Source organism: Sphingobacterium sp. N143 (assembly GCF_030325625.1).
Classification (GTDB): Bacteria; Bacteroidota; Bacteroidia; order Sphingobacteriales; family Sphingobacteriaceae; genus Sphingobacterium.
Window position 1 is genome coordinate 288,358 of sequence record NZ_JACAIS010000003.1, and the last position, 57,671, is coordinate 346,028.

Sequence of the window (57,671 nt, forward strand, 5' to 3'; positions counted from 1 at the left end):
GACAATCCCGGAGACAAAAATAGCGCCATTGAGGCATAGGGAATAAATGTACATGGGCTTCTTCTGAAAAGCTTGGATTTCATAATTATAATTTGTTTAGCGTTTTTTGGTTTACGTTTTTAATTGGAGGCTCACGTATTGAGCAATACGTATCCTCCCAATTCCATTTTAAAGATTGATTAAGTCATTGTCAGTTTTATTTGGTTATTTCAATTCCAAGGTAATTAAAAAACGAGCAGTCTTCAATGAAATGAACTTAAAAAATACGCAAACGATTTCGACTATTTCATTAAAAAAGACAGGTAAAAAAGCTACTTTCAGTAGTCTCCCTATTGGCAAATTATCGAATTTGCGATAAAATCGATATATTGCCATTCAAATCAATGTGAAGTGAGTGAGTCAATGACATCAAAAAAATATAGTTATGTCTATATCTTTTGGTTTTTTTGTGCCATTTTATTATTCAACGGGTACCCTGGCCATTGCCAGACAATCATACCTACGGGTACACCTTTTGTAAAACAGTACAAAAAGAATCAATACAAAGCGGGAAATCAAAACTGGTCATTAGCCGTTGACCATGATGGACGAATCTATAGCGCTAATACAGAAGGACTCTTACGCTTTGATGGACAATATTGGCGCATACATCCGTTACCGAATCATTCCACGGTGCGTAGTGTCGCTATCGGTAAAGATGGAAAGGTTTATACCGGAGGACAGGGTGAGTTTGGCTATTGGACAACAAAGGCCTTTGGAGACATGACCTATCATAGTCTCTCAAATCTAGTTAAAGACAAGATTTATTTTCCAAATGAAGAAATATGGAAAATCATTGTTGAAGATCATCGTGTTTTTTTTCATACTTTCTCAAAATCATATATCTGGGAAAACAATACCATAAAAACGCTTACAGCCGATGGAGAACCTTTTCTTTTCCCGCATCAGTTCAATAAGCAATTGTTTTTTGAGCAACTGCCTAGTGGGCTGCATGAATTCAAACAAGGAAAACTAATTCCTGTCAAAGGAAAAGAGGTCCTTAAGGGCAAAAATATATTGGCCATATTACCTTTTGACAAAAACAGGTCGCTGATCGCCACTTCACATGATGGGCTATATCAGATGGATGTCAAGGGCGATATTTTCCCATGGCCTGTGCCGGCAACCTCAATCTTAAGGCAGTCCCAAATCAATAACGGAATTTATTTATTTGATGGGCAATATGCATTTGGAACAATCCAAAATGGTGTCATTATCATCAATAAAAAAGGAGAAGTAATCCAGCATATCAATAAGAACAATGGACTCCAAAACAACACAGTCCTCAGTATTACAAAAGACAAACAACAAAACATCTGGGTTGGATTAGATAATGGAATTGATCGGATTGAAATCAATTCTCCATTATCTTTTTACACAGACTTAGCGGGTAAAATTGGTACCGTTTATACATCGACTATATATCAAGGAAAAATTTACCTAGGAACCAATAAAGGACTGTTTGTGAGTGACTGGAATGGTTTAAATAATTACAATTCGTTAAATTTTTCTCAGATTCCAAATTCCAATGGCCAGGTTTGGACCTTAGCAATATTTGGTGGTGAATTAATATGTGGACACAACGAAGGCACGTTCAAATTAGTCAATGGAAATCTCGAAAAAATTTCACAGATCACGGGCGGATGGATATTCAAACCTATCTTTGGAACACGAAATATTCTTCAAGGAAATTATACCGGTTTGTCTCAATTTATCTTTGATGGAACTCACTTACGATTCATTCAACAGTTTCCAACAATTAAAGAACCGGTCCGGTTTCTGGCACAAAAAGACAGTCATTCTTTTTGGATCGGGGATTGGGGCAAAGTTCAACTAATTGACTTTGATCCAAGCTTTCAACAGGTTCGGCTTCAGTCTTCTTCTTTACAGGACAGTCTTGCATCAAAAAGAAGATTCACGGGAATCTATACCCTAGAAAACAACTTAGTATTTGCCACTGACAGTGGCTTTATGCAATTTGATAATATTGTCAAGAAGTTCAGTTATGCCCACGAATTAAACACTCAGTTAGGTAGTTATAAAAAATCAAATAAAATTATACCGATCAATACCAACAGTTATTGGTTTATTCAAAAGACTAAAATTGCCAAAGTAGACTTTGACAGTAAAGGTAACCTGAAAATTGATTCTAACCTACTCAGTCCATTACAGGATCGGATGATGAGCAACTATGAGAATATCCTACCTATAGAAAATCAATATTACCTGATCGGTCTAGATGACGGCTTTGCCATCTATAGACATACCGATCAGGATCTTAAACATGTACTGCCTCCACCACAAATTGCCCAGCTGACCAACTTGACCACAGGTCATACAATCATACCCAATGCCGAGCTCAGACTGGCATCATCGGACAACAATCTTCGAATCAGTTTTTCCAGCCCGTATTATTCATCTTCGCCCCTGCAATACCAATATTACCTGGAAGGATATTCAGATAAATGGTCCGATTGGAGTGAAATTGCCTATCAAGATTTCACCAATCTTCCATATGGTGATTTCCAGATAAAAATAAGAGCAAAAACCAGTACAGGATTGATGTCCGAAATACAAACCTTATCTTTCACGATCAAATATCCATGGTATTTGTCTTGGTTTGCCAAAGTTCTCTATGCGCTGGCAACCTTACTCTTTATTTACTTCGTTTATAGGATTAATCTTCAAAGGGAGCGAAAAAGACAATTTCAGGTAAAACGAAAATGGCTGGAAGAAAAGAAAATCGCCCTGGAAAGAGAAACGGAGCAAAAGGAGAAGGAATGGATTAAATTAAAGAATCAACAATTAGAGGATCAACTTCAGCTTAAGAATAAGGAATTGGCTAATGCGGCTCTCAATATCGTTTATAAAAATGAGATGCTAAACAACCTTCACGATGAGCTCAAGCAGCTCAAGGATGCAGATGGTAATAAATTGAGCTCCGATGAATTGAAGAAAATAAATAAGCTCATTGAGGATGCACATAATGACGATCGCGATTGGCACATTTTTGAAAGAAGCTTTAATGAATCGCATGAAAATTTCTTTAAAAAGCTGAAGCAGGAGTTCCCCGATCTTGTGCCTAATGATTTAAAACTATGTGCTTATTTGCGGCTCAATATGTCGAGTAAAGAGATCGCATCTCTCCTTAACATCAGCACTAGAGGTGTTGAAATCAGACGCTATCGATTACGCAAAAAATTGGGTATTCCTACAGATAAAAACCTCTCCGAATTTCTAATGGAACGTTAAATTTCAGCTACTTGGACTACATCATTACCACACAAAGCCTTTAGTGTATCAATCACACTAAAGGCTTTGTTTTTTGGTGTAAAATCAAGAAATAAACAATTCATTAACAAAATTTTAGGTCACAAATTGAATTTAAGTGAGAAACTTCCTTTTTAGTGTAGTAGTGATGTGAAAATGTTAAATTTTGGCAAAGTTACACTACATCAACATATTTGCTGAAGGGAATAACCAACTGAATTATTTTAAACAAACACAAAACTTTACGATATGAGGAATCTATCCGCATTATTTTTGACATCCATGGTGGTCTCCGTTGCCTATGGACAAACTTCTATACAAGGAGTGGTCAAAGATGGTTCCAGTATGACATCTATACCTGGGGTCACAGTTAGTATCAAGGGGAAACCAGCATCAACAAAAACCGACGCAACGGGAAAATTTCAGATCAACGCCTCTCCTACTGATTCTTTGGTCTTCAATTTTCTTGGCTATCGTTCGCAGACAGTATACATTGGAAGTCAAACGCAACTCAGTGTTTTCTTAGAGAATGAAAATCAAGCTTTGGAGGAAGTTGTCGTAATTGGTTATGGTACACAAAAAAAAGCTGATCTCACGGGCTCCATCAGTTCATTAAAATCAGTAGATATTACAAAACAACCAGCGATGTCAGCCATGCAGTCCATCCAGGGTAAAGCTGCGGGTTTAAACATTGTGGCCAATGAGGCTCCAGGCTCTTCTCCAAACGTTATCATCAGGGGGCTAGGCACTGCTTTAGGAGGACGGAATCCATTGTATATCGTTGATGGAATTGCGCAAACAGATATCAATAATATCAATCCTTCCGACATTGAATCAATGGATGTATTAAAAGATGCTTCTTCTGCATCCATCTATGGCTTGAGAGCGGCAAACGGTGTCATCATTGTAACGACAAAAAAAGGAAAAGCAGGAACAGTCAGCATTAATTATGAAAGCTATGCTGGGCTAAAAACAGTTCTCAATAAAGTGAAAATGGCAAACGCCTCTCAGTTTGCGCAGTACGCAAATGAATACTGGACCTCAACTGGCGATCCATTCCGCTTAGCAGCACAACAAACTTATGATACAGATTGGTATGATGAATTATTGAAAACAGGATCCGTCTTTAATAATTCCGTCAATATTTCTGGTGGCTCTGAGAAAATCGACTATTTTGTATCTGCGAACAATTTCACTGAGAATGGTATATTGGATGGTTCAAAATATGTGCGTAATACAATACGCAACAACAATGTTTACAAATTTCTAAATAACAGACTTAAATTCAGTCAAAACCTGAATCTTACATTAACAAATGCTACCCCAAAACCATATGGGGCATTCAATACTGCCTATCGACAAGCACCAATTATGCCCGTGCGTTACGATAACGGTAGGTATGCTACAGGATATTACAATCAAAATACAGGTATTGGAGGTATAGTTGGAGGGCCAGGTGATGTCATTGCTAAGTTAAATGATGAAGGCAACCCATTATATGAAGTTCTACGTCAAAACGAAAAAATAAATACGCTCCGTCTTCAAGGCAGCTTTGAAGGCGAATTTAAAATAACTGATTACCTGAAAATTAACTCACGCATCGGAGGTAATAAATTTTATTCCAAACAACGAATATTCACGAATATCAAGGACCGTTGGCTAAATGCAAACCCACAAAAAACAGATGCTGATTTTGCAAAAAATAAAGCTGCATCTCCCGAAGATATTCAATTTGCAAACAATAGCTTAAACTATGTTGATCTAGAACAATTCCGTTGGTCATGGGAGAACTTCTTAACATTCAATAAAACGTTTGATAAACATACTATTGAAGCTGTATTGGGTATGTCCCGTGAAAAGTATGATATTAATAGCATGAGCAGTATGACCGGTTATGATGTACCTGATAAAGAACAATACTGGAATATCAATCTTGCAAATAATACACAAGGTGCAGATTACGATCGTATTGCCTTACAGACCTATTATACACCTAGGGCACTTGCATCTTACTTTGGACGTATTCAATATAACTATGATAGCAAATACTATTTAACGGCGACTTTGCGTCGTGACGGTTCCAGTGTATTTCGCAATACAGGAAAATATTGGGGTACCTTCCCATCAGTCGGACTGGGCTGGACAGTAACCAATGAAGATTTTATGAAAGACGTAAATTGGATTAATTTACTGAAAGTCAGAGGAAACTGGGGTAAATTAGGGAACCAAGACATTCCATTAAATGTGTCAACTATTTTACAAAGCCCTGAAAGCTCAAATTATAACTATGTGTTTGGGCCAGAACAAAATATGGTATTTGGAAGTGCATATGGCACACCAGCGAAAAACCTAAGTTGGGAAGTTACAGAGGAAACAGGAGCAGGATTAGATTTTGCATTTCTAAACAACAACCTTTCAGGTTCGATAGATTATTACCATAAGATGAATACGAATGCCATCTTATTGGTAACCCCAACTTATACCTCACCCTATGAGGATAAATTCTATGATCATGGTGCTAAAATTCTGAATCAAGGTGTCGAGGTTGCCTTAAACTGGAACAAATCTATTTCACCTGACTTCAGTTATACAGTCGGTGTAAATTATGCTTATAATAAAAATACAGTGAAGGAAGTAAAACCTGCTTATGACGGAGATCAGGGAGGGAGCCTGAACAATGGTGAATTAACGAAACAGCTGCGTGTTGGTCAACCGATATACGGTTGGTGGATGTATGAAACAAATGGCGTATTCCAAGATGAAGAAGATGTTCAAAACTACCCTTCGAACGGTCCTGCTAAACCAGGATACCTTAAATTTAAAGACCAAAATGAAGATGGGATCATTGATACGCGAGACCGTGTTTTCTTCGGTTCATTTTTACCAACATCTACTTACGGCATCAATATCGGAATTAATTACAAAGCTATTGATTTTAACTTATCAGGATATGGTGTCTCAGGGAATAAAGTATACAATGGATTAAGAAGTGCCCGCATGAATGCTGGACAAAATGTTGATTTAGAGACTTTTGAAAACAGATGGACCCCTGAAAATCCTACAAATGCACATCCAGGATCAGATAGATCATATTTGCCATCAAATTATTATTTAGAGTCTGGAAGCTATTTCCGTATCAACAACATTACATTGGGGTACACCTTTAATAATTTATATAGCTCAAAATCAAAATTACGTTTGTATGTAACAGCTCAGAACCCATTCATGTTTACCAACTATAGTGGTTTCTCCCCAGAGTTGGCAGGGGATGGAAGTCCAAATCTGACATCGGGAATTGAACTGTCAGCATATCCAACTACACGTAATTTCCTTTTTGGACTCAACATGCAATTTTAATCTCTAAACTTTGATCAAAATGAAAATTAACAAACTATATATCGCAATCCTTCTGAGTGCTGGGGTTGCCCTGCAATCTTGCAAAGACAATAGTTTTCTCGATGTTCCATCGAAAGAACGTGTAGAAGCCGAAGATAGTGAGACGATAAATACCCCTGAACAGTTTGTCAATGGTATCTATGGTATGTTTACCGATTGGGATTACGCGTTTTCCTTTTTAGGTGTCACAGAAATGCTTTCGGATAATGCGGATAAGGGAAGTTCCGCTACTGATGCTGGTGGTGATAAATTATTACTTGACAACTTAACTTATACATCAACAGCTGGATCATTTCAGTCAATGTGGATACGTTGGTATAAATCTATCGGACGTGCAACACAAGCAATTGATTATACAGAGAAGTTTGGATTAACTGATGATGCATACAAAAACAGGTTAATTGGTGAAGCTAGGTTTTTAAGAGCACTAAATTACTTCTACCTCGTTCGGGGCTGGGGAGATATTCCTATTCAGGAACGTGATTTAATCAAAAGAGAACCGGCATCAGAAGTATATACTTATATTGAAGCTGATTTACAATTTGCTATTGACCATCTTCCTACAAAATCTGCCTATGCAGCAAAAGATCTGGGTAGAGCTACAAAAGGAGCAGCACAGGGTTTATTAGCAAAAGTATACCTCTACCAAAGTAAATGGCAGCAGGCATTTGATATGGCCAAAACCGTAATCACGTCCGGTGATTATAGTCTTGAACCTGATTATGCAACAATCTGGCGCTTGGCTGGAGAAAATGGCCGTGAATCCCTGTTTGAATGGCAAGCACGGGGATCTTCTATCGCACATGGTATTCAGCAATATAGCCAGGTACAAGCTCCGCGTGGAGGGGCCGTCAATTTAGGCTGGGGCTTCAATATCCCAAGTAAGAATTTACTGGATGCTTTCAATGCTGAAAAGGACAATATCCGTCGTGATGCCACCATTATTTTCCGAGGTGAAACGCTCTATGATGGCCGCGTTATTGACAATGGTGTGGAAAATCCAATGTACAACGAAAAAGCGTATTCTTCTGCCAATGGCGGAGCAAGCGATACGGATAAAAATGTACGTTACCTTCGTCTGGGTGAAATTTACCTCATCCTCGCAGAGGCAGCAAATGAACTAGGGAACAGTAATGAAGCATTGGATGCATTAAATGCCATCCGTACGCGTGTAAAATTACCAAACATTACCGTAACTGACCAGGCACAGCTCCGTCAGCTCATCTGGAAAGAACGTCGCCTTGAGCTTGCCTTTGAACATGACCGCTGGTTTGACTTGGTGCGTACCAAACAGGCTAAGGCTGCCATGGCTGCTGACGGAAAAACATTCCAGGAAAAAATGTTCTTATTTCCAATTCCTGAAAATCAACGTATTCAAACACCAGAAATGCCTCAAAATCCAGGTTGGTAATACACACAAACTATAACCCCGTCCAAACGGACTCAGCGCCGTTTGGACATTTTCTAAGATTCTAAACAAAACTATCCATGAGAACACAATTCACATATCCTGCCCTTACTGGTATTGCTTTGGCTCTCTTCTTCAGTAGCTCATGCCAAAATACAAGCAACGACAAAAACACTGAAAGTCATGCCAAAACCGATTCTGTCAACCGCCATACATTAAATGAGGACTCTTTATTGACCAATATTCAAGAACGTACCTTTCAATACTTTTGGGATGGTGCTGAACCTACATCTGGATTAGCACGTGAACGTATCCATATGGATGGTGTTTATCCACAAAATGACCGCAATGTTATCACCATAGGCGGAAGCGGTTTTGGGTTAATGAGCATGATTGTAGCCATGGAACGAGAGTTTATCAGCCAAGAACAGGGGATTCAGAAACTAAACCATATCATGGATTACCTCGCCAAAATAGAAAGATTTCACGGTGCCTGGGCACATTGGTATGATGGAGAGCTGGGAACAGCAAAACCATTCAGTGAAAAAGACAATGGGGGCGACATTGTGGAAACAGCATTCTTAGCACAAGGTTTGATTGCAGTAAGGGAATACTTGAAGGACAAAAACGACAATGCTAGGGCTGTGGCTCAAAAAGCAGACAAGCTTTGGAAAGAAATCGACTGGAATCATTATACAAACGGACAAAATGTACTATTTTGGCACTGGAGTCCAAAATTTAACTTTCAACAAAACCATCCTATTCAAGGTTATGATGAATGTCTGATTACCTACATTTTGGCAGCATCATCCCCTTCTCATGCCATCTCACCGAGTGTATATCACGAAGGCTGGGCCAGATCAGGCGGAATAAAAAGCAGTGCTACAAAATATGATATTCCCTTAATTCTGAAACATAATGCCAAAGATGGTGAAATCGGCCCGCTCTTCTGGGAACATTACTCGTACCTTGGCTTAAGTCCCAAAGGCTTAAAAGACCAATATGCTGATTACTGGAAAGCGACCAGCAACCATGTCAAGATAAACTTAGCCTATGCGGATAAAAATCCGAAAGGATATATTGGGTATGGCGCAAATAAAGGCTGGGGCTGGACAGCAAGTTATTCAATTGATGGATATAATGCCCATCATCCTGATAATGATCCAGGTGTTATTTCTCCCACTGCAGCGTTGTCTTCAATGCCCTATACTCCGAAGCAAAGCATTCAATTTGCAAACTACCTGAACAAACAGTTAGGCGATAAGGTCTGGGGGAAATATGGTTATTATGATGCTTATAGCGAAACCGCAAACTGGTTTCCTCAACGCTATTTAGCGATCGATCAAGGACCTATTGTTGTTATGATCGAAAACTACAGGACTGGTAAAATCTGGGACCTATTCATGCAAGCACCAGAAATTCAACAAGGACTGAAAAAACTTGGATTTACAAGCCCTTATTTAAAATAGTGGCAAATTTTGGAACCATTCCATCGATCACGGCTTGAGGAATGGATAAGTCACAAACACACCGACTAATCCATAGGGTTCCATAAACATGAGAATTACTTAAACAACTAGAAAATAAAAGTTTAAGCTCCAACAGTAGAAACATACAAAAAGAATAACATCTGATGGCGTCGTCATCATAATATAAAAGATTAATATCGATGAAAAAAGTAGTAGGAACATGTCTTATTGCACTTGCTTTTTGGCAATCAAGTTTAGCTCAATCGTCCAAAATGGACAAGTTCATTGACCAGCTTATGGCAAAGATGACGGTTGAAGAAAAAATTGGCCAGCTTAATCTCGTGACCGGTGGTGAAGCCACAACTGGAACCACCGTCTCCACAGATGTGGAGTCCAAGATCCAACGTGGACAAATTGGAGGGATATTCAGCATGAGCACACCATCAAAAATTCGCCAAACACAAGAAATAGCCGTAAAACAGTCGAGACTTAAGATTCCAATTATCTTTGGTATGGATGTCATACATGGTTATCGTACTGTTTTTCCTATTCCTTTGGGATTGGCTGCCACATGGGATATGGACTTAATTCAACAATCTGCACGAATCGCTGCTGAAGAGGCCACTGCCGACGGTATTAATTGGGCTTTTTCGCCCATGGTAGATATTTCACGGGATCCTAGATGGGGGCGCATTTCCGAAGGCGCAGGAGAAGATACATACCTTAGCTCAAAGGTTGCCGAGGCCATCGTACACGGCTTTCAAGGAAACAATCTGGCAGCATACAACACGATGATGGCCTGTGTGAAACATTTCGCCTTATATGGTGCTGCAGAAGGCGGGCGCGACTATAACAGCACGGATATGAGCCTTCATCGTATGTACAATGAATATTTACCACCCTACAAAGCCGCGCTCGATGCTGGGGCCGGTAGTATCATGACCTCCTTTAACGATATCAATGGTGTCCCTGCTTCGGCCAATAAATGGTTAATGACGGATGTATTACGCAAACAATGGGGGTTCAAGGGCCTTGTCGTTACCGATTATACGGCCGTGAATGAACTCATGGCACATGGATTGGGCGATCTACAACAAGTTTCTGCGTTAAGCTTACAGGCTGGGGTTGATATGGATATGGTAGGCGAAGGTTTTCTAACCACGTTAAAGAAGTCGTTGGATGAAGGTAAAGTCAAACTGGATGATATTAATAGAGCTTGCCGCTTTGTACTGGAAGCAAAATATAAATTAGGACTCTTTGAAGATCCATACCGTTACTGCAACGAACAACGTGCGCAGTCAATCATTGGCTCCCCCGCCCATCATGAAAAAGCCAGAGAGATTGCCGCCAAATCATTCGTCTTATTGAAAAATGAGAATCAGGCACTTCCATTAAAAAAATCGGGAACAGTAGCAGTCATAGGCCCCCTAGCCAATTCGGGACCAAATATGCCGGGAACCTGGAGCGTCAGCGCAGAATTAGATAAAACAGCCTCCTTGGTAGAAGGAATGAAATCCGTACTGGGCAATAAGGTGAATATCCTGACCCATCTGGGAAGTAATCTACTAGCGGATTCAACCTATCAAAAACATGCAACAATGTTTGGCCGAACTATAGCGAGAGACCCACGAAAAGAAGAGGATATCATTGCCGAGGCAGTAAAGACAGCCCAACAAGCTGATATTGTGATTGCTGCACTTGGTGAATCTTCTGAAATGTCAGGTGAGAGCTCAAGCCGCTCTGAACTGGATATTCCTAAAAATCAACAAGATCTTCTAAAAGCATTGTTAGCAACAGGAAAACCTGTAGTTCTGGTGCTATTTACCGGCAGACCGCTCACATTAACGTGGGAAGATGCGCATGTGCCAGCTATATTAAATGTCTGGTTTGGTGGTTCCGAAACAGGTAAAGCGGTAGCCGATGTCTTATTCGGGGATATCGTCCCTTCAGGTAAAATCACAGCAACTTTTCCACGGAATGTTGGCCAGATCCCAATCTACTATGCACATAAAAATACGGGAAGGCCTTATGGAAACTCAGGTGATTTTGAGAAATTTAAATCCAATTATTTAGATGTAAGTAATACACCACTTTACCCTTTCGGTTATGGATTGAGTTATACAACCTTTACCTATAGCGACATCCGTCTTGATCGGAATACACTTGATAGCAATAGTTCTATTCAAGCTAGTATTGACATTAGCAATACGGGGGATTATGATGCAGAAGAGACGGTTCAATTATACATTCAAGATTTAGTCGGCTCTGTGACCCGCCCCGTAAAAGAATTAAAAGGATTCCAAAAAATCTTTTTGAAAAAAGGTGAACAGAAAACTGTAAAATTTGAGATCCAGATTAAAGATCTTAAATTTTACGACAACAATCTGAACTACCTTGCCGAACCAGGTGACTTTAAAATCTATATCGGCACAAATAGCCGTGATGTGAAGGAAAAAGAATTCAAACTGCTGTAAACCATACTTCTTTTAAAATAAATAAAGCGATATTTCTAAATATCGCTTTATTTATTTTAAAAGATATACTTGCTATTCCATATTTCCGTCAAAGGTTTCGAATAATTTCCGAAGCTCTTGCACTTTCTTCGGATAATCTTGCAGTATATTGGTCCTTTCACTGGGGTCCCAGGCAATATTGTGTAGCTCCTCTACAGTTGCATTGGGTTTCCCTGTTATTGGGTTTATTCCACCTGGTATCCGACGATATTTCCAGTCACCCAACCTAACAGCTTCAACATGGCCATAGTTTACTAAAAATATAGGTTTATGAGAAGCTTTTAAATCTTCTGTTTTACCATTCAATAAAGAATCAATGGCCTGACCATCAATTGCTTTTTTTGGGAGAGGGGCACCAGTCCATTTTGCCAGCGTAGGCAGCACATCCAAATTACTGATTGCCTGCCGTATCACCTTTCCTTCTTGTACATACCCCTTTCCATAAACAATAAATGGTACTCGAACACCGCCTTCCGTGGTTTCAGCTTTCGACCCTTTAAACACTCCGGCAGTACCTACGTGCCAATTTTTTGTTGCATGGTCATCAGACATACGTGCCGGATATGATATCCAGGGTCCATTGTCACTCGAAAAGATTAAAATCGTATTGTCGGCCAAGCCTTTCTTTTCAACAGTTTTCCAAAGTTCAGCAAAATTATGGTCCAGCTCCCGCATGACAGCTCCTAAAGGTCCTGCATTCTGTTGATCAGCAAAACGATTATTTTTATTGGCAAACGCTAGGGGAAGATGTGGAAAGTTGTGTGCATAATATAGGAAGAACGGATGGTCACGATCTTGATTTTCTATGAAATTTACGGTTTCTTTATGATACAGTGCACTTAAATCAGAATCATCCGGTGCAATAACCTCTGGTTTTCTATTCCTAAAAATCTTAATGATTGAATCTGTCTTCACATATGGATCCCGATAATCATGACTATACAACATCCCATAGAAAAAATCAAATCCTTGTTGATTGGGATGATGGTATACTTGTTTGTCTCCAAGATGCCACTTTCCAACCAGCCCTGTTCGATAGCCCACTTTTTTCAATAGTTCAGCAATGGTTTCTTCATCATCTGGCAATCCTAAATTAGACCCAGGACCTATCGGCGCTGGAAGATTATAGCGAGAAGCATATCTACCCGTCAGCAAAGAAGCTCTAGAGGGGGTACAGGAAGGCGTTGAAACCATAAAATTCGTGGCCCGCACTCCTTTATTGGCTATAGAATCTAGGAAAGGAGTCGAAATATTTGGACTTCCATAACAGCTAAGATCACTATAGCCCAAATCATCCGTAAGAATTAGGATAATATTTGGTTTTTTACGTTGTCCATTAGCCGTCATAACAGCTAATAGAAAAGTTATTAAGGTCAAAAATTGCACATATCGATTCATGGCGGCATTATTTAATTGGAAATATAGACACAAGATAATAAATTTTACCAGTTGGGTAATATATGAATTCAGGTTATTATTAATCCCCTGCTCTGGAATGGGGCACCCACAGTGTCTTGCACATCAAAAACACCACATTCCAAGAATGGGATTATTTTAATGTCAGCAGATAATTCTTAATCAGTGCCAGGCCTTCATCATGGAGTACAGTTGTTCCTTTTTGAGGCATGTGCATTTCGCCTTGCATCCCCATTCGCCCCATAATTTTTGCCTGCTTAAGCCAAATCCCGGTTTCACTTAAAGGAATTTCAAACCGAAGATCAAGCATCGTCATGTATGCAGTTCCCTTGGGATTATGGCAATGTGCACAGTTCATTTCAAGGTAAGCGCGCCCCCTTTTCGATAAGGACTCCGTTTGATCCTCATAATCAGGTAACACATTTATTTGTATCAATGATGCCATATCGAGTACTGCTCTCTTTCTAAAATATTCCAATTGCGGGATCGTATCTTTACCATAAGAATTTTTTTTGTTCAGATTTCGGATTTTAGGGCCTATCGGAAGCATACGGTTAACTTGACGATGGCATGCTGCACAGTCCGCGCGCGAGGGTATGATATAATTTGTCTGCCGTTCAGCTCCTTTGCTGTCAATGAATGACACCGGTACGGTAGCACTATCCGTTAATAAGTAAGCTTCATCTTGGTTCGGGTTCCATTGGTAGGTTGCCGCATTCCATTGCCCCTTCTTATTGATTAAAAGTCTTGTTTCTAAGAGCATCCGTTTTAAACCGTGGTCCTCTTCTTTTTGAGGATAGAAAAAGGATTTTGTGATAATGGTGCCGTCGGGAAATTCAGGCAGACCGTCATTGGAAGCTAAAATCTTCGTTCCTATTGGAAGAAAAATAATACGCTGTTTATCACTGTAATCTGTAAACAATGTAGAGGCAAGGTCATACACAATTCCCTGCTCATTGGGCACCAGATCAGCCATTTTTCCTTTAAACAGTCCATAATCAGACAGTCTCTTCTTGAATGTTATATTATCTTTCTCCAGATCGCCCCTTCCCTTATTATTAAGGATAATTAAAAATACAGGTATCAATAAAACACCCAATAAAATCATGGCTTTCTTCATATCACTTAAGCTCCTACCCCCTTGCTGTTTATCATTATCCGGACGAAGATAAGCAAAAAACACACTTCAAAAAAAAGACATTGCCGTCCTCCTAGCAGTAATTACGAATCTGCTTCTCATTCAATGTTTACAGCTGGTTCTCACTGTCCATTCAAAAAATAAAATCCTATAGATAAACCCAATGCAGCTAGAAAATGATTATATTTAAGATGTCATTTAACCCAAACTTCGGATCCATGGAAGATATGATTCTTTACAACCGGCTTCAGTTCGCTTTTACCATTACATTCCATTATTTATTTCCCCAGTTGACCATGGGATTGTCACTGATGATTGTTTATTTTAAATGGAAATTTTTACGCACTCATCATGAAGATTACAATAATGCCTCCAAATTTTGGATGAAAATATTTGCGCTCAATTTTACGATGGGAGTAGTAACGGGTATCCCCATGGAATTCCAATTTGGTACAAACTGGGCGAAGTTCTCTGAACTTACAGGGGGAATCATTGGGCAAACCTTGGCCATGGAGGGAATGTTTTCATTTTTCCTGGAGTCCTCATTCCTTGGGATGTTTCTTTTTGGAGAAAAGTTACTTGGGCATAAGCTTCATTTTATCGCCGGTTTGATGGTATTTATCGGTTCTTGGGCCAGTGGGTTTCTGATTATTGCCACTCATTCATGGATGCAACATCCTGTAGGCTACGAGATCCTCGAAAATGGCAAATTTGTCCTCAACAATTTTAGCGCACTATTTAAAAATCCATGGCTATGGCCATCTTATTTACATAATCAAGCCGGATCATTGGTAACTAGTTCTTTTTTCGTTGCGGCCATCGGTGCTTTCTATTTACTTAGTAATCGACACAGCAATTTCGGAAAGATATTTGTCAAAAGCGGTGTAATATTCGGCGTCATCTCTTCCGTCCTTTTGGCATTTCCCACGGGAGACATGGCGGCTAAGAATGTGGTAAAATATCAACCTGCAGCCTTTGCAGGCATGGAGGGTATTTTTAAAACGGAAAAAGGAGGTTCCGAAATTATTCTTATCGGTCAGCCTGACATGGAAAATAAAAAGCTGGACAATAAGATTGCCGTTCCCAAAGTATTAAGTTTCCTAACCTATCAACGTTGGGACGCCGAAATCAAAGGATTGAACGAATTCGACCATACTTTGCACCCAACCAATGTCCCCGGTCTATATTATGGTTATCATATTATGGTTGGCTTGGGGACCATATTTATCGGAATCATGTTATTGTCGGCTTTCTTGTTATGGAGAAACAAATTATATGAGACCAAATGGTTGTTGTGGATTATCATGTTTATGATTCCTTTTCCATACATTGCCAATACCGCAGGATGGTATACTGCTGAGCTTGGTCGCCAGCCCTGGCTCGTCTACAATTTAATGCGCATGGTCGATGGTGTATCACCTACCGTATCCTCTGGAAATACGTTGTTTACTCTTTTGGGCTTTGTCGGACTATACATTCTTTTAGGACTGTTATTTCTACTGCTGGTACTGAAAATTATTAGAAAAGGTCCTGCCAACCAAATAGCTTTAAAATAATTAGTTATGGAAATATTCTGGTTTATCGTATTGACGTTCATGCTCGGGATTTATATCGTTCTCGACGGTTATGATTTTGGTGCAGGAATTGTCCATTTGTTCTTTACCAAAACAGAACAGGAAAAAAGGGCCGTTACCAGTGCTATTGGACCGTTTTGGGATGCAAATGAAGTCTGGCTTATTGCTGCTGGAGGAGTATTATTTTTTGCTTTTCCAACCTTATATGCCTCGTCTTTCAGCGGCTTCTACCTTCCTTTAATGCTTGTATTGTGGCTCCTGATCTTTAGGGCGATCAGTTTAGAGCTTAGAGGACAGATACACCATCGATTATGGGAAGCCTTGTGGGATAAAGCTTTTGGTCTGGCCAGCCTCCTCCTCGCATTATTCTTCGGGGCAGCTTTGGGCAATGTCGTTCGTGGGGTTAATCTTGGTATGGTTGAAAATGGGGTATCTACTCAAGAACCGCACTATTTCTTTTTGGCACTTTGGAACCCAACTTTCGACCCACTTGCTGAACATCAGGGCATTATCGACTGGTTCACACTGCTCCTTGGCTTAGTAGCAGTGGTCACATTGACGATCCACGGAGCCGGATGGGTTATACTCAAGACTTCAAGTCCCCTAAACGATAGACTCAAACTGATCATATTTAAACTCAACATCGTCTTATTGATACTTGTTATCCTGTCAGCTGGTGTATGGCATTATGTAAAACCCATTTCTTTGAATAATTTTCAACATCATTATTGGCTTTGGGTATTCCCTTTAATCGCAACAACGGGACTTCTAGGTCAATTTTGGATCAGAAGGTTCAAAACCGATGGTATTGGTTTTCTCTTTTCATCACTATTTATATTGGGCAGTTTCGCGACAACAGTCGCCTCCATGTTTCCCACATTATTACCCTCGACCAATGCTGTAAACCCATCATTGACCATACAGAATGCTGCTGCACATGAATATGGTTTAACGGTAGGTTTGGGTTGGTTTATGTTTGCTGCAATTCTCGTTATAGCGTATTTCATTATTCAATTTAGTGTATTTAAGGGTAAATTGGACGATATAGGATATGGCGAACACTAAATATTAGAGACCCAATAAATTATGCTTTAACGCCAGCTGGACTAGCTCAATCATATTCTTAACTTTAAATTTGGTCAAGAGATTACGTCGATGCGTTTCTATGGTCACTGGGCTTAAAAATAATTTCTCTGCAATCTGGTTGCTGGTATATCCATTTGAAATCATGATTAGAATCTCTTTTTCGCGCTGTGTCAACCTTGGCAGTTCCCGTAAAGTAGAAACCGCACCGGTATACAGCTCCTTAGCACGATCACATAACGCTTCCCGCCCCTCAAGTCCAAGCCGGACACAACGAAGAAATTCCTCATTGGCAACATCTTTTAAAATATAGCCATTTCCACCATTTTGCATAAACTGGAAAATCAGGTTCCGGTCAGCTAGATTGCTCAACGCTACCACCGGAATTGAAGAATATAGCTTCTTCAGGCGAAGACATACATCCAAACCACTTCGGTCAGAAAGTTGCATGTCAACAAGTACCAAATCGACTTTGGTACTGCCCAAAAATTCACTCAACAGCTGCTCTGTTAAAAATGGGTATACGCGGTACCCCTTTTGGTTATTCAGAAAGGAAACAACACCTTCCAGCAATAAAGGATGATCATCTAATACCGTAATGGTCTTCATGCACGAATTTGCTTTTAAATACTTAATCCTATTTCAACCTGCGTTCCAGCCCCTGGTTTGCTCTGTATTCCAAGAGTTCCATTGATCCATTGGATACGGTTCATCATATTGTTTAGTCCCATCCCATATTTTAGCCCTGTGGAATCGAATCCTTTGCCATTATCCTCAATAAGTACCTGCAGCATTGCATCTGATTGACTGACCTGAACAATAATCAAATCCGCTTCAGCATACTTTAGCGCATTTGAGATAGCCTCCTGGACGACCCTATACAGGGCTAGTCCTTTTTGAAAATCCAAATGTACTTCAGGGCCAAAACTTTCAAACTGAATGGCAACCTTCTTGTTCTTCATGGCAAGACACAATTGCTCCAATGCCGCTATTAATCCAAACTGTCGCAGCGATTCAGGCATCAGATTATGCGATATTCGACGGACCTCAGCAAGAATATCATTTAATTTCAGCGATAGATCTTCGGTTAAATTAACATTCTCCCTTGCTTCCCCAGCTATTTTAAACTTCAATCCTGTCAGCATACCTCCAATACTGTCGTGTAGATCCTGTGCGATACGCTGCCTTTCCTGTTCTTCTCCTTTAAGCATGGATTCCGAAATCTGTAACTGTTTTTCTTTGGCCATATTCTCCACGACAATCTCGTGATTAAGCTGAATTTGCTTGTTGAGTTTCCGTTGTTTTCGATAAGAAAAAGTTACAAAAAGCACAATGATGAAAAGTAAAACAGCAATACCTAAAGTAAGCATGATTTTAAACTGACTACGGTCCTTTTCCGCACGCAGGTTTAAAATTACCTTCTCCTTTTCCACAGTTTTATATCTGGTCTCCATTTCATTCATTTTCTCCAAAAGCTGTACTTTTTGGATACTGTCCGATAGCTTATTGGCAATATTCGACATTTTTAGTGCCTCCTGATAATTCCCCATCAATTCATTTACTCCAGCCAATTGACTATAGACAATTTTGCTGTTGTAAAGGTCACGGGTCAACAATCCATTTTTCAAAATCTCTTCCAACTGCAATTTTGCCGCATCATATTTTTTCTGCAATAGATAGACATTAAATTTCCTAAATCGCATCATCTGGAACATTTTCCAGTTGTTCATTTTAGTAGCCCAGTTCAATCCTGTATCCAATACCCTTAGTGCTTCATCAGTATGCTGGATAGTCGTAAAATACAATGCTTCATTGTAATAATAATTAGGCAGCTGCGACGAATTTGGTTCCTCACCCAGCAACAGTTTAGCTTTATCCAGTAATTTTCTTGCTTCTTTGGACTTAACCTGATAACAATAATTTCCAGCAGCATTTAAATAAGTTAATAGTAAAGCAGCACTTTTGGGGCGCTGTTCAAGTTGTTTAATGGCAATTTGATGGTATTCATCTGCTTTCTCTAGTTGATTGGACGACATAAAGGCTATACCGATCATTGTATTGATCATCCCTTCCATCTCTGGGTCATGTGCTTTGGCATAAGGCATACATTTTCCATTAAGAATATCCAAAAAGTCCGCAAATCCCTTCCTGGGAAATCGAATTAAACCCAAATTGTACCAAGATTTGGCTAATAGTCCCTGTTGAAATGGTTCCTGGATACCACCGAGCAGATGAACACATTTCTGTGCCTCATCTCCGGCTCGTTTACTGTCTAAAAATTGTCCATAGTAAAAGCTTTTATACAATGCCGCCATCGCCTGCAAGCTCCGGAACGGTTTGGCGAGACGCTCGCCCTGACGCATATGATCCCAAAATTCAGTCGTATCCCTAAATCGATAGTAATCTGCCAAATAAAAATATTGCATTGCCTTTATACTATCGTTTGAAGTCGAACTTAATCGGACTTCTGCGTCTGTCCTAAATTTGTTCTCATCCAACGGGAGAAAGCTTTGTGCCTGTGCTACCTTGGTATAAATACAGGCAATACAACAGGTGATTATCCTGAATAGATATTTATATTGAAGTCCCATCCATCAAATATTAGTTAATAAACCGAACATGATCATACTTTTATTGAATCAACAGCTTTTTCTTTTCCTGACTACAAATTTCGCAGGCATTAAAGATACATTAATCTTTATTAATCTGAACCATTCAGGGTGGAAAACAAACAATAAAGCGCCTTGACAACAATCAAGGTGCTTTATCGTACATGAGTTGATCATGATTTTTATTATCCTTCGAAAAAATTAAGGATGACTTCCTGCTTTTTCCAAAACTAGCGACCTGCCGGTTGCCAGTTGGATCAACAGATCTAGTTTGGATTGATAAACTGAAGATATGATTCTTGAATCATCATTTTCAAAAAGACCTGCCTTAACAATGGGCACACTAAAAGGTAATGTCCACGCCCGCAATGACTTTGCAATGGTATCCATTGTATTGATTCCTTGTAGAGCATGAACACCATCTGCCCAACATACGAACCCTATATGCCTATCTGTAAGATAAGGCGGAGCATTCTTTGCACTGACTTCAAGCCAATCTAAACAATTTTTCATCACCCCCGGGATACTTCCATGGTATAATGGAGACAGCCAAAAATGTAGATCAGCTTGTAAGAACAGATCATTCATAATCTTAACACTATTGGGGATTTTACGGAGACTCATATCAAATAATGGTATCCCACTATCAGCGAGGTTAAAAACAGTATTCTCAATGCCAAGTTGGTCTAACTGTTCGACAAAATAATTAGACAGAACCCCTGAGTTGGACTCTTGCCTCCGTTCAAGGGCGCCATTAAATATCAATGCTTTCATTATGTTTATATTTTTTTAAAAATAACCTTGGGCATACCAATTTCACCATACATCAGTGTTTTTACAATTGGGATTAACCGAGCAGTGGCCAATGTATACAACGATTCCGGTATATTCGGTCTCGCTCTAACGACAACTTTTTTATCCTCATAATATGATAAATCTGCTGCTTTTAAGTTTTGTTCCCATAATTCCAAGGCTAAGGTTGTCGCATCCTTAAAATCATAATATGCTACTGTAGCATGAAACTTTTCTGCTAATACCATATAAACCCAAGACGGGACAATAGTGTCAACAGAACAGGTAAAGGCTACTGCCTTTCCCATAAAAGGAGCCATATCCAATGCAGCCAAGGCAAGCCTGAATTCCTTTTCTCTGACGATCATTCTCTGATAAAACAGTTCCGTTATATCAAATGCAGTAATTTCCAGGTTTGTCCTGAAATCAATAAGATCCAGTGCCACAATACCCGAATTTTCAACCTTATTTACCAACATGACGCTTAATTATAATTGATTATTTATGCCCCCGAATCGATCAAAGTCCAAAATATATTAAACTAATGTATTGATAACTTCTTCGTATTTTTTTTCGACTGCTGACCAATCCAACACAGACCAAAATGCCTCCAGATAGTCCGCTCTCCTATTTTGATATTTCAGATAATAGGCATGTTCCCATACGTCTACTCCAAGGATGGGAACTCCTCTACTTGTCAATTGAGTATCCATCAGCGGATTGTCTTGGTTTGGAGTCGCAACAATACCCAATGCCCCGTTATGTTTTACATACAGCCATGCCCATCCTGAACCAAACTGGCCAAGACCAGCATTTTTTATTCCTGACTTCAGCTCATCCAAAGAACCAAAAGCAGCATTTATTTCATCGACCAGCTTTCCTTTGGGTTCTACTTGTGGCTTTCCTGATAAAAGTTGCCAAAACAGCGAATGATTGTAATGACCACCAGCATTGTTACGGATAGCAGGACTATATTGGCTTACCTTGGTTAAAATATCCAACAGATCAATATCTGCTGCTGCTGTCCCCTCCACTGCTCTATTTAAATTGTCTACATATGCCTGATGATGTCGTTGATGATGGATTCGCATCGTTTCTTGATCAAAGTAAGGTTCAAGTGCTTCATAAGCATACGGTAATTCCGGTAATTGAAATTTGTTCATATTATTTAATTTTTATTGTTGATCATCAAAACTAGTGATATGACATTAATAAAACAACCTTATAGTTGTTTTATTAATGTCATAAAATAAATCCCGACCATCCAGAATAAGCATATATGATAAATGGCTAATAATCCTTATCTTTGACACTACATTAAAACAACTTTTTTATTGCCAAATGCAAAAAGGTCCAGTCGATAGGATACTCATGTTATTAAAAATGCGCGGTGAAGCAACTGCTGCATTAATAGCGGAAGAACTCGTTATTACAAAAGAGGGGGCTCGAAAACATTTATTAAATCTCACAGATCAAGGTCTTGTAGAGTCCAGCTCAAGAAGTGAGGGTGTGGGCCGTCCATCTACTTATTATAGCCTTTCTGCACAAGGCCTATCAAAATTCCCAGATAGCCATGCGGATATTACTATCCAGTTGTTGCAGTCTATTAAACAATTGCTTGGTGAAAATGCCTTGGATTTGTTGATCAGTGATCGCGAATCAAAAGTATTTCAGAAATATAACCTTGCGTTATCTGAAGCTAAATCTCTTGAAAACAAGCTTGACATTATTACCAGAAAGAGAACAGAAGAGGGATACATGGCTGAATGGAAAAAAGAAGCTGAATGTTATCTATTCATTGAGAATCATTGTCCTATATGTGCCGCAGCCACAGAGTGCCAGGGATTCTGTCGTTCTGAACTCAACAATTTCCAGCAGCTTCTCGGGCCCAATTATACAATTCAAAGAGTTGAGTACATCATTGACAATGCACCACGCTGTACCTATCGTATCGAAGAAAAAATGTAATGCTGCCCCTGACAAAATAAATAGCGAACAAAATCCCGGAAATTCCTTCAGTAGCGTCCTAAACCATCTCCCGAAAAGATCGTTCAAGCTGTGATCGGCCATTCTTCTGGCATTGATGACATCAGTCAAGTATTCTTTTGAAAAAAATATTTTTTCAAAAGAATACTTGACAAAGTGTAATAAACACACTATCTTTGTACTATCATAATTTAGGTTTATAATTGGTTATTTAAGGTTTTCATTCTCCCCGTTTGAAAACCTTTTTTTATACGCAACATTCTGATCCCCCTTGAACCTGTCCTATATATTATATACAAGCTTTTTCTTTTTAATCAAGCCTGAGGCTTATGCCCGGACCAATAACAAATTATCTGGCAGCTTCCTTGAACAATGACTTAAGATCCCATTTGTCTTTGAAAAGTTTCCATTACTGGTAAAAGATAAGTGGGCTTATACAAAAACAGCGGGATGACCAAAGTCACCCCGCTGTCTAAAAATAAAACATATGAAACTAAAATTTTCCTTTTCGTGTATCCCACCACATCTGTTTACCCCAAACATAATCCTTCACCTCTGTAGCAGCAGCCTCCACATTTGCAGTATTATTTACGTATTCACTGTTTGGATATGGAGCACGCCAAGGTTGGTCGTTATGAGCCTTGCCATAAATCGAATTAATCGAAGGGTAGTTCGTCGATGGAATACCTGTTCTACGATATAAACTCCAGGCCTCGTAATTCTCTTTGAAAAGTGCGACCCACATATCCCACCAGATACGCTCTTTGGTATTATTCCACTTACCAGCGCCAGCTAAATATGTATCAATATTTGTTTGGGAGACGCTATTTTCCGCCATGGATAAGTGTACAGCCTTCTCATAAGCATCTTTTGCTGTTATACCCACATTATATCCTAACATAGCAGCTTCTGCCAAGATATAATAAGTTTCACAAGATTTATAGAATGGGACAAAACCGGCAGGGTCGCGCATATATTTATCCCCAATCCAGGAAATTGTATCCAGCTTTTCGGGGCCTGATGTTAATCCATTTTTATATCCCAAATATGCTCCAACATTATTTTTTGTTGCTATCGCAGCTATCCTAGGATCTTTCATTTCCAACATATGATCAATAAAAATATCGGACAATCCCCAGTTATCAATCCGTTTTCCATAAACACCTGAATTATACCACGGATCGAAATAAGGTAGCGTCCCAGGAAAATAAACATAGCAATTTTCATCATTGCCCTCAATTAGTGGATATTTGGCAGGATTTCCTGCGATTTCTTCTATAGTAGTTTTCGCCAAACTTGCTGAAACACCAGAAATTCGCATCGCCATTCTTAATCTAAGTGAATTACAGAATTTTTGCCATGCCAGCATTTGCTCTTGTAAGGTCCTGTCCTTGCCATAGATGATATCGAAATCACCTAGTTCATCTTCCCCTATTCCTGCAGCCATCTCATCAGCTATAACTTTCAGATCTGCCATCACCGCCGGGTAAATATCCTCTTGTTTATCATATTTTGCTAATAGGATGCTTCCATCTTCAGGCAGACCTTTTAGCGCTTCAGAATACGGAACATCACGCCAGCCCTCAGTCAATAAGAACCACATGTAATTGCGCCAAATCCGGCTTACAGTTCTTACATTTTTATATAACTCTGCTTTATCTTCAGTCTTTGCAAGAATGTCTTTAATCTGTGTATTATTATAGTAACAATTATACCACCGATTACCATATGTATTATTCGTTGGTATTAAACCAGACATGAAATCCATATACTGGATTTTTACAATATATCCTGCGAATGTCCCATAACCATCCACATCACCACCAAATGATTCAGCAGTATTACGGAGTACGTTAGTCAACATATTAACCGGTGGTACATCTGGTAATGCATCCGGATCAGTATTGATCTCGTCAAATTTTTTGGTACACCCAGAAAAAATCATCATGGAGATTATAACTGGCATACTTAGTTTCGTTAATAAACTTTTCATAGTTTTTTATCTTGTTTAGAATAAAAAAATTGATTTTGTTATTCTCTAATTTCGTTAAAATGAAAACCCTAATTTAAATCCAATACTTCTAGAAGAAGGAACCGTTGCTTGTTCAAAGCCTACACCACGACTATCACTTGAAACACCGCTTGTCTCCGGATCCAAACGCATCGTATTTGATTTATGTACCCAAAGCAATGCTAAATTAGATCCAATCAAGGATACATTTGCCCGTTTAATTCCCTTTATTCTACTATAAATATGGGCCGGAATGGTATAAGTCAAATATGCTTCGCGTAATTTGAGGAATGAACCATCAAAGACGTAGCTTTCCGAGACACCGCCAGATTCAAACCAATCCTGCGCATTGGTTTCAATGGTATTGGTTACCCATCCCCCATTACCATCAGACATAACAAACCTTTCATTAGCCATCACATCCTTACCAGCAACTATGGCTCTTTCACGAATACCGTTCGCAGCTGTAATTTCTGCAACCCCAGTTGTATAAGCATGACTCATTGTCTGTGACCAAATGTCTCCCCCCTTTCGGAAATCAAGCATAAAACCAAAACTGAAATCTTTATACTTGAAATCGTTTCGCATACTTGCCAGATAATCAGGTGTGACATTACCAATGATTTGGCTTGCCTTAGACATTACTAAACCATTTTCATTAACTTTAATGGCACCTTTCATTGGTCCATCCTCTACACGATCATACCCCGTACTTTTTAGTGCGCCCCAAGCTTCACCTACCGTTGCAGTATTGGCAATACCCCAAGTCCAGCCAACTTGATAAGTAGTCAAATTTAACTCAGGATACAATTCCAAAATCTTATTCCTATCCCTGGAAAAATTTACTGTCGTCGTCCAATTTAAACCATTATCATTTCTTAAGATGTCTCCTCTCAATTGTAACTCAACACCTTTGCTTTCGATATTCCCCGCATTCAATACCATACTACTGAAACCCACTACATTGGATGTTGTTACTGGCAGAATTTGTTTTTTCGCATTTTTATGATAATAAGTAAAATCAGCATGAATACGATCTTTCAAAAAACCCACCTCAGTACCAACTTCCCAAGAGTAAATAGCCTCTGGTTCTAAGTTATCAATTGCAAAAGTCATACTCTTATACATTTGGGCTATACCATTAAAAGCATTTGGTTGAGCATAATAGTAATTACCATTGCGATAAGGTGTGGTAGCATTACCTACTTTAGCAAGATTTAGACGTAATTTCCAAAAAGATAATACATCACTTCTTAAATTAGCAAATGACGTGGTTGGAAGCCAGCTCAAACTTGCAGAGGGGTAGAAGAAAGATTTGATCAATGTGGAAGACCAATCATTACGCGCTGTTGCATCTAAATATAATTGATCTTTCCAACCAATAGAGGCTTGACCATAGATAGAATTTGAACGATTATGAGCATGATCCATATTCGTTACTGCATCTCCTATTTTATTTGTTATCGTGTATACTCCCGGGACAGTCAAACCACTTGCTCCCAAGCTATTAGACTCATATTGATTATCTCTATAGTTAAAACCAAGTAATCCTAAAACATCAAAATCACCGAATTTCTTATTGAAATTTGCTAAGAAATCAGCATTAAACTCTGAATTACTGCTTTTTATTTCATTGAAACTTCCAAGTGGATGATCATAATTATAATAATTTCGTTCAAAAATATTTGTATGGTAATAATCCAATCCTACGCGTCCTTCAAATTTCAAAAACTCATAAGGTTGATAGTATAATGAAGATTTACCAAAAATCCGATTAGTTTTCAAGGAATTTAAAGAATTATGCATTGAATAATATGGATTCATATGATAATTGGAGTTCCAATTATAAAAAGTGTAATTCCCTAACTCATCACGTTGATCCCAGTTTTTCTTTAAATCTTTCATATCAACCTGGCGACCAAACCAAATCAACCCGTTCATCGGATTGGCACCGTCATATCCCTGCATAATTAAATTGCCACTTTCCGTTCTCGTAAAACTGGACATGATATCATAAGAAAATTTATCATTAATCTTATATTCATTGTTTAATTGAGCAGTGTACTTCTTTTGGTCGGTATTTGGCACAGTCCCCTTTTGATCTCGAAAAGATAATGAAGCACGGGTTGATGATCTATCATTTTTTGCTAACAGTGATATATTGTGATTTTGGGAATATCCAAGCTGAAAGAAATCTTTTACATTGTCTGGATGTGATATCCATGGGGTTGCTTGTCTCACATTTTTAACAACTGGACTATTAAATTGGGGTAATAGCAAACCTATATCCATGCGGGGCCCCCAAGACTCATCAAAACCATCATTTACCCCTTTACCGGCACCATTTACATAGCTAAATGACTTCTGTTGTGCATATTGTTGATAAGTCAAACCTTTGCCATTTAAATTAAAATGATATTCGTCGCCTCTATTACCTTGTCCATATAAATTCTGATACTTAGGTATTGTAGCTGCCTGATCTACTGTAAAGTTCCCATCATATGATAAAACTACCCCTTCTTTTGCCCGTTTTCCTGATTTAGTAGTAATCATAAGAACTCCTTTACCTGCGCGCATCCCATATAATGCAGCTGAACCTCCCTTCAAAAGAGTAACACTTTCAATGTCTTCCGGGTTGATATCATTTAAGCCTGAACCATAATCCACCCCACTATATGTATTATCCCCTGTACGCTGTGTTGTATTTGACATTGGTACCCCATCAATCACTATGAGTGGTTGCTGATCAGAAAGTAAGGAGGTATTACCACGAACAGAAATCCTTGATGATGCACCAACAGCTCCACCAAATTGATTGACCTGAACGCCTGCCACTTTGCCAGATAGAGAACTTGTAAGATTTAACTGGCCTGCATCTGTCAATTCCTTAGCTTTCACTTCTTGTATCGCCGCCCCCATGGATTTCTTGGAACGGGTTATCCCCATAGCCGAAACAACGACTTCATCCAGGCTTCGCTCATCAGATAACAAGGTAACTTCTAGTGTAGTCTGATTGGTTATATTGACCTCCTTACGACTGTAACCAACAGCCGAAACACTTAATGCCCCTGCTTGTTTATAATTGATCGTAAATTCACCATTCTGTCCGGTCTGTGTACCGGTACCATCTTTTAGGGTAATTGTGACTCCGGGAATCGGCTTTCCGTCTTGATCGACTACCTTTCCCTTCAAAACTGTTTGTGCATATACTGCCGAGCTTATTAGTACACTCGCGGCTAGCAGTGCAATACTTTTTCTGTTCATAAGTTTAGTTTCAGAAATGTTAGTTTATAGTGTTTTTCTAACAACTAAGTTATCAATCCCTCCCTTCCCTTGTTAACCAAATTTTGACAAGTATTGCCCAATTATTAACCCTAAATGTTAAATAACAAAAATGATCCACTTCATAGAATCATGTTCAACTTTGATTACATCAATATACTTGATTTGATAATGAACATCCTACTCCCATATAAAAGTATGACGGGAATATATCTAGTATATTCCCGGCATGCTTTTAATACACCGTATTCAACGGTTTTCGCTCAACTTATATTTCTATAAAAAGACTAGATAACAGAATATAGTGTCTGTTTATATTGCTGTATATATTCCTTTGGATTACAACCTATTATTTGTTTAAAAACTCGATTAAAATTGGTAATACTATTGAATCCACAATTGTAAGCAATGAACGAAACACTATCTAAATAATCCTCATTCAATTGGTGACAGACCTCCTTAATTCTTATCCGGTTTAAATAGGTCACAAAAGTAACGCCACAATGTTTTTTGAAATACCGACAAAACGCCTGGGGTGTAAGGTTCGCATAATTAGCAACAGCTTCCAAGGTAAGGTCATCTTTGTAATGTTCTTTAATATAGTTACAAATGAGGTTTATACGGTTTGATCCAGGAATAACATCCAGCATCACTTCGCCACTTTCAGGACACAGTGCATCAGTTTCTCTGGAAATATTCGCAAGAGATCTCAACAGGTAGAAAAAATGCATCAGTTTGTCCATCTGGTCAGAAGCTTTCAATAGCTTTACTCTTTCCGAAATTTCTGGAAAATAATTATCCGGAATCTTGAAACCCCGAGAATTATTATAAATAAATTGATTTAATGATTCAAACTCTTCCAATGAAAATAAATACTTTAGCTTCCCATTGGGATCAAAGAAAATTGAAATAGATCGTGACTCAGTTGAAAAACCATCTTGAGATGCCGATTTGAATACATGTGGTTGATTTGCTCCCAAGAAAAAGATATCATTCTCTTTAAATGGATGCAAAGTATCCTCAACAATCAATATGCCCCTACCTTTTATTATCCACATCAGTTGTGCTTCCTGATGTCGATGAAGGTGAGGATAGAAAGTGTCCAAGATATCCTCTTGTACCATTAAACTTTGTCCTTGCATCGTAGGTACATTAAATTGGAGCGTTTTCATAACATTTCATAAGTTTATGTTAGCCAATTATTACAATTTGGTTAACATAAATATAACAACTACGCGCATTTAATATAAAACACAAAAAAACAATACCAAAATATGTATAGAATCTGACAATATTTAATAATATCAATCACACTCAAAAGATATCAACCAAAATCACAATTTAAATTTTACTTTTCAACAAAAACAAGGTTAAAATACAATTAAACTTTGATAAATTGTGATAATTATTATTGAAAAGAAACCATGAACTTTATTAAATCCAATCATTATTCCATTTTTATGTATAGATCAAGGTAAATTACACCAATGTAACAATTCAAAAATATCAACGATGATGAAGGGCTTTCTACAAATGACGACTCCGAAACAAGTAAATTTTACGATATTAGTCAGCACATGTAGCAAGATCTTACATCACGAGTATCCTTCATAGATAGAGGGATTGGAAAAATAAATCTGTAATTCTTTTATCATCATTAGAACTAGTCACTCCTTTTAATTTTTATAGGATATGTTTAATAAAAAGATATATATCACCCGCCGAAATCAATTAATATCAAAATTTACTACAGGTAAGGTTCTCTTACTGGGCAATATTGAAAACCCAATTAATTTTGAGCACAATACTTATCCCTTTCGTCAAGATAGCAGCTTTTTATATTATATCGGGATTCAAAGTCCTAAACTGGCAGCTGTATTGGATATTGATCATGGTGAAACGGTCTTATTTGGTGATGAAATGACCATTGATGATATCATCTGGATGGGTCAACAAGAGACCCTCGCACACAAAGCAGAACATGTTGGTATTTATCAATTACTCCCTTTTGATCAACTCTTCGACTTCCTCCAAAATACACAGGAGAATATTCACTATCTACCTCCTTATCAACCTCATAATCAGCTTTTGCTCCAAAAGCTGATGCAGTGCCCTGCTGATCAGCTTCGACCTTCTGTTCCTTTGATCCAGGCCGTGGTTGCCCAACGTAGCATCAAGTCCCCTGAAGAAATCGTCGAGTTGGAAAAGTCAATTGATGTTGCTGTAGATATGCACCGCCTTGCAATCAAAATGACAACACCGGGATGTTACGAATATCAGATCAGTAATGCTATGCAGCATTTTGCACAGGATCAAGGGATGTCTTTTTCATACCCTCCTATTGTTACTAAACGCGGTGAAATCCTGCACAACCACATGCAATTTCATCAACTTCAAGCCGGCGATCTTCTCTTAAATGATTCTGGAGTCGAAACATCCTTAGGCTATGCCTCGGATCTTACACGTACCTTTCCTGTCGCTAAGCGCTTCACAGTTCTTCAAGAAGAACTCTATCAAGTCGTCTTACATGCATTTAAATCTGCAGAGCAATCCTTGATGTCAGGGGTTCGATTTAAAGACATCCATTTAAAAGCTTGTGAAGCACTTGTGGAAGGGCTTATACAAACAGGCTTTATGAAAGGAAATGCGCAAGATGCCGTTATGAATCATGCGCATGCACTGTTCTTTCAATGCGGACTCGGTCATATGCTCGGCCTCGACGTGCATGATATGGAAGATCTTGGTGAACAATATGTGGGTTATACCGAAACTGAACCAAAAGACATGAAGACTTTTGGCATCAAATCACTCCGGCTAGGTAAGCAATTGGAAGCGGGCAATGTGTTAACCGTTGAACCCGGCATCTATATTATTCCGGAATTAACGCAGCTTTGGGAACAGCAAAATTTACACAAAGAATTTATCAATTATGATTTCTTAAATAAACACCTCGATTTTGGGGGAATTCGTATTGAAGACAATTATCTTATCGAGCATACTGGCTATCGTCGCCTCGGAAAATACCTTGAACGTGAGATCCAGGAAATCTATCAGCTTAAAGACAATCCAATTGACTAAATAAACTCATGATAAACCCGAAAAGTGAATAAACTCCTTTTGCGGATCAATACATTCAAACAGATAAATAGATGAACAGAATTAAACAGTCGATCCTCATTCTTCTTATACTCGTATTTTATACGCCAAATTTACTTGTTGCACAACGGCTATGGACAGACGAAGGAGGTCAATATTTTGAATTTACAGATAAAGGAATAGAAATCGTCAATCCAAAAAATGGCCAGCGGGTCATTTTTTTATCACAACAGTCCCTCACCCCCCAAGGTGCACAAACCGCCCTGAAGGTCGATGGGTTTTCTATTTCTAAAAATAAAGACCTGGTATTAATCTATACCAATAGTAAACGAGTTTGGCGGGAAAATACACGCGGAGACTATTGGGTCTATAATAAAAAATCCAATCAGCTTAAACAGCTGGGCCAAAAGTTCGCTCCATCACAGCTCATGTTTGCCAAATTCAACCCTCAGGCAGACAAAGTGGCCTATGTTAACAAAACCGATCACAATATTTATCTGGAGGATCTTTTAACAGGAGCCATAACAGCTATAACCAAAGATGGTACAGATCGGATGATTAATGGAACTTTTGATTGGGTATATGAAGAAGAATTTGGCTGCCAGGATGGGTTTAGATGGTCTCCTGATGGGCTATCCATTGCTTACTGGAAGCTTGATGCTCGTAATATCCGTAATTTCCTCATGATCAATAATACCGATAGCCTATACTCCTTTACTATACCTGTAGAGTACCCCAAGGTTGGTCAATCTCCAAGCTCCTGTTCCATTTGGGTTTACCAGCTCAAAAGCAAAAAGAATGAGCGGATGAATATCCCTGGCGATCCTTTTCAACACTATATTCCCCGTATGGAATGGTGTCTTGACAGCAAACAAGTAATTTTACAGCAGCTCAACAGAAAACAGAATGAAAGCAAGATTTATACCGTCTCTATTTCCTCCAACGAAGCTAAAAATATTCACACCGAGCAAAGCGATTCATGGATTGATATTAAAGCAAGATGGAACAACAATGATCCTTCAGGGTGGGACTGGATTCAGGATGGCAAAGCATTTATCTGGGTATCGGAAAAAGACGGCTGGCGGAAGATCTATCAGATTGACCTATCGGGCGATGAAAAGCTGATTACCAAAGCGGATTATGATATTATTAGTCTCGATTTTCTAGCACCGAAAGGTGACCTGATTTATTTTTCTGCCTCACCGAACAATGCTACCCAAAAATATCTTTATAGTGTATCTACAAAAGGAGGTACCCCGAAGAGATTAACACCTACCTCTTACGAAGGGACTTGTAGCTATGATATTTCAAAAGATGGCAAAGTCGCGATCTTTAATTTTAGCAATCGTTCTGAACTCAAACAAAATTCGGTCATTGAGCTTCCTACACATCGGCCGTTGGTGGATTTTGAATCCTATCGTCAGAAAAAGGCCAACGAGGGCATTGCCGAGTTTTTTAAAGTTAAAACAGCCGATGGTATCGAATTGGATGGCTGGATGGTCAAGCCGCTTGATTTTAATCCCAACAAAAAGTATCCTGTCGTTTTTATGGTCTATGGCGAACCGGCTTCACAAACTGTAATCGACAATTTTGGAGCGGGCTATAACCGGCTTTATAAAGGAAGTATGGCACAAGACGGTTATATCTACATTTCTTTAGACAATCGGGGAACACCAGCTCCAAAAGGTAGTACATGGCGTAAAAGCATCTATCGTAAAATCGGCCAGTTAAATATTCGAGATCAAGCTCTGGCAACAGAAGAGATACTGAAATGGTCTTTCGTTGACAGCTCGCGTATCGCAGTATGGGGATGGAGTGGCGGTGGTTCCAGTACACTCAATTTATTGGGACAATACCCGCAAATTTATAAAACAGGTATTGCAATAGCTGCTGTGGCCAATCAATTACTCTATGATAATGTTTATCAGGAACGTTATATGGGGCTACCTCAAGAGAATGAAGAAGACTTTAAAAATGGTTCACCACTGAAGTATGCCAAAGATATCAAAGGTAATCTCCTTTATATTCATGGTACAGGCGATGATAATGTCCATTACCAAAATGCTGAAGTGCTTATTGATGAACTGATTAAAAATAATGTTCAATTTCAGCTCATGTCTTATCCCAATCGTAGTCATTCCATTAGTGAAGGAAAGGGTACATATGAACATCTAAGAACATTGTTTACAAATTATTTAAAACAACATTGTCCACCGGGAGCTAGATAAAATTATTAAAAGGGATCTATGGCTGCTAAGCAGACCGTAGTGTATAAATTATGATAGAAACAGCATGGATCTAAAAAGAAATAATATACCGATGAAAAGAACACGATTATATGCGCTTGTTACCTGCTGCCTGCTAACAGCAGGTATGCATGAATCCTCAGCGCAATTGATGAAAGAAAAAAAAGAGTTCACGCGAGCAGACTCCTTGCGGGGTTACCTTACGCCACTAAGAACTTGCTATGACATCCAGTACTATCATCTAGATGTCAAAGTCGATATTGACAACAAGTTTATCTCTGGATCAAACTTATTTCGTTTTAAAGCCACGGAAGATTTTAAACGACTTCAATTCGATCTTTTTGCAAACCTAAAAGTCAATAAGATCGTTTACAAAGGAAAAGAGCTTCCCTTTACAAGGGAATTTAATGCGGTATTTGTAACGTTCCCGGAGAATATTACCAAGGGAACGCAAGGAGAATTTACGGTGTATTATGAAGGACAGCCAACTGAAGCCGCGAGAGCTCCCTGGGATGGCGGATTTGACTGGAAAAAGGACAGTAACGGGAAACCATGGGTGGCAACCGCCTGTCAAGGCATGGGCGCCAGCGTTTGGTGGCCCAATAAAGATCATCAATACGATGAAGTCGATAGTATGCTGATCTCTATTGCTGTTCCGAAAGAGGTGATGAATGTCTCAAATGGCCGGCTAATTAAGGTTGAGAAGATGAAAGATGGCTATACCAAATACCATTGGAAGGTGGCCAATCCTATCAATAATTATAATGTTGCCATCAATATTGGTGATTATGTTCATTTCAAAGAAAAATATACCGGTGAAAAGGGACCACTGGATATAGATTACTATATCTTACGTGAAAATAACCAGCCGGACAAAAAGAAACATCTACAAAATAATGCAAGACGGACCCTGGAAGCCTTTGAACATTGGTTTGGTCCCTATCCATTTTACCAAGATGGTTATAAGCTGGTAGAAACTTCTCATACGGGCATGGAACACCAAAGTGCTGTTGCTTATGGCAACCGTTATCAAAATGGTTATCGCGGTCGCGATGCATCTGGGACAGGTTGGGGGCAAAAATGGGACTTCATTGTCGTCCATGAGTCTGGTCATGAATGGTTTGGCAACAATATCACCTCAGCAGACCTTGCGGACATGTGGATACATGAAAGCTTCACCAATTATTCCGAAGGCCTGTTTATAGATTATTTCTATGGTAAAGAAGCCAGCCAGGCCTATGCGCATGGTATTCGAAGTGGCATCCAGAATGACGCCCCAATTCAAGGTCCCTACCATGTCAATAAAGAAGGTTCGGGCGATATGTATCCTAAAGGTGGGGTCCTGCTCAACATGATACGCACCATGGTTGACAATGATGAAAAATGGCGTTCCATACTACGGGGCTTAAATAATAAATTCTACCACCAACAGGTAGATTACCACGATATCGTCAACTATGTAAACCAACATTCGGGTCTTGATCTTTTAAAAGTTTTTGAACAATATGTTCAGCACCCTTCCATTCCAACTCTGGAGATCCGTCAAGATGCTGCAGGTAAGATGATGGGAAGATGGATCAGCCAAGTCAAGGGTTTTCATATGCCTGTTCATATTGGTATAAAAGGAAAAAATAGAGAGCTCGTTACGCTGGACCAACATTTCAGAGAAATTAAAATCCCTGGACTGAGTAAAGAAAACATCGACGTTGATACCTTCAATTACTATATAGGCCTTTTAGTGGAATAAAATGCTCCAATCATCAAAAGCTCGGCCATTTTAGGCCGAGCTTTTGAGTTTATAATCCATAAAGGTTTATATGCCCTATTGACAGATGAGAACAAAGCTGTCCTTCATTTACCTTCGTAAGATAACCATCAATAAGCTCGTCACAATTTCTGCCTCATGATTTAATATAGCTTCCAAGCAGGAGGATCTACACCCAACAAATGTTTTACAAAGTAATCCCGTCTTTTTCTTTCGCCGTAATCTCCTCCTGAAGAATGTCCCATTCCTGGAACCATAATAAAATCATGATTTTTCTGGGCTTTTATCAGGGCATCTACCAATTGAAAAGTCGACGAAGGATCAACGTTATCATCCAGCTCGCCAACAATCAACAATAAATTCCCCTCCAGTTTAGCCGCATTTTCCACGTTCGAAGAAGCTGCGTATTGAGGACCTATCGGCCATCCCATCCACTGCTCATTCCACCAGATCTTATCCATTCTATTATCATGACAGCCACAGGAGGAGACCCCTACTTTATAAAATTCGGGATGGAATAACAATGCTCCTGTCGAACTTTGTCCACCCGCCGAAGTTCCATAAATCCCAACTCTCCCCAGATCCATGGACTTATATTTCTTTGCTGCAGCCTGCATCCATGCAATCCGGTCCGGAAACCCTGCATCCTTCAGGTTTTTCCAGCAAACATCATGAAATGCCTTCGAACGGTTCGAAGTTCCCATCCCATCAATCTGCACCACAATAAACCCCAATTCAGCAAGTTCATACATACCACTTGGATTACTATAAAAAGATTTTGGGACAAAAGAACTGTGTGGTCCAGCATAAATATATTCGATGACAGGATAAGTTTTGGCGGAACTATAGTTTGTCGGACGTATGATAACACCCCAAATATCTGTCACACCATCGCGTCCTTTAGCTTTAAAAACTTCTGGAGCCTTCCATCCCACAGCTTCAATTGCTTTACTGCTGGATTTTTCCAATTCCATAATAACATTCCCCTGCTGATCACGTAGCACCGCAATAGGCGCTTGGTCCACACGTGAATACAGATCAACAAATTGCGAATGATCTTTATTGAAAAATGCCTGGTGATTAGCATTTTCTTTTGTCAATTCTTTCAGATCTTTCCCGTCAAAACCAATGGAATAATAATGAATCAGATAAGGATCTTCTTCCCTGTGCATACCACTGCCTTCGAAAATAATCTTCCGTTTCGCAGTATCGACATACTGCACTTTACGAACAACCCAATTTCCTTTCGTTATCTGATTTTTCACCTTTCCCGTCAGTCCGTCATAGAGATATAAGTGATTCCATCCATCTCGCTCAGAAGCCCATATGATTTCCTTTCCATCCGATATATCCTTACGGTATTTTTTGCCACTATAATCAATAAAAGTATTGCTTTGCTCATGAATCAAATGACTGGATAAGCCATTCTTGGCCTCCAATTGCATAATTCCATACATTTGATGCCCTCTTTTGTTATATTCAAAGGTAATCGCTCTGCTATCCTCTCGCCATACTGGATCGGAAATATAAAACTGATTGGCAATCATCTGGGCATCAAATACAAACAATTTATCAGTTCCTATATCATATAACAGCGGAAGTTTTTGAGCAAGGGCATCCCCTGGTTTAACATAATCACGCATTTGAACCTTAGGTTGTAATTGGTCCTGAGGTGAGGATTCAATCAATGTAAGCTGCCTTACCCCTATTTTTTGGATCTTTACTGTAGCTAATTTTTTGCTATCCGGCGACCACTGGATCTCGTTGCTATAGAAATTTTCAGCATTGCCATCAAAAGTCAGCTGCCTTGCAGCACTTACCTGTCCTTTTTTTGCTAAAAATAGATTATTATTTCTCACAAAAGCAACGTATACTTTATCCGGAGATTCTACTTCTTTATACGAATGATCACGGTCCTGCTGTCCCCAATAACTTGTATTCTTCTCTTTACGCTTACTAGGCTTGCCCTGTGTCAATTGGCCAGAGCGTCGGCTCCAGATCCAACAATAGCCTTCTAAGTCCAGGCAGACTTGATCTTCATCAATCAGTGTTATCCGGTCATTCGGAATGAGGCGATTGTCGATCTTCTGCCCTAATTTATGCTCCATCATTGACAGCACTTTTTCACTGTCAAACAATGGCTCCTTGGTTTTTAACTTTGGATTCACAAGGATATAATCTTTTCCTTTTAACGTGTTTAGGTCATACCAAAATAAATCGCCAGTATCATTCCAATAAAACTGACCAGGCAAATGATCAATTTTATTCCTCAACTGTACTTTTAAATTCTTTGCGCGTTGATAATCAGCCAAAGTTCCTTGACCAAAAAGTACCCCCATATGGAGGATAACGAAAAATATTGTGCTAAAAATTTTCATTCTTTGGACGTTTAGCATGTATTAAATAGTAAATAGGGATGCCCAAAAATGCGATAAAGATACCGGGCCAGGTATAATTGGGCTTAAAAATAACCATAAGGCCGATGAAAGCGAGCCCCATTATGACGTAAAGAATGGGCAGAAAGGGATAGCCAAATGCTTTATATGGTCGTTCCAAATGTGGACGTGAAATCCGCAGTCGGATAATACCGGCTATCGCTAAGACATAAAAAATAACAACAACACAGGTAATCATGTCAAGCAAATCGCCATATTTACCGCTCAAACACCATATGCCAGCTGCTAGGCACTGAATCCAAAGGGCCCAAGCAGGGACGGCTCGCGAATTTAATTTGCCAGCCTGCTTAAAAAACAAACCGTCTTTGCCCATGGAGTAATAAACTCTGGCTCCAGCCAGGATGATCCCATTGTTACATCCAAAAGTACTGACCATGATCATGACAGCAATAATTGTGACCCCAAAAGCTCCAAAAATCTCTTGTGCCACACTCATTGCCACCCTGTCCTTAGGTGCGTTGACCATATCTTGCAGAGGTAATATCCCAGTATACATCAGATTGGTCAACACATAAATTACGGTGACCAATAATGTGCCCAATGCCAGGCTCAATCCAATATTACGCTGTGGATTTTTAATCTCTCCTGCCACTGCTGAGGACGAATGCCATGAATCACTGCTGAATAATGCGCCCACCATAGCTGCTGAAAAAGCTCCCATAGCTGAAGCCCCATCGTATGGCAAAAAAGTTCCATCAGCATTGAGATGGCGCATAGACCATAATGACGTCGTGTACCAGTTCAAGTTCCATACCTCATGCTTCAGGGCCAAATAACCAAATAATACCAGAATCACCAAGCTTCCTATCTTGATCAATGTAACAGACGTCTGCACGCTTTTACCACTATTTATTCCCCTAGCATTGATGAAAGTTAAAAGAATAATCATCATAATTGCCAGCACCTGTGCTGCAGAAATATGGTAGCTTTCCCATCTTAACAGATAAACATCCTCATCCAAAAAAGGGAAAAGATAAGCTGTAAATTTGGCAAATGCTACTCCCACAGCAGCTATCGTAGCAGTTTGAATAACCGCAAAAAATGTCCATCCAAAAACAAAACTTACCAGGGGGCCGTAGGCCTCCCGTAGATAAACGTATTGACCACCAGCTTTTGGAAACATAGCACTCAATTCTCCATAACTCAATGCAGCCGTAAGTGTCATAAATCCGCTGATCAGCCATACGATCATCATCCATCCGACTGAGCCCGTATTTCTGGCAATATCTGCCGACACAATAAAAATTCCTGAACCGATCATGCTACCGACAACCAGCATGGTAGCATCCAATAAACCCAAAGATCTCTGAAAAGTCTGTTTTTTTTCCAGCATAAGTTTTAATTTTTGAAATGATAAAACTTCCAGTTCGTTTCATAATCCTGTGGTAGCCTATCCCCTTTCAGAATAGCCCTCAATAGCTCCATGGGGAGATAATTTTCACGAATTACACGTTCATGAAATTCACGATATGACATCAGTCCCTGGTCTACCATCTCCTCCTTAATGCGCAGCAATTGCAGGCCGCCGACGAGATATGCAAGTTGATATAAAGGGTCATAGCTTCCTTCAAACGAACGTTTCACTTCACCATGCGCATTGGTCCGCTCAAAGCCGACCCGATCGACTAAATAATTGATGCATTGTTGGGGAGTCCATTCTCCCAAATGAAATTTAATACTGAAAGTAATCCGTGCACAACGATGCATACGCCAGAATAACATGCCTATGCGCTCTTCAGGTGTTTTCGCAAAACCTTGGTTATATAACAGCAGCTCCCAATAAAGTGTCCATCCTTCAGTCCAAAAAGGCGTGTTAAATGTAGTTTCACGATAAGGCTTATAACGCCTGTTCATAAAATACTGCAAATGATGTCCTGGAATCAATTCATGCTGAACCGTTCCTCTAGAAAAATAAGGGTTATTCCCCCGCATACTCATCAATTTTGCTTCTTGATCCATCGTATTCGTTGGGTAGGAAATACTGATTTCACGGCCTCCGGTAAAAAAAGGGTTAACCAACTGCCGTTCAGGTGTCATCATGATCATGCCCCAAGTTTCATCGGCCAGCTCAGGAATATCCATAAGCTCATGTTCCTTAATAAATTGCTGGGCCTCATTGTATAACTTCATAATGAGTTCAGGCTGTCTCCCCAGAGGCACATAAGTATTCTTAACTTTTTCCTGCGCAGCTTTCCAGTCCATACCATACCCCATTTCCTCACTTGCTTTCAAGAGTTCAGCTTCACACCATGTAAATTCCTGTTCAGCCAGTCTGAGTAAATCTGTAGCCGAATAACTGATCATCTCTGCTTTTAATTTTTGATTGAGTTTTTCTTCACCAATAGGTATTCCCCCAATTTGACTACCATCATCAAAGACCTTCCAGTCACTTTTGAGTATAAGCTTCTCCTTATAATCAGACAACTTATTTTTGACCTGTTGAAAAATTGACGGCACCCACCATGTAAAATCAGGATCATATCCATGATAAAAGTCAAAGGTGCTGCAGAGCCGGAGATCCAACGAAACCAACAGCCCTGTCAGAAAGTTTACATCAGCATATGGAATAACAGGTTTCGAAGACAGACCAGCTATAGCCCGATCAATTTGGGCTGCAACTAAGGTCAGTTCATGAGCAACTTCTTCTCCAGCTAATTTTTTTCCTCTTCGCCGTTGCTTTTCAAGTGCAAAAATCTGTTCCGCAAAAGGTAAATAGGTCACTAATCTTTTATATTGTAAGCTATTTTCTTTTAGATCAGTAAGGCTGCTTTTCAGTTTCCGTTTTAACAAAATAAAATCAGCCCGACCTGATGGGTCTAATTCTTCATAAGGAAATTTATCCAGTACAGCTAAATATTCGTTGTTCAGTCGCTGCAGCCGTTCCATTTGTTCCGGAGAAAGGGCTGCATCTTGACTGCCCCAGTCTTTGGGCATTGGGCCATAAAAATAATTAATAGCCTCCACGTCATGGCCGTACCGAACAATATACGGTTCTATTGGCGTGGTATGATGATACAAATTGTTTTCTTGTGCTTGCATAGAAAAAGGTAGGATAAAAAACAGCACCATGCAGCGTACTTTTGTGCGTGCTGTCAGCGAGATTAGGTTCATCATATGGTAAATTTGGTTGAAAAAAACTGTCAACCGTCAAAGCGGTCTGGCTTAAAGCCTATGATATCCGATTCTATGGGTCTCCTGGACAAAAGATCTGAAACTATCTTTCCATAAGCAGGGCCAAGACTTAATCCCATCATTCCACCGCCACCTGCCACAACTGCGTTTCCGTATCTTTTCAACCCGCCCAGATAAGGCAATCCATCAGGTGAACAGGGTCTATAACCATACCATATGTTATCTTTTGGATAATCTACTTTTAATTCAGGATAATACTTCGGGATAGCTTCCACAATACCCTTTACCCTATTTTCATAAATTTTATCATTAGCCGGTCCAAGTTCCATCGTACCGCTGAATCGAATCTGGCCATTCATTGGTGTGACAGCAACACGTGCTTCAAGTAATAATGCTGCATGGTTCATGTTGTTTTCCACCATAGGATCATACATAAAGGAATACCCCTTACCTGGCATCAATGGTATATTGATATCCAGTTTAGCCGCCAGTTGAGGCAAATAAGCTCCACCTGTCAATACAAAGGCATCTGCTTCAAAACTCCCTCTATTACTTATTGCCGCTTTAATGGTGTTACCAGCCACTGTAAATTTATTGACTTCTGTCTCCATATGAAACTCCACACCTTTCATCTTGAGGTACCCAATAAGCTGCTGCATCAATTTAGGTGGATATATTTTCCCGTCACAACGATACAGTACTGCACCCAGAATATCCAATTTGAGATTTGGTTCCAGTTCCTGAACTTCATTTCCATTCAATATATCAACATCCAGCCCCAACTCCTGTGCGTGATGGGCAAGTTCAATTTCTTCGTGTTGTACCTCGCTAGACTTGTACATCATCAATATACCATTTTGCTTGAGTTCAAAATCAAAATCATCCTCCGCAGCCAAAGCGTTATACAATCCACTGCTGTATAAGTTTAAGTCACGAATAGCACAGGCATGTTTATCCACATGCGCTCGATTGGCATGCTTTAGAAATTTCAGCCCCCAACTCATTAATCTAGGGTTTAAAGAAGGACGTACATAGAAAGGGCTTTTCCTGTTAAACATCCATTTAATCCCCTGTGCCACCATACCTGGAGCCGCCAATGGGGTAAAATGGCTTGGAACTATCATGCCCGCATTCCCATAAGAACAGTTGTTATCCCCCCTATTTTTTTCCAGAATCTTTACTTTCCAACCATCTCTGACCAAATAATAAGCTGATGCCAATCCAGCTATTCCAGCACCAATGACCACCACTGTACCACTATTATTTTCTTTCACCTTGTTATTGTCTAGTGTTAATTTACGATTATCCGAATGCTTTCTCAAATTACCTGAAAACCGCCAAAATATGGGTCTTCATCATCTAAGAAAATGGTATTGTACCCTGTTATTCTTGCCCAGCCTTCCACCGAGGGAATAATAGCTGGTTTTCCAGCTACAGTAGTCTCCGCTTCAATTTTACCAATAAACTGTGATCCGATATAACTTTCATGCACGAACGCTGTTCCTTTTTTAAGTTTACCTTTGGCATACCACTGGGCCATACGTGCAGAAGTACCTGTCCCACAAGGAGAACGGTCCAATGCATTCTCTCCCACGAGAACCGCATTTCTTGCGGAGGAGCTTGTATGGACTGGGGTCCCTGTCCATTGAATATGGCTGAGTCCATAAATATGAGAATCTTCGGGATGCACAAAAGAGTATTTTTCATTAAGCAGCTGACGGATTATTTTGCCATAATGGATCAACTGACTGGCAGAATATGTGCTGATATCTTTAAAATTAGCCTGTGGATCGATGATTCCATAAAAGTTCCCACCATAAGCCACATCCACCGTGATCATACCCAGGTCCGGGCAGTCAACCGTTAATCCTTCAGCATATAAGAAAGATTTTACATTGGTCAGTTTTACACTGGTGACTTTCTGGCCTTTCTGCTCATAGTCAATATGTACAAGCCCTGCCGGTGTTTCCAATCTTAATTTACCCGGTACTTTGGGTGTAACCAGCCCCTCTTCTATAGCAATCGTCACCGTACCGATGGTACCGTGCCCACACATGGGCAGACAACCACTCGTTTCAATATAAAGAACGCCAATATCATTTTCCGGGTCGACCGCTGGATAAAGCATGCTGCCACTCATCATATCATGTCCTCGAGGCTCAAACATCAGTCCTTTTCGAATCCAATCATAATCCCGCATAAAATGTAGCCTTCGCTCCATCATTGAATCACCTTGCAAAAGCGGAGCACCACCTGCAACCAATCTTACCGGACATCCGCAAGTATGCGAATCAATACAAAAAAAAGTTTTCTTCATCGTTGATAGCTCATCATTATTATTCTTTGGTCCATTGCTGATTGACCAATCTGTTTATATGAAGTGGATTTTCATCTTGCAGCTCCATCGGCAAGAATTCATTAGGCCAATTTTGAAAACTGATCGGTTTCAGAAAACGCTTCACGGCATCGGGCCCAACGGATGTAAAGCGTGCATCCGTGCTTGCTGGAAACGGTCCCCCATGCTGCATTGCATATTGTACTTCCACGCCTGTTGGCATGCCCTGAAACAAGAGCCTTCCACATTTGTCCTGCGCCAGGACAAAAAGTTCTTTATATTTTCGGATGTCATTTTCCGATGCCGCGAAAGTCAGCGTAATTTGACCGTTCAAGCTCTCCATTATAGTTCGCATTTCATCTTCGTCACTACAGGTAATGATCAAGCCGAAAGGTCCGAAGACTTCCTCCAGGAGAGTTGGATCCGCTAAAACCTGCGCAGCGTCTGTTTCCACTAGCATGGCCTGCGCCATTCCGCCTTGCATCTCATTTCCCCCCACAGCAAGCAGTTTTACCCCATCATGTCTCTTCATCTCCGCCGTCAATCGATCATAATTTTCCAATATTCCCGGGTGCAACATGGTGCCTGCAGAGATTGTGGCCAATTCCTTTTTCAAATGAGCTTTGAGTAGTTCCAATTTTTCTCCAGCAAGACCAATCAATACGCCAGGATTGGTGCAGAACTGCCCCACACCCAATGCCAGTGACCCGATATACTGTTTGGCAAATCCATCCACCTGATTATTGAGATAATCAGGCAATACGAATACCGGGTTTATACTCCCCATCTCTGCAAATACTGGAATGGGATCCGGACGTGACTGTCCTAAATCATATAATGATTTACCGCCTTTAAAGGAACCTGTGAATGCCACAGCTTTGACCAAAGGATGCTGCACCAATTGCTGCCCTGTAGCCATTGCATCTGCTACGATGTGGTTAAAGACACCTGCCGGCGCTCCAAATTTGGCAAGCCCCCGATCAATGGCATCTGCCATCAATTGTGATGTTTTGACATGTGCAGGGTGGGCCTTTATGATGACTGAACATCCTGCTCCAATGGCACTTGCAGTATCCCCCCCAGCAGTCGAAAAAGCAAAAGGAAAGTTGCTTGCCCCAAAGACCACTACAGGACCAAGTCCCTTATTATATTTGCGCAGATCAAACTGTCCATTGGGATCCTGGTCAATTCTTGCTTCACTGTAAATACCTGTCCCAACCGCATCAGCATACTTACGCCACTGATTGACCGTTCTTACTTTTTCACCTTGAAGCCGACCTATAGGTAAAGCTGTCTCTACATGTGCTGTTTCAATCAAAACGTCACCAAGGGACTCTATTTCTGCAGCAATGGCATACATTAGTTTTGCACGTTGGTCAACATTACATTGTTGCATAAACTGAAATCCGGCTTCAGCCAGCTGTACGACACGATCAATCTCATTTTTATTCCAAATCATAATGTTTATTTTACTATGGTCATCTAAATCGCTTACTTCCGTAATCAATTTTTTAATCGTCCACACTACTATATATGATACTTAATAAACAGCCATATGTTTGATGACTGTTTAAAAGACAACTTGATTTTCTATAATTGTGGTCTGCTCGCTATCGCATCAGCAATAATCTTTTTAATTCGCTGCTCCTCTTCTCCAATCAATGGCAAACGCGGAGCGCGTGTATATGGCGTAGAAATCCCCTCCGCCGTGGCAGCCAGCTTAATATATTGTACCAACTTTGGATGGATGTCCAGCTCCAGCAACGGCATAAACCAACGGTATATCGCTATAGCTTTCTCATATTCACCCTTATTGACAAGGTCATACATCGCTACCGTTTCTTTTGGGAATGCATCTACCAACCCGGCAACAAGGCCATCAGCCCCCAGCATTAAAGACTCTAAACAGATCGTATCCACTCCGCCTAGAATCTTTAATCGGTCAGCAAAACGGTTTCTTAAACGTGTCACATTGGTTAAGTCTCGGGTGGATTCTTTCACCGCTTGAATATTAGGCTCTAACAACAGTTCCTCAAACATATCCACAGAGACATAAGTACCATAATCCACAGGATTGTTATAGATCAAAATGGGCAATTTTGTACTTTGTGCAACAGCACGAAAATAAGCCACTGCCTCCCTGTCATCAGCACGATAACGCATTGGCGGCAATAACATCAGACCATCTCCACCGAGTTTTTCTGTCATTTGTGCCACTGCTATTGCTGCAACAGTTGTATTCTCCGCAATATTGAGCAGCACAGGGATACGACCATTTACCAGTTTAAGCGCGTATTTCAATAATTCGTATTTCTCGTCATTACTCAAGACGCTTGCCTCACCCAGTGATCCAGCGATAATTAGACCGTGAACACCTGCATTCAGCTGCGCTTCAATATTTTTACCAAACATCTCAAAATCCAGATTCCCTTCTTCATCAAACGGAGATAACATTGCTGGATAAATTCCCTTCCAATTTAATTGTGCCATAGTTATATTAATTTTTATATTTCTTTATCACAAATCTATTTGGAATCACCGTTCTGATCTTCTCGTGAATTAATCAAGACTAACCTGATTTTGACCTTTTCACTTCAAGAGGTTTATACATGGATATTTAGTTGTATTATCAATTCTGATCCATCAACATCGTATTGTCAGCATGTCAACGAACAAAATAAGGTGAATATCTGTTAAAATGCAATCTATATTATCAAAACTTAAATGTAATTTCAACATTTATTATAAGACTAACAAAAAATATTTCATGAGAAGCAAACAGTTATATCTAATTCTCGGGTCCCATTTCCTCTATTTTCTCTTTTCAACCTCCTGTTATGGGCAACAGTCTTTTTGGGAAAAAATAGAGAAACAACCGGCAACACTAGGTATTGATAAGGGGTCTGAAAGTTTTACACTTCAAAGCTTAGCACTTACTTTATTAAAAACATCGCAGACCGTGTCAGGATTGAAGCTCCATGATGATTCTGTTTTTGACTTTACTCCAGATGAGTTACTTCCCAAACGTGACCGTAACAGTTTTTATCATTTAGGCGATATTAACCTTGCTGTTCGGCAAAGCGACAATGACCAATGGCATTTTTACTCTTCCGCGAAACATCGTCAACCTGTATCTCCTCTAACCACATTTAACACTCAGCTGGCAAAAGCGGATCTTTCAAATACATTGGATGGTATTCCATTGCAAGTCATCCGTACATGGGAAAACCATAATGGAGATCTTGTCTTGCGATTTGAGATCAAAAACACGACGCATAAAACCTATGAGATCGGAGATCTCGGTGTGCCGATGATATTCAACAATCATATGGACGCCAAGAGTCTGGATTCAGCACATCATGATAATGTTTTTTTTGATCCCTATATAGGTTGTGATGCTGGTTATCTTCAAGTAAACAGATTGCATGGTTTGGGGCCAAGCCTTTTGATTCTCCCATTGGAAGGAACTGGTTTCGAGGCTTACAACCCGCTAAATGACGACCCTACCCCTCGAAGTATAACTTTTGAAGGATTCCACGAATGGATGATACATAGTAAAGCTACCGCCCAAACTGCCTGGCAGAATGCCGTTCCTTGGAACATTCCAACCTCTACCCTTTTAAAGCCAGGTGCCTCGAAATCCATTGGCTTCCGCTTTGTACTCGCTCCTTCCATTAAAGCAAAAGAAGATGTGCTTATACAGCAGCATAAACCTGTTGCCATTGGAGCTCCAGGTTATATTGTTCCGATGGATGCTCCAGCAAAACTATTTATACATTATCATAAAGCAATTTCAAAAATTACCGTCTCTCCTGCAAATGCACTCAGCCTAAAAAAAATGTCCCCCACCAAGAACGGATGGATGGCTTATGAACTTACCGGTCAACATTGGGGCCGGGCACGGTTAACAATCCATTACAGTGATGGATTACAGCAGACCGTTCATTACAAAGTGATCAAATCCGAAGTAGAGGTGGTAAAAGATTTGGGACATTTTCTAACAAACAAGCAATGGTTTAACGAGCGGAATGATCCATTTGGCCGTGCTCCCTCCATCATGACCTACGACAATGAAACACAACAACTGGTCAAACAGGAACAACGGGCATGGTTTGCAGGCTTAAGTGATGAGGCTGGGGCCGCAAGCTGGCTCGCTGCCCTTATGAAGCAGATCCTTATCCCTGACCCACAGGAAATTGAAAAGATCAGGCTATTTATGAAGGAAACTCTCTTTGGAAAAATACAATTAGCTTCCGGGAAAGATAAATATGGAGTAGTCAAAAGTCTATTCTACTATGAGCCAGACAGCATGCCTATGGGAACCTATGTTGACACTATCAATTTTAAAACCTGGGCGGCTTGGCCAAAAAAAGAAGCGATGGACTTAGGGAGATCCTATAATTATCCACATGTCGCTGCAGCACATTGGGTCTTTTATTGCCTGGCCAAAAATTATCCAACTTTAGTCCCCGATGAAACCTGGAGGACTTATTTGGATCGCGCTTTTGAGACTACAATGGCTATGGTGGAGAAAGCTCCATATTATGCCCAATTTGGTCAGATGGAAGGGAGCATTTTTCTCATCCTGCTCAATGATCTCAGAAAAGAGGGCTTTTCGGATCATGCCAATCGCCTGGAAGCTGCCATGCGAAAACGAGCGGAACACTGGAGGGGTCTTCCCTATCCTTTTGGCAGCGAAATGCCATGGGACTCAACGGGGCAGGAAGAAGTATACCTCTGGTCCAAATTTTTTGGTTTTGACGATAAAGCACTGGTTACCTTGAATGCCATCCTTGCTTATACTCCTGTCTTACCTCATTGGGGATACAATGGAAGTGCCAGACGTTACTGGGATTTTGTTTATGGTGGAAAGCTATCCCGCATCGAACGACAGTTGCACCATTATGGTTCTGCACTCAACGCTATTCCATTATTAACCGATTATAGAGATCATCCAGATGATTTTTACCTTCTTCGTGTGGGCCATGCTGCTATGATGGGAGCACTTGCCAATGTCACGGCAGAAGGATTCGGTCCGGCCGCCTTCCATTCTTACCCAGCAACTTTAACCATCGATGGAATGACTGGCGACTATGGCTGTGGTTTTTATGGTTATGCGATCAACTCGGGCACCTATATTTATAAGCATCCAGAATTTGGTTGGTTAGCATTTAGTGGTACACTTACTGAGGACCAAAACAATATCTCTGTCAAAATCAAGACCGCCGGAAAATCCCGCGTATATTTAGCGGAAGAGAAACTTTGGATCACACTGGAAGCCGGACAGCTCGACCGCCTCAGCTACAACAAAACCAACCGGTCAATACGTTTATATTTTGATCGGTCCCCTTTGCAGGCAGCTGCTTTCAAGCTCAGCATTGATGCTAAAAACCCTTACAAGGTCGTTGGCTATGATGCTAATCCATCCGCCACCTATACAATTCCATCGCAGGTAGAAACGATTGTTTTATCTCCTGCCCCATATAACAGCATAAAAGACTAACGCGTTGAAAACAACAAAGGTTGCCCTGTATTATTAACAGGCAACCTTTTTGTTGTATATAGTAATTAGAATATGGGCAAACTAAACCTTATAATCCTTCCTATAACAGCAGTAAAAAACAATTGGCAGGATGGAAAAAGAAAGAATCATACAGATAATCAATCCACCAACAATCATAATAGCCAATGGTTTTTGGATTTCTGACCCCATTCCATTTGAAAGTGCTGCCGGCAATAACCCCATGGCCCCCATTAAAGCAATCATTAAAATCGGCCTGATCCTGCTCCTGACTGCTTCATAAATAGCTGGTTTAAGGTCCATCTTATGCAGTAGGTTTTCTTTCATGATCCCGATCAGGACAATTCCATCGATTGTAGCTACACCGAATAAAATAATAAAACCTATACCAGCAGAAATTCCAAAGGTAGTCCCTGTCAGCCATAACGACACAAATCCACCTATAAAAGCAAAGGCAAGCGTCAATGACGAAATCAGGGTATCTTTTACATTGCCAAAATTAGCATACAGTAAAAGCAGGATCAAAATAAGCGATATAGGGACCACCTTTATCAACTGTTTTGTTGCGCGTTCTTTACTTTCAAATTCGCCGGCCCAGACCACTTTATAGGATTTGGGTAATTTCACATCCTGTTTGATTTGTTTTTTTGCGTCTGCAATTGTACTGCCTAGATCCCGTCCTTCAATATTAAAACCTACGCCAATATAACGTGAATTACCTTCCCTATAGATAAAAGCCGGTCCGGTATGATAATCAATGGTCGCGATTTCCCGCAAAGGTACCTTTTGATCATTCATTGTTGGTATAATAATATTTCCGATCTTCTCCGGGCTATCACGATACGATTTTTGAAAACGCAGGCGTACATCAAATATGCGTTCATTTTCATAAAATTGAGTGACTGACTGCCCCCCTATGGTCATCTCGATGACCGATTGTACATCTTTGGTCGAGACTCCATATTTTGCCATCTTGGAATCATGCAACTGAATCCGCAGTTCAGGCAATCCTATATTTTTAAAGACGTTGACATCGGCAATTCCTGCAACCCGCTTAAGTGATTCCGCAAACTGATTGGCCTTATTCTCCAGATCCTGTAGATCCTCACCAAAAATTTTAATGACCAAAGGGCTTTTGACTCCCGCAACATATTCTTCCACGTTATCTTGAATCGGCTGACTAAAGCCAAAGTTGATTCCCGGGAAGGTTCGCAGACTATCCCGCATCTGACTTGTCAATTCTTCCTTTGTAATATTCCTTTTCCATACGCTTGCAGGTTTCAGCTCAATGTTAAACTCTATGTTAAAAAAACCAGTTGGATCTGTACCGTCATTGGGTCTTCCAGTCTGTGTCATAATAAAATCGATTTCATCAAATTGACTCAGCAACTTCTTTTTCATGCTTTTGGTCAGTTTAACGGACTCTTCCAGGTTAACACTATTTGGTAAAGTGGCACGGACATAGATAGCCCCCTCATTAAGCTTGGGAAGAAATTCTGAACCATAATAGCTAAATCGAACCATACAGACCACTAAAGTCAACACAAAGATGGATAAGGTCCATTTTGGATGGTCAAAAGCTTTCTTGAAACCGCTAAATATGACATTCCGACTTACTTTGGTAATCTTATTTTCATCCTCCTTGATATTCTTTTTCAGTAGATATTTACACATGGCTGGCACATAAGTCAAGCTTAGCACCAATGACCCCAATAAGGCATACCCAAGCGTAAAAGCCAAAGGAGAAAACATTTTACCCTCAACCTTCTGAAAAGAAAAAATAGGTGTAAGTGCAACGATTAAGATCAACAATGCAAAGAAAATATATCCAGCCACCGATCCCGCACTTTTCTTGATAATACCCAATTTTGAAATCTTATTAAAGCGATTTGTTCCAAGTCGGTGGGCTTCTTTTTCCAGGGACACAAAAACGGTTTCCACGATCACCAGCGTCCCCTCCAATAACAAACCAAAATCCAATGCTCCCATCGATATCAGATTGGCTGGCAATCCTTGTATTTTTAAGAGGATTATCGCAAACAAAAATGCCAATGGAATCACAGAAGCTACGATAAAGGTCGTTTTCCAATTGTTTAAAAAGATAAATACAATGATGGAAACCAACAAGACTCCTTCAATCAGATTTTTGGATACGGTATGCACGGTATTATTAACCAATTTTGTGCGGTCAATGACAGGTTCTATCCTAACATCTTCAGGAAGAATACGTTGATTAAGTTCTTGAATCTTCTCCTTTAAATGTGTCACCACTGCTGATGGATTTTCTCCTCTTAACATGATGACGATGCCCTGTACAAGGTCGTCCTCCGCATTTAACCCGACCTGTCCCAGCCGGGGTTTGGCTCCCAATTCTATCTCGGCCACATGCTTTACCAAGATGGGCGTATTCCCAACAACTTTGATCAGGATATTTCCGATATCCTCTATTTTATCCAGTAAGCCTACACCACGAACCACATAAGCCTGATTTCCTTTCTGGATAACATCTCCGCCAACATTAATATTGGAACGCGAAACCGCCTCATAGACATCCAAAGGTGAAAGGTTATAGTTTGCCAGCTCTGTAGGATTAATCTTTATTTCATAGATTTTTTCTTCTCCACCAAAACTCACCACATCAGCCACACCTGGCACCCCTACCAGCTCCCGTTCGATCACCCAATCCTGAATGGCGGAAACTTCTTTAATGGGACGTTTGCTCTTTACCACATACCGAAAAATCTCTCCCGTTGCCCCCGAAGGTGGCTCTATAGCGCTTTCTGCACCTTCCGGAAGCTCTATAGCACGCATCTTATTGCCAGCATATTGCTGAGCATAAAAATCTGTTACATCATCTTCAAACTGAATGGTTACTACCGATAGACCAAACAATGAAATGGACCTTACATCTGTTTTTTTCGGAATGGTATTCACTTCCTTGGTTACCGGCAGTGTTACAAACTTCTCAATTTCCTCTGCACTGCGGCCTGGCCACTGCGTAATGATGCGAACACGTGTATTGGTCACATCCGGAAAAGCTTCTATCGGAGTATGTATATAAGCATATATTCCTCCCAATAGCAAAGCTGCCGTAAAAAACAGCACTACTAAAGAGTGTTTCAATGAAAATGAAACAATATTCTGTACAATTTTCTTCATGCTATCTGTTCATCAGTTCATCAAATACAATCAACTCATTTTCTGTCAGTACACGGTCTCCCTCTTGTACCCCTTGCTGAATGAATGCGTAAGTTTCATTCTCGGCAACAATATCAACCGGTTTGACCGACATGTCGCAATCACTGCTGTAGATAACCACATAGTTTTGATTGTTGTGTAAAATGATAGCACTTTTGGGAATTGCCAACATCCGTTGACCCTGATTAGCGATTTCTTTTTCGACCAACACATCCACGCTCATTCCGGGCTTCAATCTCAAATCATTATTCAGCAGCTTCACCCGGGCTTTGACAACCCGTTCTTCAGGATCAAAGAAATTGGCAATCTGATCGATTTGACCTTCAAAATACTCCCCTTTATAGGCTAGTGTCGTTATCTTGACCCGGGCACCATTTTTTACAAATGGTAGGTTATTAGCATAGATATTAACTGCTGCCCATACTTCATTCAAATTACTTACAGACAACAAGTCAGCATTGTCATCGACCGTCATGCCTGGACTTATCTTTTTATCTACAATATACCCTGCTTTTGGTGCCCGTATATAAAAAGTTCCATCTTCGGAAGAACCATTCAACAATTTCATCTTCGATCTGGTATGTTGAATACCAATCTCTACCGCCCTCCATTCACTTTCCATTTCTTCCAGTTCACGCTGGGAAACCATGCCATCCTTAAAAAGATTACGCTGTGCAATTAGTTTACGATCGATCAGTCGCTTATTATTTTCCAATTCACGAAGCTCTTTTCCCAGGTCATTGACTGATGTCCCTTTCAATGCTATCAGAACCTGACCTTTTTTGACATAATCACCCATATTAACTGCCACAGATTGTACAATCCCTTGTACCGGACTTTTTAATACGGCCAATTCATCCTGATTATATTGAATTGATCCATTTAGAGCAATCTGCTCAGCAACATCCCGCTGTTGAATAGTCTCCATTTGAATATGCCGTTTGAAATCAGTATGTATACAATACCCCTGTTTTTCAACATGTTGCTTTTCATTCTCTTTGGGAGATTGACATCCCACCAATAAACCAGCAGATAAAAATGCTAATGATATATAAATAATAGTTTGCATTAGGCAATATCCTTTCCGATTAAATAGATAAGTTCTTCCTTATATTGCAAATATTTTGTTTTCCGTTCCAATATTGCCTCTTTGTTTTCCATATAATTATTAATAAAATCTATAAACTCAACTAGGGTAAGTCTTCGCTGTTGAAAATTCCGCACATAACGTTCAAGCGCGACATCCAATTTGTGATCAAATTCAGTATCTCCGGATTTCAGACTGGATTCCAGATGAACTAAACGGGAGGTGAGAAAGTCAACCTCCCGTACAATGTCCAGACGAAATTGCTCCATCTCCACTTTATTTTTTTCAAGCTCCAGGCTTGCAATCCTAATATTCCCTTGATTCCGATTGAATAAAGGAAGGTCCACTGCTACCCCCAAGCCAACAAAATCACGCATGATATTTCCCCCGCGATCGTAATTGATCGAAACCTGTAAATCGGGAATACGTCCGGCTTTTTCAATTTCAAGTTGGGCTTTGCCCTTTTTGAATTCATTATGGATGATTTTATAATCACTCCGGTTTTCCAGTGCCATCATCTTCCATTCTTTTGGTCTTGGTTGAATAAATGCTGGAGTCCCAATAGAATCCACAACATACAGTTCTCTTCCAGCCGTTCCGAGGTACCTCGCAACTTCATTCTTTTTAGCGATCTTTTGCTGCTGTATTTCGTTCAACCTATTATTAAAAGCCCTGGCTTCACTACGGATACGCAAATAGTCCATTTCGCTGACATTGCCCGCTTTCCATTGATTTAGATAAGATTGTGAAAGCTTTTCAAAAACATCGACTTGGCTACTATACAAGCATTCCTTTTCTTGCAGCAGCTGCAATTCAAGAACTTGGCTGCGCAGGTCATATTTAAGATTTCGAAGCAGTTCTTCGAATTGGAGCTGAGCATTTTCTTTTTCCAGTTGCTGAAACTGAATTCTTTTTTTTCTTTTGCCTGCGATTTCAATGGTCTGCTCCAATTCCATGGCTACTTGCTGATATTTTCCGTACTTTCCGATCAAGGCCGGAAATGACTCACTGGATGGATTTTTCCACAAATTCACTTCCGAGATGGCAATAGTTGGATTGGGCCATAATTTAGCCTGGAGTATGGCGGCATCAGCCTGCTTGATCTGAAAACGTTGTGCCATCAAACGGAGATTGTGCGTCAGGAACAATTGCTCTATCTCTGATTTATGCAAGTGATTTTCGTTTACCTCCTGTGCAGAGAGACCTCCGCAGAGGCTTAGAAAGAGAATGAATGTGATAGATATTTTTCTCACTTTATTTTGGATTTCCACAAAACTAAGTGACAAAGATTACAGGCAACTTTAGCGTAAATTAAAGTTCGATTAGAAAAGGTTAGAAAACGGTTAGAATTTGGGAAACAATAATGAAACTGTTGTGCCGTGAAGACCTGAAGTAATCTCAAAATCCACACCTTGATCCTTAAACACAATCTGTGCAAATGATAAACCTATACCACTGCCCTTGACCTCACCAACATTGGAACCTCGATAAAAAGTTTGTTTGATCGATTCCATTTCCGCTATTGGAATACCAATGCCATGATCAATGATATATAGTGCCAGTCTTCCATTCAAGGTCTTCATCCGTACAATCACTTCTTTATCATTTGCATACTTCAATGCATTCTCTATCAAATTCGAAATTGATAATGCGACTAGCATTTTGTTTCCGTTGCAGTTAAAATACAGTGGATCTTCCACCTGAACATCGATTTTTACGGGCACAGCGAAAGTATTTTTTAATTTAGCAACAAGATCCCATACAATTTCATCCACTCGAAAGATTTCAATAGATCTTTTCAAATTATGATCTTCGGCAAGCAGCAAAAAATTACTGATCAGATTATTCAGATAGTTGACATGATCGGTAATGGTACTGGCCAATTCCTGGTATTCCTCCTGGGTTCTGGCTCTTGTTCCAAAGACTTCTATCGAACCTAGGATCCCTGCCAATGGAGTCCGGAACTCGTGTGATACATAACTTACAAAGTTTTTCCGGATAATCATATTTTCACTGATTCTTCGAAGCAATGCATTATAGCTTTCCACCAGATCCTCCAGTTCGTCCCTACTTTTCACCACGGTAAGCGGTTGCTGAATTGTATTTAGATTTTTGGCTCTAATTTCCTGAATGACATTGCGTATGGGCAGGTAAGCGTATTTGCTCAACCAAATAGAAAACAAAATAATACTCAATAAAGCAACCAGGAAAACTAATATAAGCGCAATCAACAGTTGGTTCAACTGATGATTAAAATTGGCATTGGATTCTTTCACAAAAACAAAAAATTCACCCTGATTGTCAGGATAATACAATCCAAAGTAAAAGTTATCATCCGTTTTAAAATAAATGGTATGACTCTGTTTTAATCGGTCCAGCACGGCTTCATCAATTTCAGCATCCTCCTTTAATCCACCATAGCGCACTTTTCCCTCAACATTATAGACAGCCACCATTGCACTCTTGACCAGACTCTCATATTGTTTTTTTGACTCTTGCTGTTTCATCGGGCTTTGCTCATCAGCTTCCAAATAGTAAATCCCAGCTATCTTTGCATTTTTCTCCAATGAGTTTATGATATAACGCTCCGATGACCTGTAAAACAGCCAATAGATCACGATCGCTGCCAGTCCAAAGATGATCGCAAAAAACAATGAAGAAAAAAGTGTTAGCCTGATCTTTAAATTCATATGCAAATGATCATGGGTAAATAATTGGTCAATCTGTTTTAAGCATATATCCAACACCTTTGACCGTCTTAATTAAAGATGCACCATGCTCAGGATCAATCTTCCCACGAAGATAGGAAACATACACATCCACCACATTGGTATTATTGTCAAAGTCAATTCCCCAGACAGCTTGTAAAATCGCTGTTCGGGACAGTGTTTTATTACGGTTTTCTATTAAATACTTAAACAGTTTAAATTCTTTCGGGGACAGGTCGACATTCTTTCCGCTCTTATATACCTCATATTTTTCAAGATCTATTTTTAGATCACGAATTTCAATATAGGTATCATTCATGATTCCTTTATAACTTTCCCTCCTTACTAAAGCGCGAATACGGCTAACCAATTCTTTAAAGGAAAAAGGTTTGACCAAATAATCATCTGCTCCACTTTCCAGTGCTTCAACTTTGTCTTCAACCTCACCAAGTGCACTTAAAATCAATATCGGAATATGATTTTTCCGATAACGTATCATCTTTGTCAGTTGAATACCATCTATTCCAGGAAGCATAATATCGAGTATAATAACATCAAGTGAATCGGTATTGATCCAATCCTTGGCTGCTTCGGCAGACTCCACCAGAATAACCTGGTAGCCCATTTCTTCCAGGCCTTTCACCACAAAGCTACTAATACGACGATCGTCTTCTACCAAAAGTATCTGCATAAATTAATCAATTAACCCAATACTGGAATTCTTATATATCCTTCCCCAGCTTGATTACCTCCCCACTTCATTACAAGTATACGAATTTACCAATTAAACATACGAGACACTCCTCATGATCCAACTTATTCTTGTTTCCAGCTAACATAATTAATAACCTATTGTGCAACTATTTAACACAACCTGATCTTATTTTTTAAAAAAAAAATTGCAAGTGTGTACAAAATACACTATCTTTGTTTCATCATAATTTAGGTTTATAATTGGTTATTGAAGGTTTTCATTCTCCCCGTTTGAAAACCTTTTTTTTATCTATTTTTCAAGATCACAAAAAACTACTCATCCAGCACTATTGTTGATCAAATCTAGCATCAAAAGATTCCTCCTAAGCAGCATTAAATGACCACGCAGGAAAATGAAACAAAGACTAAAGTTGCTTCAGAAATTCAAGATACAGTGGCACACTTTGCTCGATCCATTCATCTGACGCATTTCGTTCGATACCATAAAAAGCAAAAAGAGGTCTGTATGTAGCTTTAACGTAATCAAATGTAATCTCAAATGGACTTGTCAATTGATCCAAAGTGTATTTATATTTGCCGTTTTGACTGTATTCCTGTTCGTCAACGCCGACCGAAATGGCTAATGCAATTTTCTTTCCGGCCATTTTATAGCCACTTGATTTTCCATACGCCCATCCATAGCTTAAAACTTCATCCAGCCATTTTTTGAAAAGCGGAGGACAATTGAACCAGTAAAGCGGAAATTGAAATACAATTTTGTCATATTTTTCAATCAACCGCTGCTCTGCCAGGACATCCAGTTTTTCATCCGGATATTTTTCATACAATTGATGGACTTCATAACGTTCGGGATACTTTTCAAATTCTGCAACCCATCTTTTATTAATGACCGATTCTTTGATAGTCGGATGTATGACAATAATTAATGTTTTCATTACGGTATATTACTTTATTGTGTAACAAAAATAAGCACATATTCCTTAATTTGGGGATGAGTATCCCAATGTTCGGTACTATAAAAAATGTATGTAATGACAAAAATCAAAGAAAATTCCACTAATTTGGCCAATAAACGTATCCTGGAGAACGATTGTCCAGAAATACTTGCCGTAAACATCATAGGCGGGCAATGGCGTTTGGCCATTTGTTGTTATTTAATAAATGGTAGCCTGCGCTATGGAGAGATTAAGAAGTGTCTTCCCCATATTACCGAACGTATGCTGACCTTACAATTGCGAAAGCTGGAAGAATACGGTGTGGTTCAGCGCACAGTTTACGCTGAGGTTCCGCCACGGGTCACGTATACACTGACAGCCTTAGGTCATGAGCTGGCACCTATTATCCACGAATTGGGAAAATGGGGTAAAAAGTTAAAATCGGAACGATCAGCAGCGGGTATTTAGTCCTTTACTTATGGTTAAGACAAC

38 protein-coding genes (2 of these 38 only partly in view) are annotated in these 57,671 nt (G+C 39.8%); 13 read left to right on the plus strand and 25 right to left on the minus strand.

Annotated elements, in window-relative coordinates; all coding sequences use genetic code 11:
• On the minus strand, nucleotides 1–83 hold the start of the coding sequence (locus tag HX021_RS07465) for a SusC/RagA family TonB-linked outer membrane protein (RefSeq protein ID WP_286589523.1). 3,022 nt of this gene lie to the left of the window's left edge; 83 of the gene's 3,105 nt are visible here — the first part of the coding sequence; it begins with the start codon at nucleotides 81–83; its stop codon lies beyond the left edge, outside the window.
• Between the two features lie 307 nt (nucleotides 84–390).
• Between HX021_RS07465 and HX021_RS07470 the strand changes: the two genes are divergently transcribed.
• The 5 genes from HX021_RS07470 (at nucleotide 391) to bglX (ending at nucleotide 12,056) form a co-directional block, all read left to right on the plus strand.
• Nucleotides 391–3,291, plus strand: coding sequence for a triple tyrosine motif-containing protein (locus tag HX021_RS07470; protein ID WP_286589524.1), 2,901 nt, complete (start codon nucleotides 391–393; stop codon nucleotides 3,289–3,291).
• A gap of 267 nt (nucleotides 3,292–3,558) precedes the next feature.
• The gene (locus HX021_RS07475) at nucleotides 3,559–6,666 is read left to right on the plus strand and encodes a SusC/RagA family TonB-linked outer membrane protein (RefSeq protein ID WP_286589525.1); all 3,108 of its coding nucleotides are present in this window, start codon (nucleotides 3,559–3,561) and stop codon (nucleotides 6,664–6,666) included.
• A gap of 19 nt (nucleotides 6,667–6,685) precedes the next feature.
• Nucleotides 6,686–8,116: a RagB/SusD family nutrient uptake outer membrane protein gene (locus tag HX021_RS07480; protein ID WP_286589526.1), complete on the plus strand. Its 1,431-nt coding sequence runs from the start codon at nucleotides 6,686–6,688 to the stop codon at nucleotides 8,114–8,116.
• Nucleotides 8,117–8,193: 77 nt separating this feature from the next.
• Nucleotides 8,194–9,582, plus strand: a complete 1,389-nt coding sequence (locus HX021_RS07485) for a glucoamylase family protein (protein ID WP_286589527.1) — start codon at nucleotides 8,194–8,196, stop codon at nucleotides 9,580–9,582.
• A gap of 200 nt (nucleotides 9,583–9,782) precedes the next feature.
• A complete protein-coding gene (bglX, locus tag HX021_RS07490; protein ID WP_286589528.1) occupies nucleotides 9,783–12,056 on the plus strand; it encodes a beta-glucosidase BglX in 2,274 nt (757 codons plus the stop codon).
• Between the two features lie 72 nt (nucleotides 12,057–12,128).
• On the opposite strand, the gene HX021_RS07495 is transcribed toward bglX, so the two are convergent.
• Both HX021_RS07495 and HX021_RS07500 read right to left on the minus strand, forming a co-directional pair.
• Entirely contained in the window at nucleotides 12,129–13,493 is a 1,365-nt protein-coding gene (locus HX021_RS07495; protein ID WP_286589529.1) for a sulfatase-like hydrolase/transferase, read from the minus strand.
• 151 nt (nucleotides 13,494–13,644) lie between these two features.
• Nucleotides 13,645–14,631 (minus strand): hypothetical protein, encoded by a 987-nt coding sequence (locus HX021_RS07500; protein ID WP_286589530.1) that lies wholly within the window; start codon nucleotides 14,629–14,631, stop codon nucleotides 13,645–13,647.
• A gap of 236 nt (nucleotides 14,632–14,867) precedes the next feature.
• On the opposite strand from HX021_RS07500, the gene HX021_RS07505 reads away from it, so the two are divergent.
• Both HX021_RS07505 and cydB read left to right on the plus strand, forming a co-directional pair.
• Complete coding sequence (locus HX021_RS07505; RefSeq protein ID WP_286589531.1) at nucleotides 14,868–16,205, plus strand: cytochrome ubiquinol oxidase subunit I; 1,338 nt, start codon at nucleotides 14,868–14,870, stop codon at nucleotides 16,203–16,205.
• Nucleotides 16,206–16,211: 6 nt separating this feature from the next.
• Nucleotides 16,212–17,288 carry a cytochrome d ubiquinol oxidase subunit II gene (gene cydB, locus HX021_RS07510; protein ID WP_286589532.1) on the plus strand — a complete coding sequence of 359 codons (1,077 nt, stop codon included), beginning with the start codon at nucleotides 16,212–16,214 and terminating at the stop codon, nucleotides 17,286–17,288.
• Nucleotides 17,289–17,291: 3 nt separating this feature from the next.
• Here the strand turns inward: cydB and HX021_RS07515 are convergent, their stop codons facing one another.
• The 5 genes from HX021_RS07515 to HX021_RS07535 all read right to left on the minus strand — a co-directional run bounded on the left by HX021_RS07515 (nucleotide 17,292) and on the right by HX021_RS07535 (nucleotide 21,870).
• Nucleotides 17,292–17,915 (minus strand): response regulator transcription factor, encoded by a 624-nt coding sequence (locus tag HX021_RS07515; protein WP_286589533.1) that lies wholly within the window; start codon nucleotides 17,913–17,915, stop codon nucleotides 17,292–17,294.
• 14 nt (nucleotides 17,916–17,929) lie between these two features.
• Entirely contained in the window at nucleotides 17,930–19,897 is a 1,968-nt protein-coding gene (locus HX021_RS07520) for a sensor histidine kinase (RefSeq protein ID WP_286589534.1), read from the minus strand.
• 219 nt (nucleotides 19,898–20,116) lie between these two features.
• Nucleotides 20,117–20,689, minus strand: a complete 573-nt coding sequence (locus HX021_RS07525) for an NADPH-dependent FMN reductase (protein WP_286589535.1) — start codon at nucleotides 20,687–20,689, stop codon at nucleotides 20,117–20,119.
• A 5-nt stretch (nucleotides 20,690–20,694) separates the two neighbouring features.
• Nucleotides 20,695–21,186 carry a DUF2480 family protein gene (locus tag HX021_RS07530; RefSeq protein ID WP_286589536.1) on the minus strand — a complete coding sequence of 164 codons (492 nt, stop codon included), beginning with the start codon at nucleotides 21,184–21,186 and terminating at the stop codon, nucleotides 20,695–20,697.
• Nucleotides 21,187–21,243: 57 nt separating this feature from the next.
• Nucleotides 21,244–21,870, minus strand: a complete 627-nt coding sequence (locus HX021_RS07535) for a superoxide dismutase (protein ID WP_286589537.1) — start codon at nucleotides 21,868–21,870, stop codon at nucleotides 21,244–21,246.
• Nucleotides 21,871–22,090: 220 nt separating this feature from the next.
• Here HX021_RS07535 and HX021_RS07540 point away from each other — a divergent pair, with 220 nt between their 5' ends.
• A complete protein-coding gene (locus HX021_RS07540) occupies nucleotides 22,091–22,675 on the plus strand; it encodes a helix-turn-helix transcriptional regulator (RefSeq protein ID WP_286589538.1) in 585 nt (194 codons plus the stop codon).
• Between the two features lie 511 nt (nucleotides 22,676–23,186).
• On the opposite strand, the gene HX021_RS07545 is transcribed toward HX021_RS07540, so the two are convergent.
• From HX021_RS07545 to HX021_RS07555, 3 genes are all read right to left on the minus strand, one after another.
• Nucleotides 23,187–24,659, minus strand: a complete 1,473-nt coding sequence (locus HX021_RS07545; protein ID WP_286589539.1) for a SusD/RagB family nutrient-binding outer membrane lipoprotein — start codon at nucleotides 24,657–24,659, stop codon at nucleotides 23,187–23,189.
• 81 nt (nucleotides 24,660–24,740) lie between these two features.
• Nucleotides 24,741–27,968: a SusC/RagA family TonB-linked outer membrane protein gene (locus HX021_RS07550; protein ID WP_286589540.1), complete on the minus strand. Its 3,228-nt coding sequence runs from the start codon at nucleotides 27,966–27,968 to the stop codon at nucleotides 24,741–24,743.
• Between the two features lie 305 nt (nucleotides 27,969–28,273).
• Nucleotides 28,274–29,158 carry an AraC family transcriptional regulator gene (locus HX021_RS07555; protein ID WP_286589541.1) on the minus strand — a complete coding sequence of 295 codons (885 nt, stop codon included), beginning with the start codon at nucleotides 29,156–29,158 and terminating at the stop codon, nucleotides 28,274–28,276.
• Between the two features lie 520 nt (nucleotides 29,159–29,678).
• On the opposite strand from HX021_RS07555, the gene HX021_RS07560 reads away from it, so the two are divergent.
• The 3 genes from HX021_RS07560 to HX021_RS07570 all read left to right on the plus strand — a co-directional run bounded on the left by HX021_RS07560 (nucleotide 29,679) and on the right by HX021_RS07570 (nucleotide 35,075).
• Nucleotides 29,679–31,064, plus strand: coding sequence for an aminopeptidase P family protein (locus HX021_RS07560; RefSeq protein ID WP_286589542.1), 1,386 nt, complete (start codon nucleotides 29,679–29,681; stop codon nucleotides 31,062–31,064).
• Nucleotides 31,065–31,135: 71 nt separating this feature from the next.
• Nucleotides 31,136–33,310 carry a S9 family peptidase gene (locus HX021_RS07565; RefSeq protein ID WP_286589543.1) on the plus strand — a complete coding sequence of 725 codons (2,175 nt, stop codon included), beginning with the start codon at nucleotides 31,136–31,138 and terminating at the stop codon, nucleotides 33,308–33,310.
• Between the two features lie 91 nt (nucleotides 33,311–33,401).
• On the plus strand, nucleotides 33,402–35,075 hold the full coding sequence (locus HX021_RS07570; RefSeq protein ID WP_286589544.1) for a M1 family metallopeptidase: 1,674 nt from the start codon (nucleotides 33,402–33,404) through the stop codon (nucleotides 35,073–35,075).
• A gap of 161 nt (nucleotides 35,076–35,236) precedes the next feature.
• On the opposite strand, the gene HX021_RS07575 is transcribed toward HX021_RS07570, so the two are convergent.
• From HX021_RS07575 to HX021_RS07605, 7 genes are all read right to left on the minus strand, one after another.
• Nucleotides 35,237–37,471 (minus strand): S9 family peptidase, encoded by a 2,235-nt coding sequence (locus HX021_RS07575; RefSeq protein ID WP_286589545.1) that lies wholly within the window; start codon nucleotides 37,469–37,471, stop codon nucleotides 35,237–35,239.
• The gene (locus HX021_RS07580; protein ID WP_286589546.1) at nucleotides 37,458–38,882 is read right to left on the minus strand and encodes an APC family permease; all 1,425 of its coding nucleotides are present in this window, start codon (nucleotides 38,880–38,882) and stop codon (nucleotides 37,458–37,460) included. Before HX021_RS07580 ends, HX021_RS07575 begins: the two co-directional genes overlap by 14 nt.
• 5 nt (nucleotides 38,883–38,887) lie before the next feature.
• Nucleotides 38,888–40,663 carry a DUF885 family protein gene (locus HX021_RS07585; protein ID WP_286589547.1) on the minus strand — a complete coding sequence of 592 codons (1,776 nt, stop codon included), beginning with the start codon at nucleotides 40,661–40,663 and terminating at the stop codon, nucleotides 38,888–38,890.
• A gap of 26 nt (nucleotides 40,664–40,689) precedes the next feature.
• Nucleotides 40,690–41,955: an NAD(P)/FAD-dependent oxidoreductase gene (locus HX021_RS07590; protein ID WP_286589548.1), complete on the minus strand. Its 1,266-nt coding sequence runs from the start codon at nucleotides 41,953–41,955 to the stop codon at nucleotides 40,690–40,692.
• A 44-nt stretch (nucleotides 41,956–41,999) separates the two neighbouring features.
• Nucleotides 42,000–42,998 (minus strand): 4-hydroxyproline epimerase, encoded by a 999-nt coding sequence (locus HX021_RS07595; RefSeq protein ID WP_286589549.1) that lies wholly within the window; start codon nucleotides 42,996–42,998, stop codon nucleotides 42,000–42,002.
• A gap of 19 nt (nucleotides 42,999–43,017) precedes the next feature.
• On the minus strand, nucleotides 43,018–44,475 hold the full coding sequence (locus HX021_RS07600; RefSeq protein ID WP_286589550.1) for an aldehyde dehydrogenase (NADP(+)): 1,458 nt from the start codon (nucleotides 44,473–44,475) through the stop codon (nucleotides 43,018–43,020).
• 131 nt (nucleotides 44,476–44,606) lie between these two features.
• A complete protein-coding gene (locus HX021_RS07605) occupies nucleotides 44,607–45,506 on the minus strand; it encodes a dihydrodipicolinate synthase family protein (protein WP_286589551.1) in 900 nt (299 codons plus the stop codon).
• Between the two features lie 277 nt (nucleotides 45,507–45,783).
• On the opposite strand from HX021_RS07605, the gene HX021_RS07610 reads away from it, so the two are divergent.
• Nucleotides 45,784–48,519 (plus strand): DUF5695 domain-containing protein, encoded by a 2,736-nt coding sequence (locus HX021_RS07610; RefSeq protein ID WP_286589552.1) that lies wholly within the window; start codon nucleotides 45,784–45,786, stop codon nucleotides 48,517–48,519.
• Nucleotides 48,520–48,600: 81 nt separating this feature from the next.
• Here the strand turns inward: HX021_RS07610 and HX021_RS07615 are convergent, their stop codons facing one another.
• The 6 genes from HX021_RS07615 to HX021_RS07640 form a co-directional block, all read right to left on the minus strand.
• Nucleotides 48,601–51,696: an efflux RND transporter permease subunit gene (locus HX021_RS07615; protein ID WP_286589553.1), complete on the minus strand. Its 3,096-nt coding sequence runs from the start codon at nucleotides 51,694–51,696 to the stop codon at nucleotides 48,601–48,603.
• Nucleotide 51,697: 1 nt separating this feature from the next.
• Nucleotides 51,698–52,804 (minus strand): efflux RND transporter periplasmic adaptor subunit, encoded by a 1,107-nt coding sequence (locus HX021_RS07620; RefSeq protein WP_286589554.1) that lies wholly within the window; start codon nucleotides 52,802–52,804, stop codon nucleotides 51,698–51,700.
• Nucleotides 52,804–54,075, minus strand: coding sequence for a TolC family protein (locus tag HX021_RS07625; protein ID WP_286589555.1), 1,272 nt, complete (start codon nucleotides 54,073–54,075; stop codon nucleotides 52,804–52,806). Before HX021_RS07625 ends, HX021_RS07620 begins: the two co-directional genes overlap by 1 nt.
• Nucleotides 54,076–54,165: 90 nt before the next feature.
• Nucleotides 54,166–55,512: a sensor histidine kinase gene (locus HX021_RS07630; RefSeq protein ID WP_286589556.1), complete on the minus strand. Its 1,347-nt coding sequence runs from the start codon at nucleotides 55,510–55,512 to the stop codon at nucleotides 54,166–54,168.
• A gap of 28 nt (nucleotides 55,513–55,540) precedes the next feature.
• Nucleotides 55,541–56,221: a response regulator transcription factor gene (locus HX021_RS07635; RefSeq protein WP_286589557.1), complete on the minus strand. Its 681-nt coding sequence runs from the start codon at nucleotides 56,219–56,221 to the stop codon at nucleotides 55,541–55,543.
• Between the two features lie 427 nt (nucleotides 56,222–56,648).
• Nucleotides 56,649–57,179 carry an NAD(P)H-dependent oxidoreductase gene (locus HX021_RS07640; protein WP_286589558.1) on the minus strand — a complete coding sequence of 177 codons (531 nt, stop codon included), beginning with the start codon at nucleotides 57,177–57,179 and terminating at the stop codon, nucleotides 56,649–56,651.
• A 96-nt stretch (nucleotides 57,180–57,275) separates the two neighbouring features.
• Here HX021_RS07640 and HX021_RS07645 point away from each other — a divergent pair, with 96 nt between their 5' ends.
• Nucleotides 57,276–57,647 carry a winged helix-turn-helix transcriptional regulator gene (locus tag HX021_RS07645; protein ID WP_286589559.1) on the plus strand — a complete coding sequence of 124 codons (372 nt, stop codon included), beginning with the start codon at nucleotides 57,276–57,278 and terminating at the stop codon, nucleotides 57,645–57,647.
• Between the two features lie 4 nt (nucleotides 57,648–57,651).
• Here the strand turns inward: HX021_RS07645 and HX021_RS07650 are convergent, their stop codons facing one another.
• Nucleotides 57,652–57,671 carry the 3' end of a DinB family protein gene (locus tag HX021_RS07650; protein WP_286589560.1) on the minus strand. The gene runs 484 nt beyond the window's last position, so the window shows 20 of its 504 coding nt (coding positions 485–504); the start codon falls outside the window, past its right edge; the stop codon is at nucleotides 57,652–57,654.

What these genes read in the sequence shown, in the direction of transcription:
- HX021_RS07475 (WP_286589525.1), top strand. Translation starts at nt 3,559, where the DNA reads ATGAGGAATCTATCCGCATTATTTTTGACATCCATGGTGGTCTCCGTT.
- HX021_RS07480 (WP_286589526.1), top strand. Translation starts at nt 6,686, where the DNA reads ATGAAAATTAACAAACTATATATCGCAATCCTTCTGAGTGCTGGGGTT.
- HX021_RS07485 (WP_286589527.1), top strand. Translation starts at nt 8,194, where the DNA reads ATGAGAACACAATTCACATATCCTGCCCTTACTGGTATTGCTTTGGCT.
- bglX (WP_286589528.1), top strand. Translation starts at nt 9,783, where the DNA reads ATGAAAAAAGTAGTAGGAACATGTCTTATTGCACTTGCTTTTTGGCAA.
- HX021_RS07495 (WP_286589529.1), bottom strand. Translation starts at nt 13,493, where the DNA reads ATGAATCGATATGTGCAATTTTTGACCTTAATAACTTTTCTATTAGCT.
- HX021_RS07500 (WP_286589530.1), bottom strand. Translation starts at nt 14,631, where the DNA reads ATGAAGAAAGCCATGATTTTATTGGGTGTTTTATTGATACCTGTATTT.
- HX021_RS07505 (WP_286589531.1), top strand. Translation starts at nt 14,868, where the DNA reads ATGGAAGATATGATTCTTTACAACCGGCTTCAGTTCGCTTTTACCATT.
- cydB (WP_286589532.1), top strand. Translation starts at nt 16,212, where the DNA reads ATGGAAATATTCTGGTTTATCGTATTGACGTTCATGCTCGGGATTTAT.
- HX021_RS07515 (WP_286589533.1), bottom strand. Translation starts at nt 17,915, where the DNA reads ATGAAGACCATTACGGTATTAGATGATCATCCTTTATTGCTGGAAGGT.
- HX021_RS07520 (WP_286589534.1), bottom strand. Translation starts at nt 19,897, where the DNA reads ATGGGACTTCAATATAAATATCTATTCAGGATAATCACCTGTTGTATT.
- HX021_RS07525 (WP_286589535.1), bottom strand. Translation starts at nt 20,689, where the DNA reads ATGAAAGCATTGATATTTAATGGCGCCCTTGAACGGAGGCAAGAGTCC.
- HX021_RS07530 (WP_286589536.1), bottom strand. Translation starts at nt 21,186, where the DNA reads ATGTTGGTAAATAAGGTTGAAAATTCGGGTATTGTGGCACTGGATCTT.
- HX021_RS07535 (WP_286589537.1), bottom strand. Translation starts at nt 21,870, where the DNA reads ATGAACAAATTTCAATTACCGGAATTACCGTATGCTTATGAAGCACTT.
- HX021_RS07540 (WP_286589538.1), top strand. Translation starts at nt 22,091, where the DNA reads ATGCGCGGTGAAGCAACTGCTGCATTAATAGCGGAAGAACTCGTTATT.
- HX021_RS07545 (WP_286589539.1), bottom strand. Translation starts at nt 24,659, where the DNA reads ATGCCAGTTATAATCTCCATGATGATTTTTTCTGGGTGTACCAAAAAA.
- HX021_RS07550 (WP_286589540.1), bottom strand. Translation starts at nt 27,968, where the DNA reads ATGAACAGAAAAAGTATTGCACTGCTAGCCGCGAGTGTACTAATAAGC.
- HX021_RS07555 (WP_286589541.1), bottom strand. Translation starts at nt 29,158, where the DNA reads ATGAAAACGCTCCAATTTAATGTACCTACGATGCAAGGACAAAGTTTA.
- HX021_RS07560 (WP_286589542.1), top strand. Translation starts at nt 29,679, where the DNA reads ATGTTTAATAAAAAGATATATATCACCCGCCGAAATCAATTAATATCA.
- HX021_RS07565 (WP_286589543.1), top strand. Translation starts at nt 31,136, where the DNA reads ATGAACAGAATTAAACAGTCGATCCTCATTCTTCTTATACTCGTATTT.
- HX021_RS07570 (WP_286589544.1), top strand. Translation starts at nt 33,402, where the DNA reads ATGAAAAGAACACGATTATATGCGCTTGTTACCTGCTGCCTGCTAACA.
- HX021_RS07575 (WP_286589545.1), bottom strand. Translation starts at nt 37,471, where the DNA reads ATGAAAATTTTTAGCACAATATTTTTCGTTATCCTCCATATGGGGGTA.
- HX021_RS07580 (WP_286589546.1), bottom strand. Translation starts at nt 38,882, where the DNA reads ATGCTGGAAAAAAAACAGACTTTTCAGAGATCTTTGGGTTTATTGGAT.
- HX021_RS07585 (WP_286589547.1), bottom strand. Translation starts at nt 40,663, where the DNA reads ATGATGAACCTAATCTCGCTGACAGCACGCACAAAAGTACGCTGCATG.
- HX021_RS07595 (WP_286589549.1), bottom strand. Translation starts at nt 42,998, where the DNA reads ATGAAGAAAACTTTTTTTTGTATTGATTCGCATACTTGCGGATGTCCG.
- HX021_RS07600 (WP_286589550.1), bottom strand. Translation starts at nt 44,475, where the DNA reads ATGATTTGGAATAAAAATGAGATTGATCGTGTCGTACAGCTGGCTGAA.
- HX021_RS07605 (WP_286589551.1), bottom strand. Translation starts at nt 45,506, where the DNA reads ATGGCACAATTAAATTGGAAGGGAATTTATCCAGCAATGTTATCTCCG.
- HX021_RS07610 (WP_286589552.1), top strand. Translation starts at nt 45,784, where the DNA reads ATGAGAAGCAAACAGTTATATCTAATTCTCGGGTCCCATTTCCTCTAT.
- HX021_RS07615 (WP_286589553.1), bottom strand. Translation starts at nt 51,696, where the DNA reads ATGAAGAAAATTGTACAGAATATTGTTTCATTTTCATTGAAACACTCT.
- HX021_RS07620 (WP_286589554.1), bottom strand. Translation starts at nt 52,804, where the DNA reads ATGCAAACTATTATTTATATATCATTAGCATTTTTATCTGCTGGTTTA.
- HX021_RS07630 (WP_286589556.1), bottom strand. Translation starts at nt 55,512, where the DNA reads ATGAATTTAAAGATCAGGCTAACACTTTTTTCTTCATTGTTTTTTGCG.
- HX021_RS07635 (WP_286589557.1), bottom strand. Translation starts at nt 56,221, where the DNA reads ATGCAGATACTTTTGGTAGAAGACGATCGTCGTATTAGTAGCTTTGTG.
- HX021_RS07640 (WP_286589558.1), bottom strand. Translation starts at nt 57,179, where the DNA reads ATGAAAACATTAATTATTGTCATACATCCGACTATCAAAGAATCGGTC.
- HX021_RS07645 (WP_286589559.1), top strand. Translation starts at nt 57,276, where the DNA reads ATGACAAAAATCAAAGAAAATTCCACTAATTTGGCCAATAAACGTATC.